Genomic DNA, 44,608 nt, shown 5'->3' with positions numbered 1-44,608 from the left:
GTCGGCCCAGGCGCGCCGCGGCTCGCCCGCTTCGTCACGGCGTCTGCCACGGTGCGTAACCACCCGCGGGAGCACGTTCACGTCGCCACCTCCCACGGCCAGCACAGGGGCGGGTCACGCTTCCCCACAAGGGGCAAAGGGTCCCATGCCGTATGCCGCTGGGCTCGGTCCGGACCCCAACCCGCCTCTCCATGTGGTGGGGTCGCACTACGCCTGGTCGGCGAGGAGCCGTCGCAGGGACCGCGCATCACCCAGACCCACTTCCTGCGCTGCCGCCGCCTGGCTCCAGCCCGAGGCGAGTAGGACCTGAGCCCGCTCGACCCGAAGGGTGGTCTGGTAGCGATGCGGGGTGACCCCCGTCGCCGCGGCGAAGGCCCGGGTCAGGGTCCGCTCGCTCACGGCCAGGCGTCGGGCCAGGTCCGCCAGGCCCAGCTGCGTACCGAACTCGGCATCGAGGACGTCCTGGGCCCGGTGCACCAGGTCGCTCATGTGGTCCCGGTGCTGCAGCATCACGCTCTCCTGCGGCGCCGTCCCGTTGCGGCGCATGGGCACGACGAGTCCGCGAGCGACGCGCGCAGCGAGGGCCGGCCCATGGTCGCGGGCGATGAGATGCAGGGCGAGGTCGATCCCGCTCGAGATCCCGGCAGAGGTGTGCACCAGGCCGTCCGAGACGTAGAGCACGTCGGGCACCACGGTCACGGTGGGGTGCCAGCGAGCGAGGCTGGCCTGCAGCGCGTGGTGCGTCGTGGCGCGTCGTCCGTCGAGGACGCCGGCGGCCGCGAGGGCGAACGCTCCGGCGCAGACGCTCGCGACCTCGCCGCCGGTCCGGTGGTGCTCGCCGACGGCTTCCCCCAGGTGCGCCGCGAGCATGCTCCGGACCGGTCGCCCCTCGTCGCTGCCGTCGTCACGCTGGCCGACGGACCAGCCGGGCACGACGACGAGGTCGCGTTTCGCCAGGAGCGGCCACTCGGTCCCTGCCGTGACCCCGAGCCCCTGCCGCGACCGGGTCGTCGCCTCGTCCCCGACGAAGACCAGGTCGTAGTCCGCGCCGAGCTCGGCCGCCATGGAGAACGCCTGGGCCGGTCCGGCGACGTCGAGCAGGTGCAGGTCGCCTGGCAGCGCGAACACGACCCTGCGAGGTGCTGGCATCACGTCAGGATGCCAGCACCTCGGCGATGGTGACGACCGACGCGAAGCGCCCCTGCAGCGCAGCCGCAGTCCGCTCGATGACCTCTTCCGCGGGGATGACCCGTGACCCGTCCGCGGTGGGCAGCGGGTGCGTCGCCGTCGCATCGACGACGAACCGCACGTCATGGCCGAGGTCGCTCGCGAGCCGGGCGGTCGTCTCGACGCACTGCTCGGTGCGGATGCCGGCGACGTCGACCCCACCGACACCCCACTGGGTGAGCAGCTGCCCGAGATTCGTCGTCGTGAAGGCGTTGTGGCTCGTCTTGTGCAGGACCGGCTCCCCGTCGGCGGGCTCGAGGCCGGGCAGGAGGTGGACGTGCCCGCTCGCCGGATCGAACGGAGTGTCGCTGCCGGGCTCGGAGTGCAGGACCCAGACGACCTTGTCGCCAGCGGTCCGTGCGTGCTCGACGAGCGGTGCGATGCGCTCGGCGAGGTCGGGCGCGGAGATCTGTGCCCAGCTGGGCAGCTCACGGAAGGACTGCTGGACGTCGATGACGACGAGTGCTCTGTTCATGGCTCCAGCCTCCCTGCCCCCAGACCATCGCACGAGGTCGGCACAGGTCACCCAGCGGACGGATCTGGTCACGAGCACACGGGAGCGAGCTCAGCGGCATACGGCCGTCAGCCCGAAGGGCCGAACAGCGTGTGCGAGCCTAGGCGCATGACCCAGCCGGCCACCCCCTCGCACGAGTTCGAGCGCCTCAAGGTGCGCCAGAAGATCACCTTCATGGTCAACCGCTACGAGGTGATGCGCACGGACGAAGCCGGCAACGACCTCGGCCTGCTGTGCTTCGCCGAGCAGAAGCGCATGGCGATGAAGGAGCAGGTCACCTTCTTCACGGACGCCGCCAGGACTCATCCGCTCTTCGGCTTCAAGGCCCGCAAGGTCATCGATCTCGGGTCCGGCTACGACATCGTCGACGGCGTGGGCCAGCCGATCGGCTGGTTCCGCAAGGACTTCACCGCCTCGCTCGGCCGGTCGACCTGGCACCTCGGCACGCCGGAGGGCTTCGAGTGCGTCGGGCAGGAGCGAAACGCCAAGGTCGCGGTGCTGCGGCGCGTCTGGGACCTCATCCCGGTCGCGGGCGACCTGCCGGTCCCGTGGCTGTTCCACTTCGACTTCCGCGCAGGTGATGGGTCGGTCGTCATGAGCTCGACGAAGCGGGTCGGCATCAAGGACACCTACTTCATCGACCTGCCCGCCCAGGAGAACGGTTGGCGGCTCGACTGGAGGGTCGCCGCAGCCATGGGCGTCGCGCTGGATGCGCTCCAGTCCCGCTGACGTCCGCCCAGCGGCGAAACCAATCCGATGCACTTCGTCCCACTGGGCGGCGATCTCTCGTAGGGTCACGGCGAGAACATGCACGTCGGAAGCAGACCCGTGTAGTTCCGATTCACCGAACCAGGAGAGATTCTCACATGACGTATCGCATCAGCCGCGTCGTCGCTGTCGGGGCAGCGGCGCTGCTGGGGGCCACGGCGTTGGCCGTCAGCCCCGCGCAGGCGACGAACGACAACGACAAGCCCAACCCGAGCGCGAACATGTCGGTGCAGCTGCTGTCGTTCAACGACTATCACGGTCGAATCAAGGCCGACGGAGACGCCGGAAGCATCGAGGGGGTTGATGCCGGCGGCGCCGAGTACCTCTCCGCCAAGCTCACCGAGCTCCGTGCCGGGCACAAGAACACGCTCACCGTCGCCGCCGGAGACCTGATCGGTGGCTCGACCTTCATCTCGGGACTCTTCCACGACGAGCCGTCCGTCGAGACCCTCAACGCCATGGGCCTGTCAGTGTCGAGCGTCGGCAACCACGAGTTCGACGAGGGCACCACCGAGCTGCTGCGCATGCAGAACGGCGGCTGCCACCCGACCGACGGCTGCTACTTCCCGGACGAGCCCTATGCAGGCGCCGACTTCCAGTACCTCGCCGCCAACGTCGTCCGCAAGGACAACGGGGAGACGCTCCTGCCGGCCACGTCGGTCAAGAAGCTGAACGGCGTGGACGTCGGCTTCATCGGCATGACGCTCGAGGCGACCGACACGCTCGTCAGCCCGAAGGGCGTCGCCTCGGTCGACTTCCTCGACGAGGTCGAGACGGCCAACAAGCAGGCGGACGCGCTCAAGAAGCAGGGTGTCGAGGCGATCGTCGTGCTCCTCCACGAGGGTGGCTACCAGGAGGGCACCATCAACGAGTGCGAGGGGATCTCCGACCCGATCGCCCAGATCGCCGCCCAGCTCGACCCGGAGATCGACGCCGTCATCACCGGCCACACGCACCAGGCGTACATCTGCCAGCTCCCTGACCCGGATGGCGTCGACCGGCTCGTGACGAGCGCCGCCTCCTACGGCCGGGTCGTCACCGAGACCGAGCTCGTCATCAACCGCCGCACCAAGGACGTCGTCCGCGACGCCTCGGCGGCGACCAACCACATCGTGGAGCGCGCGGCCCTGACCCCCGACCCGGCGCAGACCGCCATCGTCGAGAAGTGGGACGAGATCGCCGCTCCGCTCGCAGCCGAGGTCGTCGGCACGGTGAAGGAGGACATCACCGGGGACTCGGGCGGCAACCGCGGCATCGAGACGCCGATGGCAGACCTCGTCGCCGACGCGATCCTCTGGGGCACCAACGACCCCGACGAGGGCGGCGCGCAGCTCTCCCTCATGAACGTCGGCGGCGTGCGCGGGTCGTTCATCTACGACGCGATCAAGGCGGGTGAGCAGCCGGGCGAGATCACCTACAGCGAGGCCTACGCGGTCGCGCCGTTCGGCAACCTGCTCGTCTCGATGGACCTCACCGGGGCCCAGCTCAAGACCGTCCTCGAGCAGCAGTACCAGCCGGTTGAGGACCGTGGATCCAGGCCGATGCTGGCCCTGGGGGTCTCGGAGGGCTTCACCTACGAGTGGGACGCCAGCCAGCCGCAGGGCAGCCGGGTCGTGCTCGGCTCGATGTACCTCAACGGCGTGCAGATGGACATGAACGCCACCTACCGGGTGTCGACGCTGAACTTCCTCGCCGACGGCGGTGACCTGTTCACCGGCTTCCTCGCGGGCACCAACGTCGTCGGTGGCCCGGAGGACCTGGCCAACCTCGTTGCGTTCCTCAAGGCGAACCCCGGCCTCACGGCTCCGGACAGCCGCATCGCTGGCCTCTGACCGGGCCCACTGACGTGAGGGCCGCTCCCAGCCGGGGGTGGCCCTCACGCCATTTCTGCTGCCGTATGCCGCTGAGCTCGCCCCCGCTCGCAGGCTGTCGTCCCGGGGCGGCTGGGTGAGGGGCGGCGCGCATGCTCTCCCGCGCTCTCGGCGAGACGGGGGCAGCGGGCCCTGACGGGTAACCTTGACGCGGCAACCGCCTTGCCACCCCCTCGCACCACCGGGAGACCGCACGCCATGGCCTCGTCGCACGACCTCGTGCTGACCACCGTCCCGGGCGGCAGCGCCCTCTCTCGGTTCCGCGCTGCGGCGCTCCTCGCCCGCCTCCAGGCCGTCGTGCCATCCGTCACCGGGCTCTCGGCGCGGTACGTGCACCAGGTGGCGAGCCACGGGCTGTTGGACGGCGCGACGCTGGAGACGGTGACGCGCCTGCTCAGCTACGGGCCGCCGGCCGAGCCCGAGCCCGCTGCCGAGCACCTGGCGACCGTCGTCGTCTCGCCCCGGCTGGGGACGCTCTCGCCGTGGGCGTCCAAGGCCACCGACATCGCGCACAACTGCGGCGTCGACGTGCGCCGGGTCGAGCGGGTCACCGAGTACCGCCTCGCCTCGTCATCGCCGCTCGCCGAGTCCGACTGGGCTGCGGCGGCTGACCTGCTCCACGACCGGATGACCGAGTCGGCGTTGCCCTCGGTCGAGGCGACCGGGGCGCTGCTCGACGAGCGCGAGGCCGAGCCGATGGAGCGCGTCGACGTCCTCGACCGTGGCCGAGCGGCGATCGAGGAGGCCGACAAGGCCTACGGCCTGGCCCTGTCCGACGACGAGGTCGACTACCTCGTCGACGCCTTCACCGGGCTGCGACGCAACCCCACGGACGTCGAGCTGATGATGTTCGCCCAGGCGAACTCCGAGCACTGCCGGCACAAGATCTTCAACTCCGACTTCATCGTCGACGGCGAGGCCAAGGCGCGGTCGCTCTTCGGGATGATCCGCCACACCGAGGAGGTCGCCGGTGCGGGGACGGTGGTCGCCTACAAGGACAACGCCTCCGTCATGGCCGGCGGGCCGGTGACCCGATGGCTGCCCGAGCGGACCGGTGACGGCCCGAGCCGCTACGCCGCTCGGGAGGACGAGGTGCACGTCCTCATGAAGGTCGAGACGCACAACCACCCGACGGCGATCAGCCCCTTTCCGGGTGCGGCCACTGGAGCCGGAGGCGAGATCCGCGACGAGGGTGCGACCGGTCGCGGCAGCCAGCCGAAGGCGGGGCTGACCGGCTTCGTCGTGTCGAACCTGCGCCTGCCCGGCACCGACGAACCGTGGGAGCGGGAGGTCTACGGCGCACCGGAGCACATCGCGAGTCCGCTCGAGATCATGGTCGAGGGTCCGATCGGTGCCGCGGCCTTCAACAACGAGTTCGGGCGGCCTGGGCTCGGTGGCTTCTTCCGGGTCTACGAGCAGACCGTGTCCGGCGTCCGGCGGGGCTACCACAAGCCGATCATGAGCGCCGGCGGACTGGGGTCGATCAGCGCCGACCAGACCGAGAAGGTCACCTTCCCGGCCGGGACCCTACTCGTGCAGCTCGGCGGTCCGGGCATGCGGATCGGCATGGGCGGCGGCGCGGCATCCTCGATGGCCGCGGGCGCCAACGTGGCCGAGCTCGACTTCGACTCGGTGCAACGGGGCAACCCCGAGATCGAGCGCCGCGCCCAGGAGGTCATCAACCACTGCTGGAGCCTCGGGCCGGACAACCCGGTCCTCGCGATCCACGATGTCGGGGCCGGTGGCCTGTCCAACGCCTTCCCGGAGCTGGTTGACGGCGCCGGGCTGGGGGCGCGGTTCGACCTGTCCGCGGTGTCGGTCGAGGAGTCGGGCCTGGCGCCCAAGGAGGTCTGGTGCAACGAGAGCCAGGAGCGCTACGTCATGGCCATCGCACCCGATTCGCTCGCGCGGTTCGCCGCGCTGGCTGACCGCGAGCGCTGCCCGTATGCCGTCGTCGGTGTCGCGCGCGACGACGGGCAGCTCGTCCTCGCCCCCTCGTCGGAGGATCGGCCGGGCGACGACCGACCGATCGACATGCCGATGGAGGTGCTGCTCGGCAAGCCGCCGCGGATGACGCGGGACGTCACCCGGGTGACGCGAGTGGGGGACGAGCTCGACGTCGATGGGCTGGAGCTGCGCTCAGCGGCATACGACATCCTGCGACATCCAACGGTCGCGTCCAAGCGCTTCCTCGTGACGATCGCCGACCGGACGGTGGGTGGCTTCACCCATCGTGACCAGCTGGTCGGCCCCTGGCAGGTCCCCGTCGCGGACGTCGCGGTGACGCTGTCGGACCACGTCGGGTTCGCCGGGCAGGCGATGGCGAGCGGCGAGCGGATGCCCCTCGCCTCGGTGGACGGGCCGGCCTCCGGCCGGATGGCGGTCGGGGAGGCACTCACCAACCTCCTGGCCGCGCCGGTGGGCGGGCTCGCCGGCGTCAAGCTCTCGTGCAACTGGATGGCCGCCTGCGGCGAGCCCGGCGAGGACGCGGCGCTCTACGACACGGTCCACGCCGTCGCGATGGAGCTGTGCCCCGCCCTCGGGGTCTCGGTGCCGGTCGGCAAGGACTCGCTGTCGATGCGGACCCGCTGGACCGACCCGGCGACGGGCGAGGACAAGCAGGTCACGTCGCCCGTGTCGCTCGTCGTCTCGGCCTTCGCCTCGCTGCCGGACGTGCGCGGCACGTGGACGCCGCAGCTGCGCCCCGACTCGGCCCTCCTCCTCGTCGACCTCGGCGCCGGGCGCGACCGTCTCGGCGGGTCGATGTTGGCGCAGGTGTCGGGGGCGTTCGGCGGCGAGGTGCCGGACCTCGACGATCCTGGGCGCCTCGTGTCGCTCGGGGCTGCCCTGGACGAGCTGCGGGCTCGTGGGATCGAGGTGGCGTACCACGACCGTTCCGACGGTGGACTGTGGGCCGCGGCGTGTGAGATGGGCTTTGCTGGGGCGACTGGACTCGACCTCGGAGTTCCCTCTGTCGCAAGCCTGTTCACCGAGGAGCTCGGTGTGGTGCTGGGTGTCGGCGAGGGTGAGCTGACCACCGTGCGGGCGGTCTTCGCGGCGCACGGGTTGGGCGAGCTCATGTCGGTCGTCGGCCGGGTGAACCCCGAGCGACGCCTCCGCGTGACGGTGGGTGGCAAAGCGGCGCTCGACGAGTCAGTGCGAGACCTCGCGCAGGCCTGGGACGAGGTGTCGTGGCGGATCGCGGCTCTGCGTGACAACCCCGCGTGCGCGGACGAGGAGCATGCGGCCGTCGGAGCCGAGAACGACCCCGGCCTCGTCGTGGCCCCGACGTTCGACCCCACCGAGGACGTCGCGGCGCCCTATGTAGGGCTGGGTGCGCGGCCCAAGGTGGCCATCCTGCGGGAGCAAGGGGTCAACAGCCACGTCGAGACGGCGTTTGCCTTCGACCGGGCCGGGTTCGACACCTTCGACGTGCACATGACCGACCTGCAGGCCGGGCGCTTCGACCTGGCCTCCGTCGTCGGGCTGGTGGCCTGCGGTGGCTTCTCCTACGGTGACACGCTCGGCGCGGGCGAGGGGTGGGCCCGCTCGGTGCTCTTCAACGATCGGCTCACCGAGCAGTTCCGCACGTTCTTCCATCGTGACGACACCTTCGGTCTGGGCATCTGCAACGGGTGCCAGATGTTCGCGGCGCTCGCCGAGCTGATCCCCGGCGCCGAGGCGTGGCCGCACTTCACCCGCAACCGCTCGGAGCAGTACGAGGCCCGCCTCACCCTGGTCGAGGTGCTCGAGTCGCCGTCCCTGTTCACGAGCGGGATGGCCGGCAGCCGCGTGCCGATCGCGGTGGCCCACGGGGAGGGCTTCGCCAACTTCTCGGCGCGTGGGGACTCCGGCACGGTCCACCGGGCGATGCGGTTCGTCGACCACCACGGCGCGCCGGCGGTGACGTATCCGCACAACCCCAACGGGTCGCCCGACGGGCTCACCGCGGTGACGACCCCGGACGGCCGGTTCACCGCGATGATGCCCCACCCGGAGCGGGTGGCGCGGAACGTCCAGCTGTCGTGGACGTCGGGGCGGATCGAGAACGAGAGCCCGTGGCTGCGGATGTTCCGCAACGCGCGCGTCTGGGTGGGCTGAGTCGGAGTGTGAAGGATCGCTCCCCTTCCCGGGGGAGCAACCTTCCACGATCCGCTCGTATGCCGCTGGGCTGGCTCTGCGGCGATGTACCCACCTCGCGCGCCCTCAGTCGGACACCACTATGGTCATGCTCATTCGACGTATGTGGAGGCACGACCATGTCTGAGCCCTATCTCCCGACGCTGCTCACGGCCAACCCCGAGGAGGGCTTCCAACTGGCCCTCAAGCTCTCTCGTCTGGGCGTCAGGTTCACCCAGCCCTCAGCGGAGGTCCGCGACCGGCTGCGCGGCGAATACGCAGAGGATGCCGACAGCCTGACCGCGGCCTCGCAGGTCGTGGCAGTCAACTTCCAGACCGTCGCCCAGGCGAACAACTTCTGGCGCGACTGAGAACTCGTAGTCCACACAACCTCCAGCCCACGTCCACGTCGAGTCCGAGAATCGTGGCTCGTCGTGGGCGACCGTGGGTCTCATGCAACCCATGGACCCCACCGTCGTCGGGCAGACCACGACTGGCGGATCTGTTGACAGTCGCAGCCGAGCGCATCGCCGCGAGGTCGGAGCCGGGGCGCTCGCCATGCTTCCGCTCCTCATCGGGTACGTGCCGTTCGGGCTGCTCGTCGGGGTGGCCGTGTCCCGCAGCACGGACTGGCTCGCCGCCTGGACGGGCACGATCACCGTCTACGGCGGCAGCGCCCAGCTCGCCCTCCTCGAGCTCACCGCCGGGGGCGCAGCTGCCTGGACGGCAGCCGGCGCCGCGGTGCTGGTCAATGCGAGGCTGCTCGTCTACGGCATCGCCCTGCTGCCGACCTTCGCCTCGGCCCGGTTGCCCGTGCGCCTGGCAGCCGCCGCCTTTGTCATCGAGCCGACCTGGGTGGTCGCTCTACAGCGAGCCGAGTCGCCGGGGACGGTGAGCGAGCGGCGCTGGCACTATGCTGGCGCGACGGTCGTCCTCACCGTCGGCTGGCTGCTCGTCGTGACGGCCGGCCTGGCCCTGGGCCAGCTGAGCACGCCCGCCCTCGGGGTCATCGGGCCCCTCTGCCTCGTGGCGGTGGTGGCACCGCACCTGCGTCTGCCAGGAGGGGTTGCGGCGGTCGTCGCGGCCGTTGCGGCCACCACGCTCGGTGTCGCGATGGCGCTCCCCTCAGGCGCGATCCCGCTGCTCGCCATGGCAGCCGCCGTGGCCGCGGGCCTGGGGACCACCCGGAACGGCAGGCCTGAGGGGACGCGCGGATGAGCCTCTGGATCGCCGTCGTCGTCGCGGGCCTCGGCAGCTACGCCCTGCGCGTTCTGCCCTTCCTCGCAGGCGACCGCATGCACGTGTCGGAACGCGCCCAGGCGGGATTGCGGCACGCGGGCATGGGCGCCATCACGGCGCTGCTCGTCCTCGGAGTCGTGACGGTGCTGCGGCCGGGGTCGGGACTGGCGGTGGTGCCCGTCGTCGCCGCCCTCGTCGCGGCGACGGTCTGCGCGCTCATGGGCCGTTCCATGCTGGCGACGGTGGTGATCGGGGCGGTCACCTATGTCGCCGCCCTGGTGCTGATGAGTCCAGGGCTTCTGGGCCGCTGATCTCCGCGGTCCAAGGGGCTTGTCGGCAGAGCGGCCTGCTTCGACAATCAAGCCATGTTCATCAGCGGCGTTACTGAAGGCGATGCGCAGGGCCCGGTAGCCGAGTACTACGAGGCCCAGCGCGCGATGTGGGGATTCCTGCCCAACTACGCGGCCCCGTTCTCGCATCGGCCCGAGGTGGGCCAGGCGTGGCAGGCGCTCAACCTTGCGATCCGCGGCGGCATGGACCGGCGGCGTTACGAGATCGCCACCATCGCGGCGTCACGGGCGCGGCGCTCGACGTACTGCACCACGGCCCACTCGATGTTCCTGCGAGACGTGTGCGGCGACGAGGCCGCGATGCGCTCGATCAACGACCAGCCGGACGGGGCGGGCCTGGACGAACCGGACCGCGCGGTCTATGAGTTCGCCACCGCTGTCGCCACGGACGCGGCCGGTATCCAGGAGGCGGACGTCGACCGCGTCCGGGCGGTGGGGCTGTCGGACGCAGACATCGCGGACGTCGTGTTCGCTGCTGCGGCCCGGTGCTTCTTCACCGCAGTGCTCGACGGTGCTGGTGCCCAGCTCGACCCCGAGACCGCTGCGGCGTTCCCGCCCGACCAGATCGAAGGCATGGTCGTCGGCCGCCCCGTCGCAGGCACCTGACTCCCAACCAGGCGCGAGCGTGGAGAGAAGCCCGCGTGATCACGCGGGCTTCCTTCCACGGGCAGCGCGATTGTTGGCTCACCGGTGCGCGGCGAGAACTGCACACTCGACGAAGCGGGCGGGAGGGCTGGGACCGGGCGCGCGCACGGTGGCGAGCTCAGCGGCATACGGCCTCGTCGTTGTGAAAGGGGGTTGACGCCCCGGGTTAGCGTGAAGGGGTGACTCAACCTCCGGCCATCACCACGCTCGGCGCGCTGCGGGCGTCAGGGCACGAGCAGAAGCACCTCAAGAACGAGATGCGCGACAACCTCCTCGCCGCCCTGCGCGAGGGGCGCGATCCGTGGCCGGGACTGCACGGCTTCGAGGACACCGTCATCCCGCAGCTCGAGCGGGCCATCATCGCCGGCCACGACCTCGTGCTCCTCGGCGAGCGCGGCCAGGGCAAGACCCGCCTGCTGCGCACCCTCGTCGGCCTGCTCGACGAGTGGACCCCCGTCATCGCAGGGGCGGAGCTGAGCGAGCATCCCTACGAGCCGATCACGCCTGCCTCGCGACGCCGGGCAGCCGACCTCCGCGACGACCTCCCCGTGGCATGGCGGCACCGCGACGAGCGCTACTCGGAGAAGCTCGCCACTCCCGACACCTCGGTGGCCGACCTCGTCGGTGACGTCGACCCCATGAAGGTCGCCGAGGGCCGGTCGCTGGGCGATCCCGAGACGATCCACTTCGGCCTCATCCCGCGCAGCCACCGCGGCATCGTGGCCATCAACGAGCTGCCCGACCTGGCCGAGCGGATCCAGGTCGCGATGCTCAACGTCATGGAGGAGCGCGACATCCAGATCCGCGGTTACGTGCTGCGGCTGCCGCTCGACGTGCTCGTCGTGGCGAGCGCCAACCCGGAGGACTACACCAACCGCGGCCGCATCATCACCCCGCTCAAGGACCGGTTCGGCGCCGAGATCCGCACCCACTACCCGGTGGCGCTCGACGACGAGGTGGCGGTCATCCGGCAGGAGGCCCGGCTCACTGCCGGTGTGCCGGATGCCCTCGTCGAGGTGCTGGCGCGGTTCACCCGGCACCTGCGCGAGTCGAGCGCGGTCGACCAGCGGTCGGGAGTGTCGGCCCGGTTCTCGATCGCGGGCGCCGAGACGATCGCCGCGGCGGCGCTCCACCGCGCGACGACCCAGGGCGAGCCCGAGGCGGTGGCGCGCGTGGTGGATCTCGACGGGGCCGTCGACGTGCTCGGCGGCAAGGTGGAGTTCGAGACCGGCGAGGAGGGGCGAGAGCGCGACATCCTCACCCACCTGCTGCGTACCGCGATCGCCGAGACCGTGGCGCGGCACTTCCGCGGGATCGACTTCGCGCTCCTCGTCGACGCCATCGAGGAGGGCGCGCTCGTGTCGACCGGTGAGCAGGTCTCGGCGCGGGCCTTCCTCAGCGGGCTGCCGGTGCTGGGTGAGTCCGAGCTCTACGACGAGGTCTGCGAGCGGCTCGGCGCGCGCAACGACGGGGAGCGGGCGAGCGCCATCGAGCTCGCCCTCGAGGGCCTCTACCTGGCCCGCAAGATCAGCAAGGAGACGAGCGGGGGAGAGACGGTGTACGGATGAGCTCCGGAGTGAGTGAGTCATGAGGACGCGGTACGGACGGTACGTCGACGGGCCCGACCCGCTGGCGCCGCCCATCGACCTCGCCGAGGCGCTGGAGGCGATCGGCGAGGAGGTCATGTCCGGCCGCTCACCGGAGCGGGCCATGCGCGAGTTCCTCCGCCGCGGCGGCCGGGGCCAGCAGGGCCTCGACGACCTGGCTCGCCGGGTCGCCCAGCGCCGCCGCGAGATCCTCAGCCGGCACAACCTCGACGGCACGATGCAGCAGGTCCGCGAGCTGCTCGACAGGGCCGTGCTCGCGGAGCGCAAGCAGCTCGCGCGCGACCTCGACGACGACGCGCGTTTCGCCGAGATGCGGATCGGCAACCTGCCGCAGTCGACCGCGGCCGCCGTGTCCGAGCTGTCGGACTACCCGTGGCGATCCTCGGAGGCGCGCGAGGCCTACGAGGAGATCAAGGACCTGCTCGGCCGGGAGCTGCTCGACCAGCGCTTCACCGGGATGAAGCAGGCGCTCGAGGGCGCCACCGACGAGGACCGTCAGCGCATCAACGAGATGCTCGACGACCTCAACACGCTGCTCGAGGCGCACCGCAAGGGCGAGCCGACCGATGACCTGTTCCGGGACTTCATGGACAAGCACGGCGACTTCTTCCCGGAGGACCCGCAGAACATCGACGAGCTCCTCGACGCCCTTGCCCAGCGGTCGGCCGCGGCGCAGCGGATGCTCAACTCGATGACCCAGGAGCAGCGTGACGAGCTGATGGCCCTGTCCCAGCAGGCGTTCGGGTCGCCCCAGCTCATGGACCAGCTCGGTCGCCTCGACGACAACCTCCGGGCGCTGCGCCCCGGGGAGGACTGGGGCGGCAGCGAGTCGTTCCAGGGCGACCAGGGGCTCGGACTCGGCGACGGCACCGGGGCGCTCCAGGACCTCGCCGACCTCGACGACCTCGCCGACGCGCTTGCCCAGCAGTACGACGGCGCGCGCCTCGACGACGTCGACCTCGACCAGCTCGCCCGCCAGCTCGGGCCGGAGGCCGCCGTCGACGCGCGCACCCTGGCGGAGCTGGAGCGGTCCCTGCGCCAGAGCGGCTACCTCCGGCGCACCTCCGACGGCCAGCTCACCCTCTCTCCCAAGGCGATGCGCCAGCTCGGCAAGGCCCTGCTCCGGGACGTCGCCGACCGCATGTCGTCGCGCCAGGGCCAGCGCGACCAGCGCCAGGCCGGCGCCGCGGGGGAGCTCTCCGGTGCGACGCGCGAGTGGGCGTTCGGCGACTCCCAGCCATGGGACGTCACCCGCACCGTGACCAACGCCGTCCTCCGCAGCGTTTCCGAGGACCGGGGCACGCAGGGCCACGGTCCGAGCGCGAGCCAGCTCAGCGGCATACGGCACAAGGGAGTTCGTCTGGACATCCGCGATGTCGAGGTCGCCGAGACAGAGTCACGCACGCGCGCTGCAGTCGCCCTGCTGGCGGACACGTCCTTCTCGATGGCGATGGACGGCCGCTGGGTGCCCATGAAGCGGACTGCCCTCGCGCTGCACCACCTGATCCGCACCCGCTTCCGCGGCGACGACCTCCAGCTCATCGGCTTCGGCCGGAACGCTCGAGTCATGGACATCGAGGAGCTCACGGCGCTGGATGCCCTGTGGGACAAGGGAACCAACCTGCACCACGCCCTGCTCCTCGCGAACCGGCACTTCCGCAAGCACGCCAGCGCCCAGCCGGTCCTCCTCGTCGTGACGGACGGCGAGCCGACCTCGCACCTCACCTCCTCCGGCGAGACGTGGTTCAGCTACCCGCCGTCGTCGCTCACCATCGCGAGCACCATCCGCGAGCTCGACGCATCGGGTCGGCTGGGGGCGCGGACGACGTTCTTCCGGCTGGGCGAGGACCCGGGGCTGGCCCGGTTCGTCGACCAGATGGCCCGGCGCGTTGACGGCCGCGTCGTCGCGCCGGAGGTCGACGACCTCGGTGCCGCCGTCATCGGCAGCTACCTGGGCGACCGGGAGCCGTCGGGCTACGGAAGCTACCGCAGCGCGTTCGGCGACTGGTGGGGCGAGCGGGGCGGCTGGGTCGGCGGCTGACGAGTGTGGAAGCTCGCCCGCGTCAGGGGGTGGCCAAGCTTCCACACCCGTGGGGTCGGCGAACCTCAGACGACGCGCCAGCCGCGGGCGTCGGGAGCCGGGGGGCTCGGCATCCCCCCGTCGTCGAGCGGCTTGGCCCCAGCGATGAGCCGGTCGAGCTCGGGTCCGATGCGCAGCCCGGTGGGCAGGTTCGCCCGCGCGACGTCACGGCGGAGCCGGTCCTCGGGCAGCGGCACGACGCTGGCGACGACGACGCTGTTGCCGAAGCGCCTCCGCTTGAGCACCTCGTGCGTCGCGATCAGCGCGACGTACGGCAAGGCGCCCCGGATCGTCGCGAGCACCCTTGCGACGTAACGCATTCCGGGCTCGTCGGCGAGGTTCCAGAGAGCCGTGCCCTCGCGCTTGAGGACCCTCGCGATCTCGTGGACGTATGCCGCTGAGCTGAGTTCCGCCGGGATCCGTCCTTCCGCGTAGGCGTCGGTCACGAGCACATCGGCCGAGTGGGTGCCCAACGCGCTCACCCCGGTCGCGCCGTCCAGCGGGCGGACCCGGATCCGGTGGCGGCGGGGGAGCGGGAGCTCGCTCCGGACGAGCTCGGTCAGGCCGGCGTCCGGCTCGAGGACGATCTGCGGCGAGCCCGGCCGGGTCGCCTCGATCCACCGGGGCAGGGTCAGGCCGGCGCCGCCGACGTGGGTGACGGCGAGAGGCGTTGGCGGTGCCACGGAGCAGGCGTCGATGGCCAGGGCCAGGTGCTGGACGTACTCGAAGACGAGCAGGGTCGGGTCGTCGAGCTGGACGTGCGACTGGGGCGCACCGTCGACGTGCACGGTGACGCCGCCGCGCTCGTCCCGCTCCAGGCTGATCCGCTCCGCCATGGGTCTGGGTGTCAGGCGCCGGCGAGGTCGTCGGCCGGGCTCCGGCTCTGCGCAGCCACGGCGAAGAGCCGGCGCTGGCCCTCCAGCCCTTTGAGCGCGTGCAGCCCCTTGTCCACGAGCGGCAGCTCCGTCAGGAACAGGTGCGCCGCCTCTGAGACGAGGACCTCGTCGGGGGCGGCAGCAGCCATGATGCGGGCCGCCTCGTGAACTGCCACCCCGCGCACGTCCTCGCCGACCCGGTGCACCTGCCCGACATGGATGCCCGCGCGCACGTGCAGGCCCGCTCGGTTGGCCGCCTCGATGAGCGCGCTCGCCGCACCGACGGCCCGTGCAGGCAGGTCGAAGGTCGCGAGGATGCCATCCCCCGTCGTCGTCACCTCGCTGCCGTGGAACCGGTCCAGGATGGCGCGTGTCGTCCTGAAGTGGTGCCCCAGCAGCTCCTGCCAGGCCGGGTCGCCCAGCTGGGTCGCGCGCGGGGTCGAGTCGACGATGTCGGTGAAGAGGAGCGTCGCCAGCCACGGGACCGCCGCGGAGCCGAGGAAGGTGTTGGTCCCGGTGAACTCGATCTGGACGAGGGGCTCTTCGCCGATGACCCAGGCGTCGTGGAGCGGCGGAAGGTCCATGGCGTCGCCGGCCTGCACCTCGACGCTCGTGCCGTCGCTGAAGACGATCCCGCCGCGCCCGGAGACGACCGCCCCGATGTGGCGGGCACGGCACCAGTCGCCCCCCACGAGTGGCTTCACGTGGAGGGACCACCGCCATCCCGGCTGGTGGACGACGCGGGCGATGGTGAAGTCCCCGAGCTCGACGATGTCGAGCCGGGTGAGCGGGACCTCGACGGTGCGATCCGGTGCCGTGAAGTTGAGCTTCCGGTAGTCGACCACCGTCACATGATCGAGCCCGCCTCGTCGCACGGTCAACGACGCGCAGCGGCGCTGGCATCCGGCCCGTCCGGCCCGTCCGGCTGCGGCCCTGCCATGTCGTACGGTCGGGGGATGCGATTCGGTCTGGCGATCCTCCCGGAGCACCCTTGGTCGGCCGCGGAGGCGATGTGGCGCGAGGCGGAGGCGATGGGCTTCGACCACGCGTGGACCTTCGACCACATCACCTGGGCCGGGCTGCCCGAGACGCCGTGGTTCGGGGCCGTCCCGACGCTCGCTGCAGCGGCGGCCGTCACGTCGCGGATCAAGCTCGGCACCTTCGTCTCCTCACCGAACAACCACCATCCGGTGCAGTTCCTGCGGGAGGTCCTCGCCCTGGACGACATCTCGTCCGGCCGCTTCCTCCTCGGCATCGGCAGCGGCGGCGACCTCGACTCGCGGATCACCGGGGAGGAGCTGGCGCTCAAGGACCGGGTGGCCCGCTTCCACGAGTTCACGCACCTGCTCGACCGGCTGCTCAGCGAGGAGCGGGTCTCGGCCGCGGGCCGCTTCTACGGGGCCCGCGACGTCGTCACGCTCCCCGGCCCGGTCCGGTCTCCGGAGGGGCCGCGCGCGAGCGCACCCAACCGCGTCCCGCTCGTCATCGCGGCCAACGGGCCCAAGTCCATCCGGCTCGCCGTCGACAAGGGCGAGGGATGGATGACCTACGGCGGCAACGTCGACACCGACGAGGAGTGGTGGGGACTCGTCACGACCCTCAGCCACGCCGTCGACCAGGCGCTCGACGCGGCAGGACGTGAGCGGCACACGCTCTCCCGCTACCTCAACATCGACTCGGCGCCGACCTTCTCACTGTCCAGCGTTGCCGCCTTCGAGGACGCGGTGGGTCGGGCCGCGGAGCTCGGCTTCACCGACGTCATCACCCACTGGCCGCGACCGGCGGAGCCGTACCGCGGCGTGCGGGAGACGCTCGACGCGGTGGTGTCCGACGTCCTCCCGAGGTGGCGCTGATGCCGCCACGCCGGCGTGTGCCCGTCGCGGCCGGTAGAGAAGCCTTGGCCGTATGCCGCTCAGCCGGCTTCTCGGCGGATCGTGACGTCACTGCCACGGCAGTCCGCTACACCCTCGAGGAGCTCGCCGCCGTGGCGCCCGGCCGCACCGTCGAGGTGCGGGTGCCGCCCCATGGCGCCGCCCAGTGCGTGGAGGGGCCGGTCCATCGTCGGGGCACCCCGCCCAACGTCATCGAGACGGACGGCGCGACGTGGCTCGCCCTGGTGACCGGTGAGCTCTCGTGGCAGGAGGCCGTCGACTCGGGGCGGGTCCGGGCGAGTGGGCAGCGAGCCCACCTCCAAGGGCTGCTGCCGCTGGTCCCGCTCGACTCCGGCGTCGCGCAAATCGATTGAAGGACGTGGGCGACCTCGGCAGACTGACGACAGTGACCAGTCAGACTCCAGTCGACGCCGTCAGTGGCATGTCCAGGGACGGTGGGGCAGCCGGGCCGATCGTCGTCGCGCGCGGGCTGACGAAGGTCTACGGCGAGAACCGGGCGGTCGACGGCATCGACTTCGAGATCGCGCGCGGCGAGTCCTTCGGCCTGCTCGGCCCCAACGGCGCCGGCAAGTCGACGACGATGCGGATGATCGGCGGCACGCTCCAGCGGACCGGTGGCACGATGAGCGTCGCCGGCCTCGACCCCGCCGAGCGCGGTCCGGAGGTGCGGGCCCACCTCGGGGTCGTCCCGCAGCAGGACAACCTCGACGAGGAGCTGTCCGTCCGCGACAACCTCATCATGTACGGCCGCTACTTCGGTCTGCCGTACTCCTACCTGCGGGCGAAGGCCGATGAGCTGCTCGAGTTCGCGCAGCTGACCGACCGCGGCAAGGAGAAGGTCGGGGCGCTCTCGGGCGGCATGAAGCGACGGCTCACGATCGCCCGCTCACTCGTGAACGAGCCGAAGGTGCTGCTCCTCGACGAGCCGACGACGGGCCTCGACCCGCAGGCCCGGCACGTTCTCTGGGACCGCCTCTTCCGGCTCAAGGAGGTCGGGGTCACGCTCGTCGTGACGACCCACTTCATGGACGAGGCCGAGCAGCTGTGCGACCGGCTCGTCGTCATCGACCGCGGTCGGATCATGGCCGAGGGCACGCCGCGCCAGCTCATCCGCGAGCACTCGACGCGGGAGGTGCTCGAGGTGCGCTTCGGAGTCGACCGCAACGCGGCAGTGGTAGCCCAGCTCGAGGACATCGGCAGCCGCCTCGAGGTCCTGCCCGACCGGATCCTCGTCTACGCCGACGACGGCGAGGCAGCCCTGGAGGCGGTTGCCGCGCGGGGACTCAGCCCCGTCACGTCGCTCGTGCGCCGGTCGTCGCTCGAGGACGTGTTCCTGCGCCTGACCGGTCGGAGCCTCGTTGACTGAGCACACGGTGATCGCGGACCTCGGCCGGCTCGCCGCCTCGGGCCGGGTGCCGCCCCCTGAGGTGCTGGCGCGACGTGCCCGACGCTGGGGCTGGTGGTTCTACGTCGAGGGCTGGCTGCGGGGATCGAAGGCCTGGGCCATCTCCCTGCTCGTCTACATGGTCCTCATGCCGCTGCTCTACCTGACAGCCCTCGGCCTCGGCCTGGGCCACCTCGTCGACAGCGGGGCAGGGTCGGTCGACGGCGTCTCGTACCTCGTCTTCGTCGGGCCCGCCCTGCTCGTCAGCACCGTCGTCATGTCGGTGGGGGGCGAGCTGACCTACCCGGTCATGGCCGGCTTCAAGTGGCAGCGCCTGTACTACGGGCCGCACGCCACGCCCCTCACGCCGGAGCAGATCTCGGTCGGCCAGCTCGTCGGCGTCATGATCCGCTTCGTCGTGCAGGCGGCGATCTTCCTGGGCTTCCTGCTCGTCTTCGATGCGGCGCCGAGCGGCTGGTCGTGGCTCAGCGTGCCGATCGCCGTGCTCACCGCGGCTGCCTTCGGTGCGCCCCTGCAGGCCTTCGCCGCGAGCCTCGAGGACGAGGGCTACCAGTTCGCCTTCGTCCAGCGCTTCGTCATCATGCCGATGTTCCTGTTCGCCGGCACGTTCTTCCCGCTCTCGGTGATGCCGGCGGCCCTCCAGTGGATCGGGTGGGTCTCGCCCGTCTGGCACGGCACGCAGCTGGCCCGTCAGGCGACCTACGGGGCAGTCGAGCCGCTCTGGCTGACCGTGACGCACGTCGCCGTGCTCGTTGCCATGACCGGGGTGGGCGTGGCGCTGGGACGACGGATCTACGCACGGAGGCTGGGGAGATGACCGCGGAGACCAGGGGTCGCTACGCGGCCCGGCTCGACGGGCTCTACGGCCGCAACGCCAAGGCGGTCATCGAGCGCGGCTTCCGGGTCATGAAGGGCCAGAACTGGGCCGTCATCGTCTCGGGGTTCTTCGAGCCCGTGTTCTACCTGCTCGCCATGGGCTTCGGGCTCGGCGGCCTCGTCGGCACGGTCACCGGACCGAACGGCGAACCGATCGAGTACGCCGCCTTCATCGCCCCCGCGCTCCTCGCGACCTCGGCGATGAACGGGGCGATCTACGACTCGACGTGGAACGTCTTCTTCAAGCTGCGGTTCGCCCGGCTGTACCAGGCCATGCTCCAGACGTCCCTCGGTCCCATGGACGTGGCCATGGGCGAGATCTTCATCGCGCTCTTCCGGGGCTTCCTCTACGCGGTCGGCTTCATGGTCGTCATGCTCGCCATGGGTCTGATCACGTCGCCGTGGGCGATCCTGATGGTCCCGGTCGCGCTGCTCATCGCCGTTGGTTTCGCCAGTCTGGGCATGGCCGTGACGAGCTACCTGAAGAGCTTCCAGCAGATGGACCTCGTGCAGATCGCACTCCTGCCGATGTTCCTCTTCTCCGCCACGCTCTTCCCGATCGAGGTCTTCCCGACCGCGATCCAGTGGTTCGTCCAGGCGATGCCGCTGTGGCACGGGGTCGAGCTCATGCGCCACCTGGCGGTCGGCCACCTCGAGGCCGCCACCGCCGGGCACGCACTGTACTTCGTCGTCATGTCCGTGCTCGGCGTCTGGTTCACCGCCAGCCGGCTGCGTGCGCTCTTCCTGCGCTGAGCCGGACCCGGCGTGGCCGGTCAGTACACGTAGGCGATGGTGCACGTCGCGGGCAGGCCGAGGAACTCGCCGTAGCGTTGGGCCGCCTCATGGAGCACTCGTACCTCCCGAGCCGACAGCGGACGATGAGGCGACAGCTCGAACTGCACGCGCGTCGGTGTGACCGTCCGCTTCATCCCGGCGACGAGCTGTGCGTCGACCAGCGCCATCCCGATCGTGCTCTCCCGCTGCCTCGGCACGACTCCGCGCGCATCGAGGACCCAGCGCGAGTCCTGGTAGCCGCGGTAGGTCTCGTCGAGCAGCTGCAGCAGGTGAGCAGGGGGCTTGCCCAGACTGGCCGGCGGCTCGCCCGGCGCGTGCCAGTACGTGCGTCCGTCGTGTTCGAAGCAGTCCAGCTGATCCCGCACAGCGTCGAGGCCGCGCCGGACGTCGGTCACGGTCACGGTGGCCCAGTAGGCGAGGTCCTTCACTGTCGCGGGGCCGTGACCGGTGAAGTAGCGCAGGGCCAGCCGGGCCAGCGCGGCATCACGATCGAACGCCTCCAGCTCGACGCGGGAACCGACGCGGTCGGCGTAGGTGGCGTACGTGTGCTCACCGTCGCGCGGTCGGCCACTGATCGCGAGGCGGTGCAGCTCGAGGTGCGCCATCAGCAGCATCACCATGCGACCGGTGACTCGCTGCGCCAGATTGGGCACTCGCTCGCGCAAGGCTGCGGTCACCTCCTCGCGCGTCCGACCCGGAGTCGCCGTCAAGAAGCCCAAGGCGGCGTCGGCGAGACGCCCGACGTCCTGCGTTGTCAGGCCGACGTCACCGAGGAGCTGGCCGTCGACAACCTTGAACAGGCGCGGCCCGGTCAGGGCAAGCAGCCAGTCGATGTCGCCGCGTGCGGCGTAGTGCCAGGTCGGGCGAAGCACGTGGGTGCGGACCGCGTCCCCCGAGGCGAGGAGAGCGGCGAGAGCACTGGGGTCCGGCGCCGTGGTCCGGGCGGCCACGGCCCACGCGGACTGGCTCGGGTTCTCGGCCTGCACGGCGAGCAGCGTGTCCAGCACCGGGCCCGCCGAGTCGGCGTGCGGCGCGGTGAGGAGCTGGTTCGACAGCCGCCACCGGGCAATCGCAGCATCGTCCATCACGTCAGTATGGTCATCGCCCGGTTCGAGGAGGCTGCGCGCCCCCACGGTCAGTACGCCTAGGCTGGGAGGGTGACTCCGCAGCCGGCCCGCATTCCCAACTACAAGCGCTTCCTGCTCACGGGGGCGTTCATCGGACTGGCCGTGGGCATCTGGTTCGGCGTGCGTGAGCCGGGCGGCCCCAGCTACAACGAGACTCTGCAGTACTCCATGGGCACCGCGGTGGCGTTCCTCGCCGCGCTCGGGGCCTTCCTCGGCGCCGGGATCGCAGGGGTCATCGCGATCCTGATCGACCGCTCCGGGCGGGAGAGGTGACCGACGCCCTGAGCCTGAGCTGGACCAATGCGCCTCTTCGTCGCCATCGTCCCGCCTGACGAGGTTCTCGACGACCTCGCCGACCACGTCGAGCCCCGCCGGCTCGCCGACGAGGAGGGCGGCTCCGACCTGCGCTGGACCGACCGGCACCAGTGGCACGTCACCCTCGCCTTTCTCGCGGACGTCCCCGACTGGCGCCTGGACGACCTGACCGCTGCGGTCGGTGCGACGGCCGCCCGCCACCACGCGCCGGTGCTGCGCCTCGCCGGAGCCGGCGCCTTCCCCAACCCCTACGCGGCCCGCGTGCTCTACACCGGCGTGGAGCAGCTCCGGGGTGACCTGGGGAGGCTGGCGAGCGGCATACGGACGGCGTGCAACGGAGCCGGGGTCTCGCCGGGCGGCACCCGCTTCCACCCGCACGTGACGCTGGGGCGCTTCCGCCGGCCGACCGAGGCGACCCGCTGGATCCGGGCCCTCGACGCGCACGAGGGGAGGGTGTGGCAGCCGACGGAGCTCGCCCTCGTGGAGTCCCACCTGGGCCAGGGTCGGGGGCACCGCCCGCGCTACGAGGTGGTCGCGACGGCACCTCTCGCCTGACCTTCGGCCCTGCGGCTGTCATGGCCGACTCGGTCGGTGTGGGAGACTCGGGTAGTGGCACGCGGCGACGGGCGACTGACTCATGACCTCCTTGACGGCGAAAAGGGACCCCAGGACGCATGCGGCGTCTTCGGTGTGTGGGCCCCCGGCGAGGAGGTCGCCAAGCTGACCTACTTCGGGCTCTACGCCCTGCAGCACCGGGGCCAGGAGTCCGCGGGCATCGCCACGTCCGACGGGGAGAAGATCCTCGTCTACAAGGACATGGGCCTGGTCTCGCAGGTCTTCGACGAGACGGCCCTCACCTCGCTGCGCGGCCATATCGCGATCGGCCACACGCGCTACTCGACGACCGGCGGCTCCACGTGGGAGAACGCCCAGCCCACCCTTGGCGGGTCCGAGGGACGCACCCTGGCCCTCGGACACAACGGCAACCTCATCAACACCGTCGAGCTGCGGGCCATGGTCGACGAGCACTTCGGCGACAGCCGGGTCACGGGTGAGCTGGCCCGCGGCAACACCTCGGACACCGCCCTCGTCACGACGCTGTTGGCCTCCGACCCCGACAAGACTCCGGAGCAGGCTGCGCTCGAGCTCTTTCCCCAGCTCCGTGGAGCCTTCTGCTTCGTCTTCATGGACGAGCACACGCTGTATGCGGCTCGTGACCCGTGGGGCGTGCGGCCGCTCGCCCTCGGCAGGCTCGAACGCGGTTGGGTCGTCGCGTCGGAGACCGCCGCCCTGCAGACGATCGGCGCGTCCGTGGTGCGGGAGGTCGAGCCGGGCGAGCTCATCGCCATCGACGAGGACGGCCTCCGCTCCCACCGCTTCGCCGAGCCGCAGCCGAAGGGGTGCGTCTTCGAGTACGTCTACCTCGCCCGGCCCGACGCCGTGATGCGAGGCCGGGTCGTCCACGAGGCTCGCGTCGAGATGGGCCGTGCCCTGGCCCGCGAGCACCCGGTCGAGGCCGACCTCGTCATCGGGGTGCCCGAGTCGGGCGTGCCCGCGGCGGTCGGCTACTCGCAGGAGTCCGGCATCCCGTTCGGCCAGGGCTTTGTCAAGAACGCCTACGTCGGCCGGACCTTCATCCAGCCCTCGCAGACGTTGCGCCAGCTCGGGATCCGGCTCAAGCTCAACGCTCTCGAGCACACCATCCGGGGCAAGCGCCTCGTCGTCGTGGACGACTCGATCGTGCGCGGCAACACCCAGCGTGCGCAGCTCCGGATGCTCCGTGAGGCGGGTGCTGCCGAGGTGCACGTGCGGATCTCGTCGCCGCCGGTCCAGTGGCCGTGCTTCTACGGCATCGACTTCGCCACGAGGGCCGAGCTCATCGCGACCGGTCTGGGGGTGGAAGAGATCCGGGCGTCGATCGGCGCCGACTCCTTGGGCTACATCTCCGAGGCCGGGATGATCGCGGCGACCGACCAGCCAGCCGAGCAGCTGTGCACGGCGTGCTTCACCGGTCGCTACCCCATCAACCTGCCCGAGGACGGCCACATCGGCAAGCACGTCCTCGAGACCCTTCCCCTCACCGTCCGGACTGGCCACGACCGGTCCGTCGACGTCGACGTCGAGGGCGTGCCGATCGGCGTCGGCACCGGGGGCTCCGGAGCCCTCGACCACCCCTGACCACGTCGCCCCCTCCCGCGGTTCGAGGTATCTCGCGACGGCCAGGAGTCGATGGATACCTCCACCCGCGGTCCCCATCCCCTGGCGCTGCGCTGCGTTGCCCACAGGTTGACCTGGCCGCCTCGAACGCCGCCCCCCGTGCATCGACCGTGCTGGCATGGATGCGGACAACCATGTCAGCGAGAGGACAGCCCCTCGCCGGACGCCCCGGCGGCTGCGGCCGACAGCTCGACGGCGGCTGGCCGAGGCCGCTGCTCAGCACACCGGATCGGTGGTCTCGCGAGCAGGACTGCGAGCCGCCGGGGTGAGTTACGTCGACATCCGAAGCGAGGTGGGAGCCGGTCGTTGGCGACTTCACGGGCTGCAAACGGTAGCGCTGCACACGGGGGAGCTCACAGCCGAGGAGCATCGCTGGCGCATCGTGTGGGAGACGGGCGAGGACATCGCAGCCATCGACGGCGTGACCGCGTTGCAGGCGGCGGGTCTGAAGCACTTCACGGACGAGTCGATCCATGTCTCGGTGGTCCATCGGTGCTCGGTGAAGAAGGTGGCAGGCGCCAAGCTCCACAAGGTGATCCGGCGCCTGCCTGACGAGGTGATGGGCGCTGGACTACCCCGTACCAAACCGGCGGTAGCGGCGTTACGTGCTGCCTATTGGGCGGTGTCGGATCGGCAGGCAGCGCTCATCCTGGTCATGGCCGTGCAGCAGCGACTCGCCACGCCGCAGCAGTTGAGTTCATGGTCGAAGCGGCTCCGGGGGCGTCGTCGGCGCAAGTTCGTCAAGGACGTGATCAGCTACCTGCACGACGGCGTTCAGTCACTCGGCGAGCTGGACTTCGCCAAGCTGTGCAGGGTGCGGGATCTGCCCGAGCCGACGCGGCAGGCCATCGTTGAGGGGGCGCGCGGCCGGCTGTACCTCGATGTCCGTTGGGACGGCTATGCCCTCGTCGTCGAGATCGACGGCGTCCAGCATCGCGAAGGCCTTCAGGTGACGGCTGACAACCTCGGCCGTAACGAGGTCACCCTGCATGAGGACAAGGTCCTGCGCATCGACCTCCTCGGCCTGCGCCTGCACGAGGACGAGTTCATGGACCAGGTCATCCGCGGTCTCGGCCGTGCCTGACTCGGTCTTCGCGTTCGGTTCGAGGTATGGGTCGACTCCTGGTCGTCGCGCAATACCTCCAACCAGGGCAGGCGTGGGAGGGCCGGGGGAAGAGAGGGAGGGAGGGGGAGGGGAGGGCGCCGGTAGGGTTGGTGCGTGACGAACGAGCCCGCTGGCCCCATCACATATGCCTCTGCTGGAGTCGATGTGGAGGCGGGGGACCGGGCCGTCGAGCTGATGAAGGAGTCGGTTCGCCGTGCAACGCGCCCCGAGGTCCTCGGCGGGCTCGGCGGCTTCGCGGGGATGTTCGACGCGAGCGCCATCGCGCGCATGACGCGGCCCATCCTCGCCACGAGTACCGACGGGGTGGGCACCAAGGTCGCCATCGCCCAGGCGCTGGACAAGCACGACACCATCGGCTTCGACCTCGTCGGCATGGTCGTCGACGACATCGTCGTGTGCGGGGCCGAGCCGCTCTTCATGACCGACTACATCGCGACGGGCAAGGTGGTCCCCGAGCGGATCGCGGCCATCGTCGGCGGCATCGCACAGGCCTGCGAGGAGGCCGGGGTGGCGCTCGTCGGCGGCGAGACCGCGGAGCACCCTGGACTACTCGAGCCGGACGAGTACGACCTCGCCGGCGCCGCGACGGGGATCGTCGAGCACGCGGACGTCCTCGGGCCCCAACGAGTCCGGGACGGCGACGTGGTCGTGGCCCTCGCGAGCAGCGGTCTGCACAGCAACGGCTACAGCCTCGTTCGCCGAGTGATCGCCTCCGCAGGCTGGCCGCTCGACCGCCACGTCGACGAGCTCGGCCGAACACTCGGCGAGGAGCTCCTCGAGCCGACCCGCATCTACACCAAGCCTCTGCTGTCACTGATCCAGGACGCGGGCGTCGAGGTGCATGCCCTGAGCCACGTCACCGGCGGGGGGCTCGCTGCCAACCTGGCCCGGGTGCTCCCCCCGGGTCTGATGGCGCGCATCGACCGCTCGACCTGGACCCCACCTGCGGTCTTCCACACCATCCAGGCCCTCGGCCGGGTGCCGCAGGCCGATCAGGAACGCACCCTGAACCAGGGCGTCGGCTTCGTCGCCGTGCTTCCCCAGCCACACGCGGACCGCGCCATCGAGCTGAGCCAGCTCAGCGGCATACGGGCATGGCGTGTCGGGGAGGTGACGTCCGAGGCGCGCGCAAACGTGGAGCCGGCTGCGGAGCTCGTCCGGGGGGCGAAAGGCGTCGACGGAGGCGCCGTCCAGGTCGTGGGGGAACACCCCAGGACCTGAAACGGGCAGCCGTCAGCGTGGGTCGGGCTGTGCGTCCGACGCACGAGGTGTGCAAGAAGGGGAATGGGCGGCTCAGCGCTCGCCCGCTGCCCACTTCCCGTATTCGTCGTAGTCGTCCTCGTCAGGCCGCGACGTGTCGTCACGGTCCGCACCAGAAGACTCGCGGTGCAGCTCTCGCTCCAGCGCGCTCAAGTCCGTGTCTGGCGTGTAGTACTTGAGCTGCCGTGCGACCTTGGTCTGCTTGGCTTTGGCTCGGCCGCGCCCCATGGCGTGACCCCCTCGTGCGTCGTGCCGGGACGGCATCGCTCGGCGGAGGGCTGTCAAGCCCTCCGTCGTCCGCGTAGCGGCCCCGGGAATGTGTGTGTTCTCGTGGTGCTAACGCTACATGAGCCGAGCAAGTCCTGCCCCACTGGGACAACCTCTCGCCGACCCGCGCCGCGGGCGGAATGGGAGAGAAAGCGGGTTTGCCCAATCTGCTCCCACCGGAACGTGGATCGCCTAACCTTGCTCCATTGAGCCCTAGAGGGCCAAGCGTGGTGTCGCTGCACTGAGCGACTGGGTGGTGGGGAACTGACCATGACAACACAGGATCGGCATGAGACCGAGAAGCTGTTGACGCCGGCCGAAGTCGCCGCGCTCTTCAGAGTCGACCCGAAGACCGTCACTCGATGGGCCAAGGCCGGCAAGCTCACCTCGATCCGGACTCTCGGCGGGCACCGCCGGTACCGCGAGTCCGAGGTCCGGGCGCTCCTTGGCGGTCACTGACCGGAGGCCAAGGTGTCAGGGGCAGGGCAGCTCGAGGCTGTCACGGGCGGTGATGCCCGGGCGTTCGCCCGTCGCGGGCTGCTCGGCCTCGTCGCGCGCCGATGGGGCAGGACGCTGTCGTTCGGAGGTGGACTGTCGGCGGGGTCTCGTAGCGTCGGCGCATGACACCAGACATCACCGCCATCACCCTGGGAGTGCGCGACGTGGAGCGGTCGCGCCGCTTCTATGTGGACGGGCTCGGCTTCCGGCAGGTCCTCGAGATCGCTGGTGAGATCGCGTTCGTCCAGTGCGCCCCGGGGCAGCTGCTCGCCCTCTGGGACGTCGAGCAGATGCCGACGGAGTACGGCGACGTCGCCCATGGGTCGTCCGGGCCGCCGATGTCACTCGGACACACGGTGGACGGCCCCGAGGGTGTGCGGGAGCTGTATGCCGCTGCCCTGGCGGCGGGGGCCGCCACCGTCACCGAGCCCGCCGAGCGCGAGTGGGGTGGGGTCAGCGCGTGCGTGGCTGACCCGGACGGCTTCCGATGGGACTTCGTCTGGAATCCGAACCTCCGGGTCGACGCCGACGGCACCGTGCACCTCGGCGACGGGTGACCCCGACCCAGACGCGTCAGTCGACGAGCGGAGAGCGCCGCTCGACGAGGACGACGTCGCGCCAACGCCCGTCGAGCCGAGCGATTCGCCGCCGCACCCCCACCTCGCGGAAACCCGCACGGCGGTGCAGGGCCAGGCTGGCGGCGTTCTCGGGAAAGATTCCGGACTGGATCGTCCAGATGCCAGCTGCCTCAGTCGAGGCCACCACGGCGTCGAGCAGGGCGCGCCCGACGCCACGTCCCCGGGCGCGGGGATCGACGTAGACCGAGTGCTCGACGACGCCCGCATAGGCCTCCCGGGACGACACGGGCGTCACCGCGACCCAGCCGAGGACGACGCCGTCGTCATCGATCGCGACGAACCGGTGCCGGGGCATCCGGGTGGCGTCGAACTCGGCCCACGTGGGCGCCTCGGTCTCGAACGTCGCGAGCCGGTCGTCGATGCCCAGCTGGTAGATGCGAATGACCTCGTCGGCGTGGCGGGCCGTCAACGGCATGATCCGCACGGGACCCACAGTAGCGCCGAGGTCGGTGCCTGGACTCAGTGCCTGGACTCAGTGGCCGAGAGCCCGCAGCTCGAGTCTCGTCGCGAGGCGCGTCACCGGGTCGGTGAGGTCGAGGTCGACGATCTCGGGCAGCTTCTGCATCCGGTAGCGCAGCGTGTTGGGGTGCACATGGACCGATCTCGCGGCCGTTCGCGGGTCCCCGGGATGGTCGAGCCACGCGGCGAGGGTGGCCGCATAGGCCGTGCCGTGTTCCTCGTCGTGGGCGTGCAGGTTGGTCACGGGGCCGGCAGACCGGGCATTCCGTATGCCGCTCACCGCCCTCTCGCACGTCACCTCCGCCCAGGCCTCCTCCACCGGCACGGCGCTCCCACGGAGGCGGCCGGCGAGGGCGAGGCGGTGCACTTCCAGCGCCTCCTGACGGGAACGGGCGAGCTGGGGCAGATGGCGCACGGCGCTGCCCGCCGAGGCACGGACCGAAGGGCGGGTCTCGATGAGCTCGTCGATGGCGGCGCGCACCCAGTCCCAGGTGCCGGGGACCGCACGGGAGTCCTGGTTCTCGTCCGGACCCCCGTCGCGCACGAGGCCGACGACCACGTCGTCGAGGAGCGCGAGCAGGGGTCGACGCCAGCGCAGCCGTCGAGAGGCGGACTCCCACGCGAGCAGCTGGCTCTCCGGGTCGAGGTCGGGCTCGCCCGCCAGCACGACGACGCGCCAGGGCGGAGGTGGCAGCCACACCTCCGCCTCGGCCACATTGCCCGAGAGCAGGTCGCGCAACCGGTCAGCAGCGACCCGCCGGGACAGGTCCGCCTGCGAACGCAGTCGCAGCAGATGGAGCGCCACGACGGACGCCGTCTGCGTCAGGGACCGGATCGTCTCGGCGGGGGGTGGCTCGTCGACGACGGCCCAGATGGAGCCCAACCACTCGTCCGCGGCCCGGACCGGGATGACGAGCCGGGGCCGCAGCTCACTGTCCGCGGGGACGAAGAAGGGGTCGCTGGAGCGGGCCAGGCGCCGGAACACGCCCCGGCCGCGCAGACTCGTCAGAGTCGCGTCGGGAACCTTCCGGCCCACGATGGTGGACAGCCGGACCGGGTCCGCGACGTCCTGGCGGGACGAGTAGGCAAGGACGCGCGACTGGGTGTCCTCGATGGTGACCGGGGCCTCGACGAGGGCCGCGCACGCATCGGCGAGAGCGAACAGGTCGTCGTGGACGGGGCCGTCGCTGCCCGCTGCGGTTCCGGTCGCGGCGCGGTCCAGGATGCCTCGGAGCAGCCACACGACGTGAGCCCAGGACGCGTGGTCGGCGAGCTCGACCAGGGGCACGCCAAGGCGGTTCGCGGCCCCGCGGACGTCCCTCCGACGGGCCAGGCTGCGTCGGACGACGACACCTCCGCTCCCGACCCTGCGGGCCGCCTCGACCAGCTCGATCCCTGCTTCCGGAGACTCGATGCCCACGCCGAGCAGGAGGTCGCCCGTCTGGCCGAAGACGCCGGCGCCGGGCTCGGCCAGCGTGATGTCGTCGACCTCAGGGCCGGGAGCGTCCACGGCGAGTCGGAGCAGTCCGCCGCCGAGCGCCCCGACGACGTCGCCGAGCGAGAGACCACGAGGACTGGTTGCCTTGGCGTCGCGCATGGCTCCATGATCGACGCCCGAGTGGTGCTCCGGCAACAGCCCTTGGGGACACCTTTGTGACCACGCCACCATGGGTCTGCCTCCGGGATGCAGAACCATTGGAGGTATGGCTTCCGTCACTCCCTCCGGTCCTCCCGTCCCCGTGTCGAACCCACAGCGTGTCGCCGTGGTCGGCGCCGGGATGGTCGGCCTCGCCACCGCCTGGTTCCTCCAGGAGCGCGGCGTCGAGGTCACCGTCATCGAGCGCGACGGCGTGGCCGCCGGCTCCTCCTGGGGCAACGCCGGCTGGCTCACCCCCGGCATCGCGACTCCGCTGCCCGAACCGGCCGTCCTCAAGTACGGCCTCCGGGCCGTCCTCAGCCCGAGCTCGCCCGTCTACGTGCCGCCCAGTGCGAACGCGAACTTCCTCAAGTTCGTCGCCGGGTTCACGCGCCACTCGACGATGAAGGCGTGGAAGAAGGCGATGGGCTCGCTCGTGCCGATCAACGACCTGTCGCTGGCGAGCTTCGACCTGCTCAAGGCCGGCGGCGTCGACGCCGACACCTTCGAGGCGAAGTCCTTCACGGCCGCCTACCGCACGGCCGAGGAGCGGACGACCCTCCTCGCGGAGATCGAGCACATCCACGCCCAGGGTGGCGACATCACCTTCGACGTCCTCACCGGGGACGAGGCCCGCGCGATCGAGCCGGCACTCTCCGACGCCATCGGCGCGGCGATCGTGCTCCACGGCCAGCGCTTCATCAACCCCGGCGCCTACGTCGCTGCCCTCGCTGACGCGGTGATCGCCCGGGGCGGGAAGATGCTCATCGGCGGCGCCGTGACCGGCGTCCGCGACACCGGGCGTGGCGTCGTCGTCGAGACCGAGACCGGCGCGGCCGAGGAGTACGACCAGCTCGTCATCGCGTCCGGCGCCTGGCTGGGCCAGCTCGCCCGCCCGTTCGGTGTCAAGCAGGTCGTCCAGGCGGGTCGTGGCTACTCGTTCTCCGTGGAGGTCGAGGACCTGCCGAACGGCCCCATGTACTTCCCGGCCGCACGCGTCGCCTGCACCCCCGTCGGCGACCGGCTCCGAGTCGCGGGCATGATGGAGTTCCGCCAGCCCGAGGCCGCACTTGACCGGCGGCGGGTCAAGGCCATCGTCGAGAGCGCCCGCCCGCTCCTCAAGGGAGCGGACCTCGACCACCGCCAGGACGAGTGGGTCGGCTCCCGCCCCTGCACCGTCGACGGCCTCCCGCTCATCGGTGCGACCGGGTCCCCGCGCGTCTTCGTCGCGGGTGGTCACGGCATGTGGGGCATCACCCTCGGACCGGTCACCGGCCGCCTCCTCGCCGAGCAGATGGTGACCGGGGAGACCCCCGCCGAGCTGCGCCCGTTCAACCCCCTGCGCTGATCCCGCGTCCAGCAGCCCGCCCGGGGTTCGTGCCCGGGCGGGAGGGCTGGGACGTCAGGTCCGTGCGGACGGAGCTCAGCGGCATACGGCATGGGCCTTGTTCGTCCCGCAGGCGAGCTCAGGACTGGCTGGCAGGGACCTTGTTGACCGTGCAGACGAACCACTTGACCACGCCGTTGTCCACCGCATCGCCGGCGCTGATGGCGGCCATCACCTCGTCGAGGGCGTCGAGCACCCCGTCGTGGTCGAGGTCGCCCGAGGCCAGTGCGGCGTCGTACCCGTTGGGCAGTGAGACCGCATGGACCTGCCAGCGCCCGCCGTTGAAGTCGCGGTAGCCGGGGGCACTCTCGGCGACGCTCCGCTGCACACCGCCGAAGTCGTAGATCGAGTCGAAGCTGTGGTCGGGGGCACCAGTGCCGGAGAGGTCTGTCGGCGTGGCCACGGTGCGGTAGAGGACGTGGTCGACGTAGAACGCGGGACCGCTGACGCCGGCGCTCGCCTGGCCTGCACCGCCGATCACGACGCCTGCCGTGGCCGCGAGGGCGGCCGTTGTGCCGAGGATTCGCTTGATGTGCATTCGATTTCACCTCCGTTGAGCCAGCCGGTCGGCTGGACCCTTCGATTCAACGGCGGTGTGTTCGCTGACTCCATGATCGCGTCGTTACCCGGTCCTTACGGGGTCGTGACGTGGATCCCGAGGGCCACCTGAGGCGCCTCCCGGCGGCGGGTGCAGCCCTATCCTGAGGTCGTGCCTCGGGTGCTCGTGATCGACGACGACTCGACGGTCGCCGGAGTCGTGGCCGCCTACCTCGAGCGCGCCGGCATGGACGTCGATGTCGTCGGCGACGGCGTCGCCGGACTGGCGGTCGCCCGGGACCACCGACCCGACATCGTCCTGCTCGACCTCATGCTGCCCGGCCCCGATGGGCTCGAGGTGTGCCGGCAGCTGCGCCTCGTCCATCCCGGGCTGCCGGTCATCATGGTCACCGCCCGCGGTGAGGAGCCCGACCGGGTCCTCGGCCTCCAGATCGGCGCGGACGACTACGTGACGAAGCCGTTCAGCCCCCGCGAGCTCGTCCTGCGCGTCCAGTCGCTGCTCCGACGCGTCGACCTCGGTGGAGACGCCGACGTGGGGCGGGCCCAGCCGCCGGAGCGCCCCACTGAGCTCGTCGACGGCGACCTCGCCATCGACCGTGCGGGGCACCGCGTGCGTCTCGACGGGCGCGAGCTGTCGCTGACGACGAGGGAGTTCGACCTGCTGACCTGGATGGTCAGCCACTCCGGCCAGGTCTTCACCCGGGCAGAGCTGATGTCCTCGGTCTGGGGCTGGGAGTTCGGGGACGAGTCGACGGTCACCGTCCACGTCCGCCGGGTCCGCGAGAAGGTCGAGGCCAACCCCGGCAGGCCTCGCCGCCTGGTCACCGTCTTCGGCGTCGGCTACCGGTGGGATGCGACACAGGATGGCTCCGGTGGGGGCTGAGCTCCAGGCCGTTCTGGTGTCGGCCGGCGTCAGCACGCTCGTCGGTGTTGCCGGCGCCTGGCTCGTCCTCCTGCTGACGCGGCGGCCCTCCGTCCGGGTTGCCGTGTGGGCGGCTCTGGCAGCGCCGGTTGTCGTCGTGCTCTCGGTGGCTGCGGGGATCTACGCCGGCGCCAGGGCGATGCTGCTCAGCGAGCACGACTCGCGGGTCGTCCTGCTCGGTCTGCTCGCCACGGTGCCGGTCGCCCTCGTGACCGGTTGGGTCATCGCGCGGCACGTCCAGCGACTCGGCCGCCAGATGGCCGACGCGGAGGCCGACCGCCTGCGGGAAGTCGAGGTCGAGGAGCGGCGGCGCGAGCTCGTCGCGTGGATCTCGCACGACTTGCGCAGCCCACTTGCCGGGATGCGCGCGATCACCGATGCTCTCGAGGACGGGGTGGTGACAGACGTCCCTCGCGCGTACGGCCGACTGCGGCAGGACATCGGTCGGATGGGCGACATGGTGGATGACCTGCTCCAGCTCTCGCGCATCCACGCCGGCCAGGCGGGGCGCAACCGAACTCCCGTGTCCCTCGGGGACGTCGTCTCGGACGTCGTCGCGGCGGCGCGACCAGCTGCCGAGGCGGCCGGCGTGACGGTCAGCGGCAGCGCCGGGCCGTCGTCCGATGTCACGATCCGCGTCGATGTGCAGGAGATGACGCGGGTCGTCGACAACCTCGTCACCAACGCCGTTCACCACACGCCAGGGGGTGGTCGCGTCGATGTCGCCCTGGACGGCTCGCCCACCGAGGCCGTCATCACCGTCGACGACGCCTGCGGTGGAATCCCGGAGGACGTCCTCGAGCGGGTCTTCGACGCCGGGTTCCGTGGGACCCAGGCACGCTCTCCAGACGCGGGCGGAGGGGCAGGGCTGGGTCTGGCCATCGTCCGGGGCCTCGTCGAGGCGCACGGCGGGACGGTCGGCGTACGCAACATGGGGTCTGGCTGTCGGTTCGAGGTCCGGCTGCCCCGGACCGACGGCACGCCCCGCTCCGCGCCGCGGACTACCGCGCCGGACTGAGCACGACGAGTGTGTAGGGCCCGACGGAGATACTCGCCCTCGCGGGCTGGCCGTTGAGCGGCGTGTTGGCGGCGTCGACATCGAGGGTCGTGTGCCCGCCGAAGAGTGCGCTGTAGGTCGAGGCGTCCGAGTTGAAGCGCACGGCCCAGCGGCCGGGGCGGGGCAGCCCGATGGTGAGGTCGCGGGCGTCGGTGCTCGCGTTGACGACGACGGCGACCGGCTCGGAGTCGGTCGATCGCAGCCAGGCGATGGTCTTCCCTGCGTCGTCGAGGTGGGCCAGCGCGGTGTGGGGGCCGGTGAGACCCGCCGTGGTGCCGGTCAGGTTGCGCCGCAGCACGACGAGGTCGCGGACGAGCCGCACGATGTCGCGGAACGCTTCGGCACGCTCCCAGTCGAGTGGCACGGAGTCCCGGAACCACTCGTCCTCGAGGAACTCCTGACCCTGGAAGAGCATCGGGATGCCGGGGCTCGTCAGCGCGATCGCCGTGGCGAGCGTGGCCCGCTTCTGCGCCGGCCAGGCGGACGGGTTGGCGCCATCGATCTCCTGGGGTACGCGAAGCTTCCCGTTCGCGACCTCATCATGACTCTCGGAGTAGATGACACGGTCCCATGGGTCCCCCTGCGCCACAATGATGCCCGCGAGCGCCTGCATGGAGCGCGCCGCGTCGTCGGGTGTCGTGACCAAGGCGCGCAGGGTGTGGACGAAGCCGGCGTCCCACTGGGCGTTGAAGGCCGCGCCCTCCGTCGAGGTCAGCGTGGGATCGTTCTGGAGGTCCTCGGCGATGAGGATCCTGCTCGGCAGCTCACTTCGGATCGCGGTGTTGATGTCGCGCATGAGCGCCCAGCCTTCGGGGATCTCGGTGCCGATGCCGCTCACGGTGCGGATGTAGAGGGTGGCGTCGAAGCGCAGCCCGTCCATGTGGTACTCCTCGATCCACATGCGGGCATTGTCCCGGCAGTACTGGCGGACCTCCTCACGGCCGTAGTCCGGGCGTGTGTCGCCCCACGGCGTCTGCGACCGGTGGTCCTGGTAGAAGTAGATCCCGCCCTTGCCGTTCTCCGAGTAGCCGTCGAACCGCCACAGGGACAGGTCACTCGGGCCGAAGTGGTTGAGGACGACGTCGACGATGACCGCGATGCCCTGTTTGTGTGCCTCACGGACGAACTTCTTGAGGTGGTCCGGTCCGCCGTAGCTCGACTCGACGGTGAACGGGTGGGCCGGGTTGTAGCCCCAGGAGTAGTCGCCCGCGAACTCCGCCACGGGCATGAGCTCGATCGCGTTGATACCCAAGCTCTTCAGGTATCCCAGACGACTCGCCATGGTCGCGAGGTCCCCCGGTTCGCCCTCCTCCGCGACGAACGAGCCGATGTGCGTCTCGTAGATGACGAGCTCGTTGTGGTTCGGAGTGGTGAACGAATCGCCTTCCCAGTCAAAGGCGTTCGGATCATAGATGATTCCGTTGCCCACTGAGTTCGTCACCGCACGTGCGCGTGGGTCGATCCGGTGGAGCTGCTCGCCGTTGGTCGTGATGACGTACTTGTACTCGTCGCCCGGCCGCGCGCCCTCGACCTCTCCGTACCAGTGGCCGCCGTCCTCCCGCTCGAGCACGTCGCGATCCGTCGACCACGCGTTGAAGCCTCCCGTCACGGCGACCCGCTCGGCATTGGGCGCCCACACCCGAAAGGCAGTCCGTCCCTCGAGCGGAATTGAGCCCATCCCAGTCACGCGTGGCTGGCTCACGGGTTCTCCTCGTGGGGTCGGGGGTGGCAAGGTCCCGAGCCTATAGCCGTATGCCGCTGGGCTCGCTTCCACGTGAATGTGTCCACTCGCTGGTGTTGCCCATTGCTTCTCCGGGGTACGTCTGCAGCGTGTCAGTACGAACCGAGCCGCTCTCGTCCGCCGCTCAGGTCGATGCGCGTCTCACGGAGATCGAGCGCAGCGTGGACCTGCTGCTCAACGTCACGCCGGTCAATGCGGCGGAGGCGTGGGCTGACTTCGAGCGAAGCGATTTCGGGACGGCGCCGACCCTGCGGCTGCGGCCGCTGGAGTTCGACCCGGATCTCGTGCGCCGCGACCTCTACAACCTCGAGATCGAGGACATCACCGACCCCGCCCTGCACAGTCTCTTCCGGACCAAGCGGGACGAGATCGCCCGTATGGTCACCGCCCTCGAGGATCGTGACACCTCTCGGTTCGTGTACGGGACGCTGCAGCTCTACGGAGGTGTCACCGCGCCCCTCGCACGGGCTGCGGAGGAGCTGCTCGAGACCATCCCGCCCCAGGCGCCCAGCACGCAGACCGTGACGGCGGGGGTGTTCGCTGAAGCAGCACGTGAGGAGCTCGAGCGATACCGGGCCGTGCATCCGGAGCTCCCGATCAGCGTCGAGGTGCGCGACGACGTCTCCGAGCTGATGGTGTCGTTCGGTCAGCTGCTCATCCCCGAAACCGCGGCCATCAGGTCGGATCGCGTGCAGCCGTTGCTGCACCACGAGATCGGCACCCATGTCATCACCTACCAGAACGGCGCCAGGCAACCGCTGCAGCTGCTGACCATCGGACTGCCCGGCTACGACGAGACGCAGGAGGGGCTGGCCCTGCTGGCGGAGTACCTGACCGGAGGCCTGGACCCGCGACGCCTGCGCGTGCTCGCGGGGCGCGTCGTGGCCGTGGAGCAGCTGCTCGACGGCGCCGAGTTCCTCGACCTCTTCGAGTCGCTGCGCACCGACTACCGGATCCCGACGAGGACGGCGTGGTCCATTGCCATCCGGGTCTTCGTCGGGGGCGGGAACGTCAAGGACGCGATCTACCTTCGCGGTATCTCTCGCATCCTCGACCTCCTTGCGGAAGGCGGGAGCCTCGATCCGCTCTTCGTCGGAAAGCTTGCCCTGGACCACATCCCGCTGATCCAGGAGCTGCTCGAGCGCGAGGTGCTCCACCCACCGTGGGTCCGTCCACGGTGGCTGGACGTGCCCGGCGCGCCGGAGCGCCTGGACAGGCTGCGCGCTGGAGCGTCGGTCATGGACCTGTACGAGGGAGAGGAAGCGGCATGAGGATTGCGTTCTTCGTCAAGGACGTCGACACCGAGGTGGACGAGTACACGACGACGCGGTTGGCGCGGGCGGCGTGCCGCAGCGGGCACGAGGTCTGGTACATCGGAGTCGGCGACGTCGAGCTGGGGGAGGGCGACGGGCAGCTCCTCGCGCGGGCTCGGCGTGCGGACTTCGACGAGGGCGACACGCTGGCGACGTTGATGGAGCGGATCAAGGAGCGCGACGCCGAACGAATCGTCATGGAAGACCTCGATGCCCTCTTCCTGCGCAACGAGTCCATCGACGACCTGCAGGAGCGGCCATGGGCGAGCCCCTTGGGCCCCGTCTTCGGCCAGATGCTCAAGGCTCGGGGCGTCACCGTGGTGAACGACCCGATGTCCCTCATCCGAGCGACGAGCAAGCTCTACCTGGAGGAGTTCCCGGAGAAGATCCGACCGCGGTCGCTCGTGACCCGAGACCCCCAGGCGATCGAGAGGTTCGTGGCCAAGGTCGGTCACTCCGTCGTCAAGCCGCTCTACGGGGGCAAGGGCCGCAACGTGTTCATGATCGAGGACGAGAGCGAGACGAACCTTCCCCAGATGACCGAGGCGGTGCTGCAGGACGGTTACGCCCTGGCCCAGGAGTTCGTCGACGGTGGTGAGAACGGGGATGTCCGCATCTTCCTGCTCGATGGGCACATCCTTGAACGCGACGGCCAGCTGGCCGCCTTCCGGCGGGTACCGACGGGCAACGACCCACGAGCGAACATCAGCGTCGGCGGACGCTCCGTCCCTGTCGGCGCCGACGACGTGGAGCTCAGCGTGGTCGAAGCAATGACCGACAAGCTGGTGGCAGATGGCATGTTCTTCGTGGGCATCGACGTGATCGGCGACAAGGTCGTGGAGATCAACGCGGAGAGCGCGGGCGGCATGCAGAGCGTCGAGAGGCTCTACGACGTCGACGTCTGCCCGACGGTCATCGATGCCTTGGAGCGACGGGTCGGCTCACGGCCCTGAGCTGCCAGGCGGTCACCAGCCGGCGAGCTGGCGGACCGTCTGGACCGTGTCGATCTCCTCGACGGGCTTGTCGTCGCGGTAGCGCAGGACCCGCGCGAACCGCAGCGCCATCCCGCCCGGGTAGCGGCTGGACCGCTGCACCCCGTCGAACGCGATCTCGACGACCTGCTCAGGACGGAGCTGCACGGCCCACTCGCTCGAGTCGGGCTCGTCGACGGCCAGCTCGCGGAACCGCTCCGTCTGCCACCGCAGCATCTCGTCGGTCATGCCCTTGAAGGTCTTGCCGAGCATGACGAGCTCACCGGTCTCTGCGTCGCGAGCGCCGAGGTGGATGTTGGACAGCCAGCCCCGCCGCCGACCGCTGCCCCACTCGACGGCAAGAACGACCAGGTCCAGGGTGTGCCGAGGCTTGACCTTGACCCACCCCTGTCCGCGTCGCCCGGCCGCATAGGGAAGCGTGGGGTCCTTGACGATGACCCCCTCGTGTCCCGCCCGGACGACGTCGTCGAAGAAGGCCTGCGCCTCGCCGGGGTCTGCGGTGAGAAGCCGCGCCGGCAGCCATGCGCCGGGGACGGTCTGGGCGAGCCGGTCCCAGCGGTCCGTGGCCGTGTGGTCCAGCAGGTCCTCTCCGTCGATGTGCATGAGGTCGAAGAAGTACGGCGTCAGCGGGACCTCGTCGCGCAGGCTCTCGGGGTCGGCGCTGCTGGCTGTGCGAGCACCGGTGACCTGGAACGGCTCAGGCCGCCCGTCCTCACGGAGGGCGATGACCTCCCCGTCCAGCACGGCGCTCTCGACGTCGAGGGCGGCCAGGGCCTCGACGATGTCCGGCAGGCGGTCCGTCGCGTCCTCCAGCGTCCGAGTGAAGAGGCGGACGTCTCCGTGGTCGACGTGAGCCTGCAGTCGTATGCCGTCCAGCTTGGTCTCGACGAGGACCTCGCCTCCCAGCCCGGCCAGGGCCGCAGGCACGTCGGGTGCCGAGCCTGCCAGCATCGGCCGGAGCGGGCGGCCGACCTCGAGCCTCAGGCCGTCCAGTGCCTCGACCCCGCCGTCGAGTGCGGCCCGGGCGACCGGCCCGGCGTGCCCGGCCAGCATCACCGCCCGGCGCACCGTGGCGTCGGGGACTCCGGAGGCCTTCGCGATGGCCTGGAGCATGACCCCGTCACCGGCACCCTGCCGGGTCTCACCGGTCATGAGGCCGCGCAACCACTGCTGCTCCTCGGCCGTCGCCCGCTCGAAGAGCGCTCGGACCAAGGCGGAGCGGCGCGCCGCGGAACCCGTGCCGCTGACCTGCGCCAGCTCGGTGGCCGCGGCATGCACCTCGAGGACGGAGAGGGTCGAGGTCGCGGCGGGGTCCGGCAGTGAGCGGAGGCCGCGCCAGCTGACGCCCAGGCGGCGCTGGGGTAGGACGCCCGCGAGGTGGGCCGCCACGACCTCGACGGTCTCGGGCCCGTCGTCCGCGGCGCGCCTCAGGCAGGCCGCCAAGGCGTCGACCTTCGCGGTGCGGGACGAGGTGCTCGCGACGGTGCGCGAGGTGGCGACGACATCGGACAGAGACAGCGGCATGAGTCGATCCTGCACCAGACAACCCGGCGCGGACCGCACACTCGACGAGCGGGTGACCCAGTCCTGGTCGAGTGTGCAGTAGATGCCCGTGGCGCGGACTGCACACTCGACGAAGGTGGCGCTCGGACCGCGCACTCGACGAGCGGGTGGCCCAGTCCCGGTCGAGTGTGCAGTTGCCAGCGGCGCGGACTGAGCACTCGACGAAGGTGGCGGCGCGGACTGCGCTCGAAGCAGCGAGGCGGGACTTGACGTCCGTGCTGGGACGCGCCAAGGTAAGCAAGCGCTTAGTCAGCGCCGCAGCAACCATCAGCCCCGGAGGAGTGCCGTGCCAGACCCCACCACGATCCGCACCGCCGTGGTCACTGGCGCGGCCCGCGGCATCGGGGCGGCCATCGCAGAGCGGCTCGTCGCCGAGGGGATCCGGGTCGTCGTCAACGATGTTGATGAGGCCGTCCTGGCCCAGACGGCCGCGGCGATCGGGGCCGTGCCCCTCGCCGGTGACGCGGCGTCGACCGATGGTGTCGACCGTCTCGTGGCGGCAGCGCTCCAGGAGTTCGAGGACGAGGGTGGCATCGACCTCTTCGTCGCGAACGCCGGCATCACGTCCGGTGTGGGCCTCGAGGCCTCTGACGCCGACTGGGCCCGCCTGCTCGAGGTCAACCTCATGGCCCAGGTCCGCGCCGCGCGCCGGCTCGTGCCGATGTGGCTCGAGTCGGGCGGCGGCCGTCTCGTCCTCACTGCCTCCGCGGCCGGTCTGCTGACGATGCTCGGCGACCTGCCCTACTCCGTGACCAAGCACGGGTCCGTCGCCCTGGCCGAATGGCTCGCCGCGACCTACCGGCACCGCGGGATCATCGTCCAGGCGGTCTGCCCGCTCGGCGTCGACACCCGGATCCTCGAGCAGGCCGGCCCCCTCAAGGACCTGCTGACTCGTGACGGCACACTGAGTCCGGAGGACGTCGCGGAGGCCGTGTGGCAGGGGCTGCACGGCGAGTCGGTGCACATCCTCCCGCACCCCAGCGTGCGCCAGTACTACGCCGGACGCGCGGCCGACCCGGACGCGTGGCTCGGTGGAATGAGCAAGATCCAGCAACGACTCGAGAGGGCCAGCACATGAGCGACCAGTCGCAGCAGACCGACCAGACCCCCAGGACCGCGATCGTGACCGGCGCCGCGCGCGGCATCGGCGCTGCGGTGGCGAGGCGCCTGGCCAGTGACGGCCTTCAGGTGGCCGTGCTCGACCTCGACGAGAACGCCTGCAAGGCAGTGGTGTCGGAGATCGCGGCGGCTGGTGGCAAGGCGCTGGCCGTGGGCGTGGACGTGTCCGATGAGGCGGCGGTCGAGGCCGCTGTCGAACGGGTCGCCACCGAGCTGGGCGCCCCGACGGTGCTGGTCAACAACGCTGGCATCATCCGCGACAACATGCTCTTCAAGATGACCGTGGACGACTGGGACGCGGTCATGGGTGTCCACCTGCGCGGTTCGTTCCTCATGTCGCGCGCCTGCCAGAAGTACATGGTCGACGCGAAGTTCGGCCGGATCGTCAACCTGTCGTCGACCTCGGCCCTGGGCAACCGTGGGCAGGTCAACTACTCGGCGGCCAAGGCGGGTCTGCAGGGCTTCACCAAGACGCTGGCGATCGAGCTGGGCAAGTTCGGGGTCACGGCCAACGCGATCGCGCCCGGGTTCATCGCCACCGACATGACGAGGGCGACGGCCGAGCGGATGGGCATCACGTTCGAGCAGTTCCTCGAGGGCGCCGCGAAGGAGATCCCGGTCGGCCGGGCCGGCCAGCCGGACGACATCGCGGCGACGGCCTCGTTCCTCGTCCGCGAGGAGGCGGGCTACGTGTCCGGCCAGGTGATCTACGTCGCCGGCGGACCGAAGGACTGATCGTGGTGCGCACCTTCGACGGTCTTGACCAGCTCGGCGCGGCGGTCGGCGAGCAGCTGGGGCAGAGTGACTGGCACGAGATCACCCAGGAGCAGGTCAACCTGTTTGCCGAGGCGACCGGTGACCACCAGTGGATCCATGTCGACCCGGAGCGGGCCAAGGACGGCCCGTTCGGGCAGACCATCGCGCACGGCTACCTGACCCTCTCGCTGCTGCCGGTCCTCGTCGCGGAGATCTACCGAGTCGAGGGCGTGGCGATGGGCCTGAACTACGGGACGAACAAGGTCCGGTTCCCGGCTCCGGTCCCGGTCGGCTCCAAGGTGCGGGCCTTGGCCCAGCTGGTCGAGCTGACGCCCAGCGCGATCGGCACCCAGGCGGTCGTCCGGGTGACCATCGAGATCGAGGGCGGCGGCAAGCCGGCCTGTGTCGCCGACGTCGCGTGGGTCTACGTGCAATGACCCAGCCGACCCAGCCGACCCAGCCGACCCAGCCGACCCAGCCGACCCAGCCGACCCAGCCGACCCAGCCACCCGCGCAAGGCGACTCGGCCGGGGAAGCGAGCCCAGCGGCATACGGCCAAGAAGACCCGACCGGGCTCCCCCTGGACCCGTTGCGGGCCTTCCTCGCCGAGCACGTTCCGGGCCTGCTGGAGGGCCCCCTCACGGCACGGCTGATCGCGGGGGGCAAGTCGAACCTGACGTACGTGGTCGGCGACGGGCACCGCGAGGTGATCGTGCGCCGGCCCCCGCTCGGGCACGTCCTCGCGACCGCGCACGACATGGTCCGCGAGCACCGGGTCATCTCGGCGCTGCGCGACACCGACGTCCCCGTCCCGGAGACGTATGCCGTGTGCCCGGGTGACGGGGTGATCGGCGCGCCGTTCTACGTGATGGAGCTCGCCCCCGGCACGCCCTACCGGCTCGCGGCGGAGCTCGAGGCGCTCGGCCCGGAGCGGACGCGGGCGATCTCCGAGCGGATGGTCGACACCCTCGTCGCGCTCCACGCGGTCGACCCGGAGGCCGTCGGGTTGGGCGACTTCGGGCGGCCGCAGGGGTTCCTCGAGCGGCAGGTGCGGCGCTGGAAGCAGCAGCTCGACGGGTCGCGCAGCCGAGAGGTCGCCGGGATCGACGAGCTGCACGCGTGGCTGGCCGGCAACGTCCCGCCGGAGTCGCCGCCGGCGATCGTGCACGGCGACTTCCGCCTCGACAACCTGCTCATCGACACGCACGACGGGGACGACCGCGTCACCGCGGTGCTCGACTGGGAGATGGCCACGCTCGGCGACCCGCTCACCGACGTCGGGCTGCTGCAGGTCTACCAGGCCCTGTCCGGGATGGGCGGCGGCGCGGGGGTGTCGGACGTCGCCCTCGCGCCCGGGTGGCTCGGCCCCGAGGAGATTCGCGACCGGTATGCCGCCGGATCGGGTCGCGACCTGGGCGAGCTGTCGTTCCACCTCGGGCTGGCCTACTTCAAGCTGGCCGTCATCCTCGAGGGCATCCACTACCGGTACACGCACGGCCAGACGGTGGGGGAGGGCTTCGCCTCGATCGGCGCCGCCGTCGAGCCGCTCGTCGCCGCCGGCCTGGCCGCGGTCAAGGACCAGTGAAGGGACACGTATGGACTTCGCACTGTCGCCGAAGGCGGAGGAGCTGTCCGCTCGCATGTGGGACTTCATGCGCGAGGAGGTGTTCCCCGCCGAGGGCGAGTACTACCGCCACCTCGCCGAGCACGGGCAGTACGCGCTGCCGCCCGTCGTCGAGCGGCTCAAGGAGTCGGCGCGCCGGCGGGGCCTGTGGAACCTGTTCCTGCCGGCCGAGTCGGGCCTGTCGAACGTCGACTACGCGGCCCTGGCGGAGATCTCGGGGTGGTCGCCGGTCATCGCGCCGGAGGCGATCAACTGCCAGGCCCCGGACACCGGGAACATGGAGGTGCTGCACATGTTCGGCACCGACGAGCAGAAGCAGCGCTGGCTCGAGCCGCTGCTGGCGGGCGAGATCCGGTCGGCGTTCTCGATGACCGAGCCGGACGTGGCGTCGTCGGACGCGACGAACATCCAGACGGTGATCCGCCGCGAGGGCGACGAGTACGTCATCAACGGGCGCAAGTGGTGGAGCAGCGGCGCGATGGACGAGCGGTGCCAGGTCTTCATCGTCATGGGCAAGACCGAGCCGAGCGCCGACACGCACCGCCAGCAGTCGATGGTCCTCGTGCCACGAGACACGCCCGGGCTGACCATCGAGCGGGACCTGTCGATCTTCGGCTACCACGACCAGCACGGCCACGCCGAGATCGTCTTCCGTGACGTGCGGGTGCCGGTCGCGAATCTCATTGCGGGAGAGGGCGATGGGTTCATGATCGCGCAGGCTCGCCTCGGCCCGGGCCGGATCCACCACGCGATGCGGGCCATCGGCATGGCCGAGCGGGCCCTCGCCCTGATGGTCGACCGGGCGAGGTCGCGCGTCGCGTTCGGCGAGCACCTGTCGAGCATGGGCGTCGTGCAGGAGCTGATCGCGCAGTCCCGGATCGAGATCGACATGGCCCGCCTCTACGTCTACAAGACGGCCTGGCTCATCGACCAGCACGGCGCCAAGGGCGCCCGCACCGAGATCTCCGGGATCAAGGTCGCCGCACCGGCCATGGCCACCCGGGTCGTGGACCGCGCCATCGAGGTCTTCGGAGCAGCCGGCGTCTCCCAGGACACCCCGCTCGCCTACTTCTACGCGTGGGCACGGGTGCTGCGCATCGTCGACGGCCCCGATGCCGTGCACCGCCGCACCATCGCCCGCCACGAGCTGAAGCGAACGCCGCCCTTCGTCGGCTGAGCCGGCCCTGCGGCATACGGATCATGCCGTATGCCGCTGAGCCGGCTTCCGTGGCCACGTGGCCGTCTGCGTGGGGCGGGCGGCAGTGCCGGTCAGTGGGCGTGGCCCTGGCCACCGGCCTCCTTTGCCGTGACCTCCTCCATCTGTTCGAACATCTCCTGCGCCTGCTCGGCCGTCAGGGTCCGGTCGAGCAGCGGCAGGTACACCTCCTCCTCCTTGGCGAAGTGGAGCCCGACGATGCCGTTGAGCGAGTAGAGGACCCGGCGCAGCTCGTGCTGGTCGGGCGCGGCGAGGTTGCCCTTCTCGAGCTTGCCGCCGAGCTTGCCCAGCTCGTCGGTCAGCGTGCCGACCTCCTGGTGGTCGCGTCGCATCGTGTCGGTCGCGTGGGTCTTGCCGTTGGTGCCGACCAGCTCGTCGACCTTGGCGTAGAGGACCTTGTCCTCCGCGACGGCGTGCGGGATGAGGTGCTCAGTCAGGAAGACGTAGGAGGCGTGGACATTCTCCTGCTGTTCGGCGAGGCTCGCCTCCCCGACCGCGTCACCGGCCGCGGCGAGTCCGTCGATGTGCGGGATGAGCTCCTTGTGCTCGTCGCG

The 44,608-nt window shown here is 70.7% G+C and carries 43 protein-coding genes; 31 read left to right on the top strand and 12 right to left on the bottom strand.

Going from position 1 to position 44,608, the window contains the following annotated elements; translation table 11 throughout:
- Positions 1-207 precede the first annotated feature (207 nt).
- A complete protein-coding gene (locus VJN29_RS00220) occupies positions 208-1,149 on the bottom strand; it encodes a GlxA family transcriptional regulator (protein WP_324141271.1) in 942 nt (313 codons plus the stop codon).
- Between the two features lie 4 nt (positions 1,150-1,153).
- Positions 1,154-1,702 (bottom strand): isochorismatase family protein, encoded by a 549-nt coding sequence (locus tag VJN29_RS00215; RefSeq protein WP_324141269.1) that lies wholly within the window; start codon positions 1,700-1,702, stop codon positions 1,154-1,156.
- A gap of 147 nt (positions 1,703-1,849) precedes the next feature.
- Between VJN29_RS00215 and VJN29_RS00210 the strand changes: the two genes are divergently transcribed.
- From VJN29_RS00210 to VJN29_RS00170, 9 genes are all read left to right on the top strand, one after another.
- A complete protein-coding gene (locus VJN29_RS00210) occupies positions 1,850-2,470 on the top strand; it encodes a hypothetical protein (RefSeq protein ID WP_324141267.1) in 621 nt (206 codons plus the stop codon).
- Positions 2,471-2,607: 137 nt separating this feature from the next.
- Positions 2,608-4,341: a bifunctional metallophosphatase/5'-nucleotidase gene (locus VJN29_RS00205; RefSeq protein WP_324141265.1), complete on the top strand. Its 1,734-nt coding sequence runs from the start codon at positions 2,608-2,610 to the stop codon at positions 4,339-4,341.
- Between the two features lie 237 nt (positions 4,342-4,578).
- Positions 4,579-8,481: a phosphoribosylformylglycinamidine synthase gene (gene purL, locus VJN29_RS00200; protein WP_324141263.1), complete on the top strand. Its 3,903-nt coding sequence runs from the start codon at positions 4,579-4,581 to the stop codon at positions 8,479-8,481.
- A 158-nt stretch (positions 8,482-8,639) separates the two neighbouring features.
- Positions 8,640-8,870, top strand: a complete 231-nt coding sequence (locus VJN29_RS00195; protein WP_324141261.1) for a hexameric tyrosine-coordinated heme protein — start codon at positions 8,640-8,642, stop codon at positions 8,868-8,870.
- 91 nt (positions 8,871-8,961) lie between these two features.
- A complete protein-coding gene (locus tag VJN29_RS00190; protein WP_324141259.1) occupies positions 8,962-9,717 on the top strand; it encodes an AzlC family ABC transporter permease in 756 nt (251 codons plus the stop codon).
- Positions 9,714-10,049 carry an AzlD domain-containing protein gene (locus VJN29_RS00185; protein WP_324141257.1) on the top strand — a complete coding sequence of 112 codons (336 nt, stop codon included), beginning with the start codon at positions 9,714-9,716 and terminating at the stop codon, positions 10,047-10,049. Before VJN29_RS00190 ends, VJN29_RS00185 begins: the two co-directional genes overlap by 4 nt.
- Before the next feature lie 54 nt (positions 10,050-10,103).
- Entirely contained in the window at positions 10,104-10,694 is a 591-nt protein-coding gene (locus VJN29_RS00180; RefSeq protein ID WP_324141255.1) for a carboxymuconolactone decarboxylase family protein, read from the top strand.
- Between the two features lie 218 nt (positions 10,695-10,912).
- Positions 10,913-12,301 carry a magnesium chelatase gene (locus tag VJN29_RS00175; RefSeq protein WP_324141253.1) on the top strand — a complete coding sequence of 463 codons (1,389 nt, stop codon included), beginning with the start codon at positions 10,913-10,915 and terminating at the stop codon, positions 12,299-12,301.
- Positions 12,302-12,320: 19 nt separating this feature from the next.
- Positions 12,321-14,381 carry a VWA domain-containing protein gene (locus VJN29_RS00170; protein WP_324141251.1) on the top strand — a complete coding sequence of 687 codons (2,061 nt, stop codon included), beginning with the start codon at positions 12,321-12,323 and terminating at the stop codon, positions 14,379-14,381.
- A gap of 65 nt (positions 14,382-14,446) precedes the next feature.
- Here the strand turns inward: VJN29_RS00170 and VJN29_RS00165 are convergent, their stop codons facing one another.
- Complete coding sequence (locus VJN29_RS00165; RefSeq protein WP_324141249.1) at positions 14,447-15,256, bottom strand: fused MFS/spermidine synthase; 810 nt, start codon at positions 15,254-15,256, stop codon at positions 14,447-14,449.
- An 11-nt stretch (positions 15,257-15,267) separates the two neighbouring features.
- The gene (locus tag VJN29_RS00160; protein WP_324141247.1) at positions 15,268-16,140 is read right to left on the bottom strand and encodes an adenylate/guanylate cyclase domain-containing protein; all 873 of its coding nucleotides are present in this window, start codon (positions 16,138-16,140) and stop codon (positions 15,268-15,270) included.
- A 111-nt stretch (positions 16,141-16,251) separates the two neighbouring features.
- Between VJN29_RS00160 and VJN29_RS00155 the strand changes: the two genes are divergently transcribed.
- The 5 genes from VJN29_RS00155 (at position 16,252) to VJN29_RS00135 (ending at position 20,221) form a co-directional block, all read left to right on the top strand.
- Positions 16,252-17,148 (top strand): LLM class flavin-dependent oxidoreductase, encoded by an 897-nt coding sequence (locus tag VJN29_RS00155; protein ID WP_324141244.1) that lies wholly within the window; start codon positions 16,252-16,254, stop codon positions 17,146-17,148.
- Positions 17,148-17,540 carry a sterol carrier family protein gene (locus VJN29_RS00150; protein WP_324141242.1) on the top strand — a complete coding sequence of 131 codons (393 nt, stop codon included), beginning with the start codon at positions 17,148-17,150 and terminating at the stop codon, positions 17,538-17,540. The genes VJN29_RS00155 and VJN29_RS00150 overlap by 1 nt, the downstream gene beginning before the upstream one ends.
- 68 nt (positions 17,541-17,608) lie before the next feature.
- Positions 17,609-18,553 (top strand): ABC transporter ATP-binding protein, encoded by a 945-nt coding sequence (locus VJN29_RS00145; RefSeq protein WP_324141276.1) that lies wholly within the window; start codon positions 17,609-17,611, stop codon positions 18,551-18,553.
- On the top strand, positions 18,546-19,409 hold the full coding sequence (locus VJN29_RS00140) for an ABC transporter permease (RefSeq protein WP_324141240.1): 864 nt from the start codon (positions 18,546-18,548) through the stop codon (positions 19,407-19,409). The genes VJN29_RS00145 and VJN29_RS00140 overlap by 8 nt, the downstream gene beginning before the upstream one ends.
- A complete protein-coding gene (locus tag VJN29_RS00135; RefSeq protein WP_324141238.1) occupies positions 19,406-20,221 on the top strand; it encodes an ABC transporter permease in 816 nt (271 codons plus the stop codon). Before VJN29_RS00140 ends, VJN29_RS00135 begins: the two co-directional genes overlap by 4 nt.
- 20 nt (positions 20,222-20,241) lie before the next feature.
- Here the strand turns inward: VJN29_RS00135 and VJN29_RS00130 are convergent, their stop codons facing one another.
- The gene (locus VJN29_RS00130) at positions 20,242-21,348 is read right to left on the bottom strand and encodes a winged helix DNA-binding domain-containing protein (RefSeq protein ID WP_324141236.1); all 1,107 of its coding nucleotides are present in this window, start codon (positions 21,346-21,348) and stop codon (positions 20,242-20,244) included.
- A 72-nt stretch (positions 21,349-21,420) separates the two neighbouring features.
- Between VJN29_RS00130 and VJN29_RS00125 the strand changes: the two genes are divergently transcribed.
- The 5 genes from VJN29_RS00125 to purM all read left to right on the top strand — a co-directional run bounded on the left by VJN29_RS00125 (position 21,421) and on the right by purM (position 26,269).
- Positions 21,421-21,663: a hypothetical protein gene (locus VJN29_RS00125; protein WP_324141234.1), complete on the top strand. Its 243-nt coding sequence runs from the start codon at positions 21,421-21,423 to the stop codon at positions 21,661-21,663.
- A 27-nt stretch (positions 21,664-21,690) separates the two neighbouring features.
- Entirely contained in the window at positions 21,691-22,260 is a 570-nt protein-coding gene (gene thpR, locus VJN29_RS00120) for an RNA 2',3'-cyclic phosphodiesterase (protein WP_324141232.1), read from the top strand.
- A 54-nt stretch (positions 22,261-22,314) separates the two neighbouring features.
- A complete protein-coding gene (gene purF, locus VJN29_RS00115; protein ID WP_324141230.1) occupies positions 22,315-23,883 on the top strand; it encodes an amidophosphoribosyltransferase in 1,569 nt (522 codons plus the stop codon).
- Positions 23,884-24,187: 304 nt separating this feature from the next.
- Positions 24,188-25,006 (top strand): hypothetical protein, encoded by an 819-nt coding sequence (locus VJN29_RS00110; RefSeq protein WP_324141228.1) that lies wholly within the window; start codon positions 24,188-24,190, stop codon positions 25,004-25,006.
- Positions 25,007-25,141: 135 nt separating this feature from the next.
- Entirely contained in the window at positions 25,142-26,269 is a 1,128-nt protein-coding gene (gene purM / locus VJN29_RS00105; RefSeq protein ID WP_324141226.1) for a phosphoribosylformylglycinamidine cyclo-ligase, read from the top strand.
- A 72-nt stretch (positions 26,270-26,341) separates the two neighbouring features.
- Here the strand turns inward: purM and VJN29_RS00100 are convergent, their stop codons facing one another.
- Positions 26,342-26,536: a DUF3073 domain-containing protein gene (locus VJN29_RS00100; RefSeq protein WP_324141224.1), complete on the bottom strand. Its 195-nt coding sequence runs from the start codon at positions 26,534-26,536 to the stop codon at positions 26,342-26,344.
- A 309-nt stretch (positions 26,537-26,845) separates the two neighbouring features.
- On the opposite strand from VJN29_RS00100, the gene VJN29_RS00095 reads away from it, so the two are divergent.
- On the top strand, positions 26,846-27,034 hold the full coding sequence (locus VJN29_RS00095; protein WP_324141222.1) for a BldC family transcriptional regulator: 189 nt from the start codon (positions 26,846-26,848) through the stop codon (positions 27,032-27,034).
- A gap of 161 nt (positions 27,035-27,195) precedes the next feature.
- A complete protein-coding gene (locus VJN29_RS00090; protein ID WP_324141220.1) occupies positions 27,196-27,630 on the top strand; it encodes a VOC family protein in 435 nt (144 codons plus the stop codon).
- Between the two features lie 16 nt (positions 27,631-27,646).
- On the opposite strand, the gene VJN29_RS00085 is transcribed toward VJN29_RS00090, so the two are convergent.
- Positions 27,647-28,126, bottom strand: coding sequence for a GNAT family N-acetyltransferase (locus tag VJN29_RS00085; RefSeq protein WP_324141275.1), 480 nt, complete (start codon positions 28,124-28,126; stop codon positions 27,647-27,649).
- Between the two features lie 57 nt (positions 28,127-28,183).
- Positions 28,184-29,767 carry a helix-turn-helix domain-containing protein gene (locus tag VJN29_RS00080; RefSeq protein WP_324141218.1) on the bottom strand — a complete coding sequence of 528 codons (1,584 nt, stop codon included), beginning with the start codon at positions 29,765-29,767 and terminating at the stop codon, positions 28,184-28,186.
- 106 nt (positions 29,768-29,873) lie between these two features.
- On the opposite strand from VJN29_RS00080, the gene VJN29_RS00075 reads away from it, so the two are divergent.
- Positions 29,874-31,154 carry an FAD-dependent oxidoreductase gene (locus VJN29_RS00075; RefSeq protein WP_324141216.1) on the top strand — a complete coding sequence of 427 codons (1,281 nt, stop codon included), beginning with the start codon at positions 29,874-29,876 and terminating at the stop codon, positions 31,152-31,154.
- 118 nt (positions 31,155-31,272) lie between these two features.
- Here VJN29_RS00075 and VJN29_RS00070 read toward each other — a convergent pair whose 3' ends face one another.
- The gene (locus VJN29_RS00070) at positions 31,273-31,731 is read right to left on the bottom strand and encodes a hypothetical protein (RefSeq protein ID WP_324141214.1); all 459 of its coding nucleotides are present in this window, start codon (positions 31,729-31,731) and stop codon (positions 31,273-31,275) included.
- 171 nt (positions 31,732-31,902) lie between these two features.
- Between VJN29_RS00070 and VJN29_RS00065 the strand changes: the two genes are divergently transcribed.
- Both VJN29_RS00065 and VJN29_RS00060 read left to right on the top strand, forming a co-directional pair.
- Positions 31,903-32,634: a response regulator transcription factor gene (locus VJN29_RS00065; protein ID WP_324141211.1), complete on the top strand. Its 732-nt coding sequence runs from the start codon at positions 31,903-31,905 to the stop codon at positions 32,632-32,634.
- On the top strand, positions 32,624-33,691 hold the full coding sequence (locus VJN29_RS00060; RefSeq protein ID WP_324141209.1) for a HAMP domain-containing sensor histidine kinase: 1,068 nt from the start codon (positions 32,624-32,626) through the stop codon (positions 33,689-33,691). The genes VJN29_RS00065 and VJN29_RS00060 overlap by 11 nt, the downstream gene beginning before the upstream one ends.
- On the opposite strand, the gene VJN29_RS00055 is transcribed toward VJN29_RS00060, so the two are convergent.
- Positions 33,675-35,432: an alpha-amylase family glycosyl hydrolase gene (locus VJN29_RS00055; RefSeq protein WP_324141208.1), complete on the bottom strand. Its 1,758-nt coding sequence runs from the start codon at positions 35,430-35,432 to the stop codon at positions 33,675-33,677. The two genes, VJN29_RS00060 and VJN29_RS00055, sit on opposite strands and share 17 nt — an antisense overlap.
- 128 nt (positions 35,433-35,560) lie before the next feature.
- Here VJN29_RS00055 and VJN29_RS00050 point away from each other — a divergent pair, with 128 nt between their 5' ends.
- The gene (locus VJN29_RS00050) at positions 35,561-36,742 is read left to right on the top strand and encodes a flavohemoglobin expression-modulating QEGLA motif protein (protein ID WP_324141205.1); all 1,182 of its coding nucleotides are present in this window, start codon (positions 35,561-35,563) and stop codon (positions 36,740-36,742) included.
- Positions 36,739-37,737, top strand: coding sequence for a glutathione synthase (locus VJN29_RS00045; protein WP_324141203.1), 999 nt, complete (start codon positions 36,739-36,741; stop codon positions 37,735-37,737). The genes VJN29_RS00050 and VJN29_RS00045 overlap by 4 nt, the downstream gene beginning before the upstream one ends.
- A gap of 12 nt (positions 37,738-37,749) precedes the next feature.
- On the opposite strand, the gene VJN29_RS00040 is transcribed toward VJN29_RS00045, so the two are convergent.
- Positions 37,750-39,300: an ATP-dependent DNA ligase gene (locus tag VJN29_RS00040; RefSeq protein WP_324141201.1), complete on the bottom strand. Its 1,551-nt coding sequence runs from the start codon at positions 39,298-39,300 to the stop codon at positions 37,750-37,752.
- Positions 39,301-39,625: 325 nt separating this feature from the next.
- Here VJN29_RS00040 and VJN29_RS00035 point away from each other — a divergent pair, with 325 nt between their 5' ends.
- The 5 genes from VJN29_RS00035 to VJN29_RS00015 are packed head-to-tail and all read left to right on the top strand — an operon-like array spanning position 39,626 to position 44,015.
- Positions 39,626-40,417: an SDR family oxidoreductase gene (locus VJN29_RS00035; RefSeq protein ID WP_324141199.1), complete on the top strand. Its 792-nt coding sequence runs from the start codon at positions 39,626-39,628 to the stop codon at positions 40,415-40,417.
- The gene (gene fabG / locus VJN29_RS00030) at positions 40,414-41,193 is read left to right on the top strand and encodes a 3-oxoacyl-ACP reductase FabG (protein WP_324141197.1); all 780 of its coding nucleotides are present in this window, start codon (positions 40,414-40,416) and stop codon (positions 41,191-41,193) included. The genes VJN29_RS00035 and fabG overlap by 4 nt, the downstream gene beginning before the upstream one ends.
- Before the next feature lie 5 nt (positions 41,194-41,198).
- Positions 41,199-41,651 carry a MaoC family dehydratase gene (locus tag VJN29_RS00025; RefSeq protein ID WP_324141273.1) on the top strand — a complete coding sequence of 151 codons (453 nt, stop codon included), beginning with the start codon at positions 41,199-41,201 and terminating at the stop codon, positions 41,649-41,651.
- Positions 41,648-42,799, top strand: a complete 1,152-nt coding sequence (locus VJN29_RS00020; RefSeq protein WP_324141195.1) for a phosphotransferase family protein — start codon at positions 41,648-41,650, stop codon at positions 42,797-42,799. The genes VJN29_RS00025 and VJN29_RS00020 overlap by 4 nt, the downstream gene beginning before the upstream one ends.
- Before the next feature lie 10 nt (positions 42,800-42,809).
- Positions 42,810-44,015: an acyl-CoA dehydrogenase family protein gene (locus VJN29_RS00015; protein WP_324141193.1), complete on the top strand. Its 1,206-nt coding sequence runs from the start codon at positions 42,810-42,812 to the stop codon at positions 44,013-44,015.
- Between the two features lie 92 nt (positions 44,016-44,107).
- Here the strand turns inward: VJN29_RS00015 and VJN29_RS00010 are convergent.
- Positions 44,108-44,608: hemerythrin domain-containing protein (locus VJN29_RS00010; protein WP_324141191.1), on the bottom strand; the 501-nt coding region annotated here is incomplete at its 5' end.

The organism is Intrasporangium sp. (genome assembly GCF_035280925.1).
Taxonomy (GTDB): Bacteria; Actinomycetota; Actinomycetes; order Actinomycetales; family Dermatophilaceae; genus Intrasporangium.
The sequence above is the reverse complement of the archived record's forward strand: the minus strand, read 5'-3'. Positions and strand labels throughout refer to the sequence as shown.

What these genes read in the sequence shown, in the direction of transcription:
- VJN29_RS00040 (WP_324141201.1), bottom strand. Translation starts at nt 39,300, where the DNA reads ATGCCGCTGTCTCTGTCCGATGTCGTCGCCACCTCGCGCACCGTCGCG.
- fabG (WP_324141197.1), top strand. Translation starts at nt 40,414, where the DNA reads ATGAGCGACCAGTCGCAGCAGACCGACCAGACCCCCAGGACCGCGATC.
- VJN29_RS00095 (WP_324141222.1), top strand. Translation starts at nt 26,846, where the DNA reads ATGACAACACAGGATCGGCATGAGACCGAGAAGCTGTTGACGCCGGCC.
- VJN29_RS00220 (WP_324141271.1), bottom strand. Translation starts at nt 1,149, where the DNA reads ATGCCAGCACCTCGCAGGGTCGTGTTCGCGCTGCCAGGCGACCTGCAC.
- VJN29_RS00130 (WP_324141236.1), bottom strand. Translation starts at nt 21,348, where the DNA reads ATGGACGATGCTGCGATTGCCCGGTGGCGGCTGTCGAACCAGCTCCTC.
- VJN29_RS00090 (WP_324141220.1), top strand. Translation starts at nt 27,196, where the DNA reads ATGACACCAGACATCACCGCCATCACCCTGGGAGTGCGCGACGTGGAG.
- VJN29_RS00045 (WP_324141203.1), top strand. Translation starts at nt 36,739, where the DNA reads ATGAGGATTGCGTTCTTCGTCAAGGACGTCGACACCGAGGTGGACGAG.
- VJN29_RS00205 (WP_324141265.1), top strand. Translation starts at nt 2,608, where the DNA reads ATGACGTATCGCATCAGCCGCGTCGTCGCTGTCGGGGCAGCGGCGCTG.
- VJN29_RS00070 (WP_324141214.1), bottom strand. Translation starts at nt 31,731, where the DNA reads ATGCACATCAAGCGAATCCTCGGCACAACGGCCGCCCTCGCGGCCACG.
- VJN29_RS00145 (WP_324141276.1), top strand. Translation starts at nt 17,609, where the DNA reads ATGTCCAGGGACGGTGGGGCAGCCGGGCCGATCGTCGTCGCGCGCGGG.
- thpR (WP_324141232.1), top strand. Translation starts at nt 21,691, where the DNA reads ATGCGCCTCTTCGTCGCCATCGTCCCGCCTGACGAGGTTCTCGACGAC.
- VJN29_RS00180 (WP_324141255.1), top strand. Translation starts at nt 10,104, where the DNA reads ATGTTCATCAGCGGCGTTACTGAAGGCGATGCGCAGGGCCCGGTAGCC.
- VJN29_RS00155 (WP_324141244.1), top strand. Translation starts at nt 16,252, where the DNA reads ATGCGATTCGGTCTGGCGATCCTCCCGGAGCACCCTTGGTCGGCCGCG.
- VJN29_RS00135 (WP_324141238.1), top strand. Translation starts at nt 19,406, where the DNA reads ATGACCGCGGAGACCAGGGGTCGCTACGCGGCCCGGCTCGACGGGCTC.
- VJN29_RS00215 (WP_324141269.1), bottom strand. Translation starts at nt 1,702, where the DNA reads ATGAACAGAGCACTCGTCGTCATCGACGTCCAGCAGTCCTTCCGTGAG.
- VJN29_RS00015 (WP_324141193.1), top strand. Translation starts at nt 42,810, where the DNA reads ATGGACTTCGCACTGTCGCCGAAGGCGGAGGAGCTGTCCGCTCGCATG.
- VJN29_RS00190 (WP_324141259.1), top strand. Translation starts at nt 8,962, where the DNA reads ATGGACCCCACCGTCGTCGGGCAGACCACGACTGGCGGATCTGTTGAC.
- VJN29_RS00075 (WP_324141216.1), top strand. Translation starts at nt 29,874, where the DNA reads ATGGCTTCCGTCACTCCCTCCGGTCCTCCCGTCCCCGTGTCGAACCCA.
- VJN29_RS00080 (WP_324141218.1), bottom strand. Translation starts at nt 29,767, where the DNA reads ATGCGCGACGCCAAGGCAACCAGTCCTCGTGGTCTCTCGCTCGGCGAC.
- VJN29_RS00150 (WP_324141242.1), top strand. Translation starts at nt 17,148, where the DNA reads ATGCCGCCACGCCGGCGTGTGCCCGTCGCGGCCGGTAGAGAAGCCTTG.
- VJN29_RS00170 (WP_324141251.1), top strand. Translation starts at nt 12,321, where the DNA reads ATGAGGACGCGGTACGGACGGTACGTCGACGGGCCCGACCCGCTGGCG.
- VJN29_RS00210 (WP_324141267.1), top strand. Translation starts at nt 1,850, where the DNA reads ATGACCCAGCCGGCCACCCCCTCGCACGAGTTCGAGCGCCTCAAGGTG.
- VJN29_RS00165 (WP_324141249.1), bottom strand. Translation starts at nt 15,256, where the DNA reads ATGGCGGAGCGGATCAGCCTGGAGCGGGACGAGCGCGGCGGCGTCACC.
- purL (WP_324141263.1), top strand. Translation starts at nt 4,579, where the DNA reads ATGGCCTCGTCGCACGACCTCGTGCTGACCACCGTCCCGGGCGGCAGC.
- VJN29_RS00100 (WP_324141224.1), bottom strand. Translation starts at nt 26,536, where the DNA reads ATGGGGCGCGGCCGAGCCAAAGCCAAGCAGACCAAGGTCGCACGGCAG.
- VJN29_RS00195 (WP_324141261.1), top strand. Translation starts at nt 8,640, where the DNA reads ATGTCTGAGCCCTATCTCCCGACGCTGCTCACGGCCAACCCCGAGGAG.
- VJN29_RS00185 (WP_324141257.1), top strand. Translation starts at nt 9,714, where the DNA reads ATGAGCCTCTGGATCGCCGTCGTCGTCGCGGGCCTCGGCAGCTACGCC.
- VJN29_RS00085 (WP_324141275.1), bottom strand. Translation starts at nt 28,126, where the DNA reads ATGCCGTTGACGGCCCGCCACGCCGACGAGGTCATTCGCATCTACCAG.
- VJN29_RS00020 (WP_324141195.1), top strand. Translation starts at nt 41,648, where the DNA reads ATGACCCAGCCGACCCAGCCGACCCAGCCGACCCAGCCGACCCAGCCG.